The sequence below is a fragment of the Arthrobacter sp. Soil782 genome, from assembly GCF_001428435.1.
Lineage (GTDB): Bacteria > Actinomycetota > Actinomycetes > Actinomycetales > Micrococcaceae > Arthrobacter_D > Arthrobacter_D parietis.
Window position 1 is genome coordinate 111,866 of record NZ_LMSO01000008.1, and the last position, 57,379, is coordinate 169,244.

General features: G+C 63.5%; 55 protein-coding genes (2 of these 55 cut by a window edge). 38 read left to right on the plus strand and 17 right to left on the minus strand.

Annotation, left to right across the window (positions count from 1 at the left end; all coding sequences use genetic code 11):
* The 3 genes in view from atpD to ASH00_RS09865 are tightly spaced (at most 11 nt apart) and all read left to right on the plus strand, a layout consistent with a single transcriptional unit that may run on beyond the window.
* Nucleotides 1–1,436: the 3' portion of a F0F1 ATP synthase subunit beta gene (gene atpD / locus ASH00_RS09855; protein WP_056548102.1), read on the plus strand. The gene continues 28 nt to the left of window position 1, outside the view; only the last 1,436 of its 1,464 coding nucleotides appear in the window; its start codon lies beyond the left edge, outside the window; it ends in the stop codon at nt 1,434–1,436.
* A gap of 5 nt (nt 1,437–1,441) precedes the next feature.
* The gene (locus ASH00_RS09860; protein WP_056548103.1) at nt 1,442–1,726 is read left to right on the plus strand and encodes a F0F1 ATP synthase subunit epsilon; all 285 of its coding nucleotides are present in this window, start codon (nt 1,442–1,444) and stop codon (nt 1,724–1,726) included.
* 11 nt (nt 1,727–1,737) lie between these two features.
* Nucleotides 1,738–2,169: a DUF2550 domain-containing protein gene (locus ASH00_RS09865; RefSeq protein ID WP_056548104.1), complete on the plus strand. Its 432-nt coding sequence runs from the start codon at nt 1,738–1,740 to the stop codon at nt 2,167–2,169.
* Nucleotides 2,170–2,257: 88 nt separating this feature from the next.
* On the opposite strand, the gene ASH00_RS09870 is transcribed toward ASH00_RS09865, so the two are convergent.
* Both ASH00_RS09870 and nucS read right to left on the minus strand, forming a co-directional pair.
* Entirely contained in the window at nt 2,258–2,461 is a 204-nt protein-coding gene (locus ASH00_RS09870) for a cold-shock protein (RefSeq protein ID WP_056548105.1), read from the minus strand.
* A gap of 314 nt (nt 2,462–2,775) precedes the next feature.
* Entirely contained in the window at nt 2,776–3,471 is a 696-nt protein-coding gene (gene nucS, locus ASH00_RS09875) for an endonuclease NucS (protein ID WP_056548106.1), read from the minus strand.
* Nucleotides 3,472–3,536: 65 nt separating this feature from the next.
* Here nucS and ASH00_RS16440 point away from each other — a divergent pair, with 65 nt between their 5' ends.
* Entirely contained in the window at nt 3,537–3,857 is a 321-nt protein-coding gene (locus tag ASH00_RS16440) for a hypothetical protein (protein WP_082566036.1), read from the plus strand.
* A 14-nt stretch (nt 3,858–3,871) separates the two neighbouring features.
* Nucleotides 3,872–4,660 carry an alpha/beta hydrolase gene (locus ASH00_RS09880; protein WP_056548107.1) on the plus strand — a complete coding sequence of 263 codons (789 nt, stop codon included), beginning with the start codon at nt 3,872–3,874 and terminating at the stop codon, nt 4,658–4,660.
* 24 nt (nt 4,661–4,684) lie between these two features.
* Here the strand turns inward: ASH00_RS09880 and ASH00_RS09885 are convergent, their stop codons facing one another.
* Nucleotides 4,685–6,004, minus strand: coding sequence for an AI-2E family transporter (locus ASH00_RS09885; RefSeq protein ID WP_056548110.1), 1,320 nt, complete (start codon nt 6,002–6,004; stop codon nt 4,685–4,687).
* Nucleotides 6,005–6,244: 240 nt separating this feature from the next.
* Between ASH00_RS09885 and ASH00_RS09890 the strand changes: the two genes are divergently transcribed.
* The 7 genes from ASH00_RS09890 to ASH00_RS09920 all read left to right on the plus strand — a co-directional run bounded on the left by ASH00_RS09890 (nt 6,245) and on the right by ASH00_RS09920 (nt 15,101).
* Nucleotides 6,245–7,945 carry a hypothetical protein gene (locus tag ASH00_RS09890; protein ID WP_056548111.1) on the plus strand — a complete coding sequence of 567 codons (1,701 nt, stop codon included), beginning with the start codon at nt 6,245–6,247 and terminating at the stop codon, nt 7,943–7,945.
* 62 nt (nt 7,946–8,007) lie between these two features.
* Entirely contained in the window at nt 8,008–9,006 is a 999-nt protein-coding gene (locus ASH00_RS09895; RefSeq protein ID WP_056548113.1) for a tetratricopeptide repeat protein, read from the plus strand.
* A gap of 85 nt (nt 9,007–9,091) precedes the next feature.
* On the plus strand, nt 9,092–9,925 hold the full coding sequence (locus ASH00_RS09900) for an ABC transporter ATP-binding protein (protein ID WP_082566037.1): 834 nt from the start codon (nt 9,092–9,094) through the stop codon (nt 9,923–9,925).
* A complete protein-coding gene (locus tag ASH00_RS09905; RefSeq protein ID WP_056548114.1) occupies nt 9,907–11,478 on the plus strand; it encodes a hypothetical protein in 1,572 nt (523 codons plus the stop codon). Before ASH00_RS09900 ends, ASH00_RS09905 begins: the two co-directional genes overlap by 19 nt.
* 39 nt (nt 11,479–11,517) lie before the next feature.
* A complete protein-coding gene (locus ASH00_RS09910) occupies nt 11,518–11,814 on the plus strand; it encodes a DUF3039 domain-containing protein (protein WP_056548116.1) in 297 nt (98 codons plus the stop codon).
* A 63-nt stretch (nt 11,815–11,877) separates the two neighbouring features.
* A complete protein-coding gene (locus tag ASH00_RS09915; protein ID WP_056548118.1) occupies nt 11,878–13,326 on the plus strand; it encodes an MFS transporter in 1,449 nt (482 codons plus the stop codon).
* Nucleotides 13,323–15,101: a DEAD/DEAH box helicase gene (locus ASH00_RS09920; RefSeq protein ID WP_082566038.1), complete on the plus strand. Its 1,779-nt coding sequence runs from the start codon at nt 13,323–13,325 to the stop codon at nt 15,099–15,101. The genes ASH00_RS09915 and ASH00_RS09920 overlap by 4 nt, the downstream gene beginning before the upstream one ends.
* Nucleotides 15,102–15,122: 21 nt before the next feature.
* On the opposite strand, the gene ASH00_RS09925 is transcribed toward ASH00_RS09920, so the two are convergent.
* Complete coding sequence (locus ASH00_RS09925) at nt 15,123–15,746, minus strand: nicotinamidase (RefSeq protein ID WP_056548121.1); 624 nt, start codon at nt 15,744–15,746, stop codon at nt 15,123–15,125.
* On the minus strand, nt 15,743–17,074 hold the full coding sequence (locus tag ASH00_RS09930) for a nicotinate phosphoribosyltransferase (protein WP_056548122.1): 1,332 nt from the start codon (nt 17,072–17,074) through the stop codon (nt 15,743–15,745). Before ASH00_RS09930 ends, ASH00_RS09925 begins: the two co-directional genes overlap by 4 nt.
* 85 nt (nt 17,075–17,159) lie before the next feature.
* Between ASH00_RS09930 and clpS the strand changes: the two genes are divergently transcribed.
* The 12 genes from clpS to ASH00_RS09990 all read left to right on the plus strand — a co-directional run bounded on the left by clpS (nt 17,160) and on the right by ASH00_RS09990 (nt 25,979).
* Complete coding sequence (clpS, locus tag ASH00_RS09935) at nt 17,160–17,465, plus strand: ATP-dependent Clp protease adapter ClpS (protein WP_082566039.1); 306 nt, start codon at nt 17,160–17,162, stop codon at nt 17,463–17,465.
* Nucleotides 17,466–17,474: 9 nt separating this feature from the next.
* Complete coding sequence (locus tag ASH00_RS09940) at nt 17,475–18,041, plus strand: DUF2017 domain-containing protein (protein ID WP_056548123.1); 567 nt, start codon at nt 17,475–17,477, stop codon at nt 18,039–18,041.
* A 105-nt stretch (nt 18,042–18,146) separates the two neighbouring features.
* Nucleotides 18,147–19,103 (plus strand): glutamate racemase, encoded by a 957-nt coding sequence (murI, locus tag ASH00_RS09945; protein WP_056548124.1) that lies wholly within the window; start codon nt 18,147–18,149, stop codon nt 19,101–19,103.
* Nucleotides 19,100–19,891: an MBL fold metallo-hydrolase gene (locus ASH00_RS09950; RefSeq protein WP_056548126.1), complete on the plus strand. Its 792-nt coding sequence runs from the start codon at nt 19,100–19,102 to the stop codon at nt 19,889–19,891. Before murI ends, ASH00_RS09950 begins: the two co-directional genes overlap by 4 nt.
* Before the next feature lie 57 nt (nt 19,892–19,948).
* Nucleotides 19,949–20,746 carry a ribonuclease PH gene (gene rph, locus ASH00_RS09955; RefSeq protein ID WP_082566040.1) on the plus strand — a complete coding sequence of 266 codons (798 nt, stop codon included), beginning with the start codon at nt 19,949–19,951 and terminating at the stop codon, nt 20,744–20,746.
* Nucleotides 20,739–21,371: an RdgB/HAM1 family non-canonical purine NTP pyrophosphatase gene (gene rdgB / locus ASH00_RS09960; protein WP_056548128.1), complete on the plus strand. Its 633-nt coding sequence runs from the start codon at nt 20,739–20,741 to the stop codon at nt 21,369–21,371. Before rph ends, rdgB begins: the two co-directional genes overlap by 8 nt.
* A gap of 86 nt (nt 21,372–21,457) precedes the next feature.
* Entirely contained in the window at nt 21,458–22,117 is a 660-nt protein-coding gene (locus ASH00_RS09965) for a DedA family protein (protein ID WP_056548130.1), read from the plus strand.
* Nucleotides 22,114–22,761 carry a GNAT family N-acetyltransferase gene (locus ASH00_RS09970; RefSeq protein ID WP_056548132.1) on the plus strand — a complete coding sequence of 216 codons (648 nt, stop codon included), beginning with the start codon at nt 22,114–22,116 and terminating at the stop codon, nt 22,759–22,761. Before ASH00_RS09965 ends, ASH00_RS09970 begins: the two co-directional genes overlap by 4 nt.
* A gap of 162 nt (nt 22,762–22,923) precedes the next feature.
* A complete protein-coding gene (locus ASH00_RS09975) occupies nt 22,924–23,301 on the plus strand; it encodes a GntR family transcriptional regulator (protein WP_235563268.1) in 378 nt (125 codons plus the stop codon).
* Nucleotides 23,298–24,218, plus strand: coding sequence for an ABC transporter ATP-binding protein (locus ASH00_RS09980; protein ID WP_056548136.1), 921 nt, complete (start codon nt 23,298–23,300; stop codon nt 24,216–24,218). Before ASH00_RS09975 ends, ASH00_RS09980 begins: the two co-directional genes overlap by 4 nt.
* Nucleotides 24,215–24,985, plus strand: coding sequence for a hypothetical protein (locus ASH00_RS09985; protein WP_235563256.1), 771 nt, complete (start codon nt 24,215–24,217; stop codon nt 24,983–24,985). Before ASH00_RS09980 ends, ASH00_RS09985 begins: the two co-directional genes overlap by 4 nt.
* Nucleotides 24,986–24,989: 4 nt before the next feature.
* Nucleotides 24,990–25,979: an exonuclease domain-containing protein gene (locus ASH00_RS09990; protein ID WP_056548137.1), complete on the plus strand. Its 990-nt coding sequence runs from the start codon at nt 24,990–24,992 to the stop codon at nt 25,977–25,979.
* A gap of 8 nt (nt 25,980–25,987) precedes the next feature.
* Here the strand turns inward: ASH00_RS09990 and ASH00_RS09995 are convergent, their stop codons facing one another.
* Nucleotides 25,988–26,941, minus strand: coding sequence for an ADP-ribosylglycohydrolase family protein (locus ASH00_RS09995; protein WP_235563257.1), 954 nt, complete (start codon nt 26,939–26,941; stop codon nt 25,988–25,990).
* A gap of 130 nt (nt 26,942–27,071) precedes the next feature.
* Between ASH00_RS09995 and ASH00_RS10000 the strand changes: the two genes are divergently transcribed.
* From ASH00_RS10000 to ASH00_RS10015, 4 genes are all read left to right on the plus strand, one after another.
* On the plus strand, nt 27,072–27,950 hold the full coding sequence (locus ASH00_RS10000; protein WP_056548141.1) for an aquaporin: 879 nt from the start codon (nt 27,072–27,074) through the stop codon (nt 27,948–27,950).
* 86 nt (nt 27,951–28,036) lie between these two features.
* On the plus strand, nt 28,037–29,197 hold the full coding sequence (locus ASH00_RS10005) for an exonuclease SbcCD subunit D (protein ID WP_056548143.1): 1,161 nt from the start codon (nt 28,037–28,039) through the stop codon (nt 29,195–29,197).
* Nucleotides 29,194–32,289, plus strand: a complete 3,096-nt coding sequence (locus ASH00_RS10010; protein ID WP_056548145.1) for an AAA family ATPase — start codon at nt 29,194–29,196, stop codon at nt 32,287–32,289. The genes ASH00_RS10005 and ASH00_RS10010 overlap by 4 nt, the downstream gene beginning before the upstream one ends.
* Nucleotides 32,290–32,361: 72 nt before the next feature.
* A complete protein-coding gene (locus ASH00_RS10015; protein WP_056548147.1) occupies nt 32,362–33,630 on the plus strand; it encodes an MFS transporter in 1,269 nt (422 codons plus the stop codon).
* Here the strand turns inward: ASH00_RS10015 and ASH00_RS10020 are convergent.
* Entirely contained in the window at nt 33,623–34,336 is a 714-nt protein-coding gene (locus ASH00_RS10020; RefSeq protein WP_056548149.1) for an IclR family transcriptional regulator, read from the minus strand. The two genes, ASH00_RS10015 and ASH00_RS10020, sit on opposite strands and share 8 nt — an antisense overlap.
* A 201-nt stretch (nt 34,337–34,537) precedes the next feature.
* Between ASH00_RS10020 and ASH00_RS10025 the strand changes: the two genes are divergently transcribed.
* On the plus strand, nt 34,538–35,878 hold the full coding sequence (locus ASH00_RS10025) for an MFS transporter (protein ID WP_056548150.1): 1,341 nt from the start codon (nt 34,538–34,540) through the stop codon (nt 35,876–35,878).
* Between the two features lie 253 nt (nt 35,879–36,131).
* On the opposite strand, the gene ASH00_RS10030 is transcribed toward ASH00_RS10025, so the two are convergent.
* Nucleotides 36,132–36,803, minus strand: coding sequence for a TetR/AcrR family transcriptional regulator (locus ASH00_RS10030; RefSeq protein ID WP_056548151.1), 672 nt, complete (start codon nt 36,801–36,803; stop codon nt 36,132–36,134).
* A gap of 166 nt (nt 36,804–36,969) precedes the next feature.
* Between ASH00_RS10030 and ASH00_RS10035 the strand changes: the two genes are divergently transcribed.
* Together ASH00_RS10035 and ASH00_RS16690 are read left to right on the plus strand one after the other, a co-directional pair.
* On the plus strand, nt 36,970–37,845 hold the full coding sequence (locus ASH00_RS10035; RefSeq protein WP_056548360.1) for an Fpg/Nei family DNA glycosylase: 876 nt from the start codon (nt 36,970–36,972) through the stop codon (nt 37,843–37,845).
* Between the two features lie 102 nt (nt 37,846–37,947).
* Nucleotides 37,948–38,121 carry a hypothetical protein gene (locus ASH00_RS16690; protein ID WP_157359081.1) on the plus strand — a complete coding sequence of 58 codons (174 nt, stop codon included), beginning with the start codon at nt 37,948–37,950 and terminating at the stop codon, nt 38,119–38,121.
* Nucleotides 38,122–38,151: 30 nt separating this feature from the next.
* Here ASH00_RS16690 and ASH00_RS10040 read toward each other — a convergent pair whose 3' ends face one another.
* Both ASH00_RS10040 and ASH00_RS10045 read right to left on the minus strand, forming a co-directional pair.
* Nucleotides 38,152–39,114 (minus strand): serine/threonine-protein kinase, encoded by a 963-nt coding sequence (locus ASH00_RS10040; protein ID WP_056548152.1) that lies wholly within the window; start codon nt 39,112–39,114, stop codon nt 38,152–38,154.
* A 139-nt stretch (nt 39,115–39,253) separates the two neighbouring features.
* Nucleotides 39,254–40,054 (minus strand): alpha/beta fold hydrolase, encoded by an 801-nt coding sequence (locus tag ASH00_RS10045; RefSeq protein WP_056548154.1) that lies wholly within the window; start codon nt 40,052–40,054, stop codon nt 39,254–39,256.
* 321 nt (nt 40,055–40,375) lie between these two features.
* Between ASH00_RS10045 and ASH00_RS10050 the strand changes: the two genes are divergently transcribed.
* The 5 genes from ASH00_RS10050 (at nt 40,376) to ASH00_RS10070 (ending at nt 46,072) form a co-directional block, all read left to right on the plus strand.
* Entirely contained in the window at nt 40,376–41,095 is a 720-nt protein-coding gene (locus tag ASH00_RS10050; protein WP_056548155.1) for an NUDIX hydrolase, read from the plus strand.
* A gap of 66 nt (nt 41,096–41,161) precedes the next feature.
* The gene (gene nadA, locus ASH00_RS10055) at nt 41,162–42,463 is read left to right on the plus strand and encodes a quinolinate synthase NadA (RefSeq protein WP_056548157.1); all 1,302 of its coding nucleotides are present in this window, start codon (nt 41,162–41,164) and stop codon (nt 42,461–42,463) included.
* Nucleotides 42,460–44,001: an L-aspartate oxidase gene (gene nadB, locus ASH00_RS10060; RefSeq protein ID WP_056548159.1), complete on the plus strand. Its 1,542-nt coding sequence runs from the start codon at nt 42,460–42,462 to the stop codon at nt 43,999–44,001. Before nadA ends, nadB begins: the two co-directional genes overlap by 4 nt.
* Nucleotides 43,998–44,927, plus strand: a complete 930-nt coding sequence (nadC, locus tag ASH00_RS10065) for a carboxylating nicotinate-nucleotide diphosphorylase (RefSeq protein ID WP_082566042.1) — start codon at nt 43,998–44,000, stop codon at nt 44,925–44,927. Before nadB ends, nadC begins: the two co-directional genes overlap by 4 nt.
* Entirely contained in the window at nt 44,924–46,072 is a 1,149-nt protein-coding gene (locus ASH00_RS10070; RefSeq protein WP_056548161.1) for a cysteine desulfurase family protein, read from the plus strand. Before nadC ends, ASH00_RS10070 begins: the two co-directional genes overlap by 4 nt.
* Here ASH00_RS10070 and ASH00_RS10075 read toward each other — a convergent pair.
* Nucleotides 46,034–46,927, minus strand: a complete 894-nt coding sequence (locus tag ASH00_RS10075; RefSeq protein ID WP_056548163.1) for an alpha/beta fold hydrolase — start codon at nt 46,925–46,927, stop codon at nt 46,034–46,036. The genes ASH00_RS10070 and ASH00_RS10075 overlap by 39 nt on opposite strands.
* A gap of 94 nt (nt 46,928–47,021) precedes the next feature.
* Between ASH00_RS10075 and ASH00_RS10080 the strand changes: the two genes are divergently transcribed.
* A complete protein-coding gene (locus tag ASH00_RS10080) occupies nt 47,022–47,804 on the plus strand; it encodes a hypothetical protein (protein WP_056548165.1) in 783 nt (260 codons plus the stop codon).
* A gap of 187 nt (nt 47,805–47,991) precedes the next feature.
* On the opposite strand, the gene ASH00_RS10085 is transcribed toward ASH00_RS10080, so the two are convergent.
* Entirely contained in the window at nt 47,992–48,927 is a 936-nt protein-coding gene (locus tag ASH00_RS10085; protein ID WP_056548166.1) for an oxidoreductase, read from the minus strand.
* A gap of 91 nt (nt 48,928–49,018) precedes the next feature.
* On the opposite strand from ASH00_RS10085, the gene ASH00_RS10090 reads away from it, so the two are divergent.
* The gene (locus ASH00_RS10090; protein ID WP_056548168.1) at nt 49,019–49,822 is read left to right on the plus strand and encodes a transglutaminase-like domain-containing protein; all 804 of its coding nucleotides are present in this window, start codon (nt 49,019–49,021) and stop codon (nt 49,820–49,822) included.
* Between the two features lie 80 nt (nt 49,823–49,902).
* Here the strand turns inward: ASH00_RS10090 and ASH00_RS10095 are convergent, their stop codons facing one another.
* The 5 genes from ASH00_RS10095 to ASH00_RS10115 all read right to left on the minus strand — a co-directional run.
* The gene (locus ASH00_RS10095; protein WP_056548170.1) at nt 49,903–50,382 is read right to left on the minus strand and encodes a MarR family winged helix-turn-helix transcriptional regulator; all 480 of its coding nucleotides are present in this window, start codon (nt 50,380–50,382) and stop codon (nt 49,903–49,905) included.
* Nucleotides 50,375–51,457, minus strand: a complete 1,083-nt coding sequence (locus tag ASH00_RS10100; RefSeq protein ID WP_056548171.1) for an LLM class flavin-dependent oxidoreductase — start codon at nt 51,455–51,457, stop codon at nt 50,375–50,377. Before ASH00_RS10100 ends, ASH00_RS10095 begins: the two co-directional genes overlap by 8 nt.
* A gap of 35 nt (nt 51,458–51,492) precedes the next feature.
* Nucleotides 51,493–54,663, minus strand: a complete 3,171-nt coding sequence (locus tag ASH00_RS10105) for an efflux RND transporter permease subunit (protein ID WP_082566043.1) — start codon at nt 54,661–54,663, stop codon at nt 51,493–51,495.
* A 44-nt stretch (nt 54,664–54,707) separates the two neighbouring features.
* Nucleotides 54,708–56,204, minus strand: coding sequence for a malate:quinone oxidoreductase (locus tag ASH00_RS10110; RefSeq protein ID WP_082566044.1), 1,497 nt, complete (start codon nt 56,202–56,204; stop codon nt 54,708–54,710).
* A 150-nt stretch (nt 56,205–56,354) separates the two neighbouring features.
* Nucleotides 56,355–57,379 carry the 3' portion of an ABC transporter substrate-binding protein gene (locus ASH00_RS10115; RefSeq protein WP_200954789.1) on the minus strand. It continues 700 nt past the right edge of the window, so 1,025 of the gene's 1,725 nt are visible here — the last part of the coding sequence; its start codon lies off the right edge, out of view; it ends in the stop codon at nt 56,355–56,357.

Consider the following 57,379-nt stretch of genomic DNA (forward strand, 5'->3'; position numbering starts at 1 on the left):
CGGACTCAGTTGCCCCCGGCGCGACCGGCCGCATAGCCCGTGTCATCGGCCCGGTTGTCGACGTTGAGTTTCCGGCTGACGCCATTCCCGCCATCTACAATGCGCTGACCACCGAGGTGACCCTCAACGGTGAGACGCGCATGATCACCTTCGAGACCTCGCAGCACCTGGGCGACAATCTCGTGCGTGCGATCTCCCTGCAGGCGACCGACGGCCTGGTGCGCGGTACCACCGTTCAGGACACCGGCTCTGCCATTTCGGTTCCCGTCGGAGACGTCGTGAAGGGCCACATCTTCAACGTTCTGGGCAAGCCGCTCGACGTGGAGGAATCGCAGCTGGAGATCACCGAGCGCTGGCCAATCCACCGCAAGGCTCCCTCCTTCGCCTCGCTTGAGGGCTCCACCGAGATGCTGGAAACCGGCATCAAGAGCATTGACCTTCTTACCCCCTACATCAAGGGTGGAAAGATCGGTCTCTTCGGCGGCGCCGGAGTGGGCAAGACGGTGCTGATCCAGGAAATGATCACCCGCGTGGCACGCAACTTCGGTGGTACCTCGGTCTTCGCCGGCGTCGGTGAGCGTACCCGTGAAGGAAACGACCTCTGGGTCGAAATGGAAGAGGCCGGCGTCTTGAAGGACACCGCCCTTGTCTTCGGTCAGATGGATGAGCCGCCAGGCACGCGCCTGCGGGTCGCGCTGTCGGCATTGACCATGGCGGAATACTTCCGCGATATTCAGAAGCAGGACGTGCTGCTCTTCATCGACAACATCTTCCGTTTCACCCAGGCAGGTTCCGAGGTGTCGACCCTGCTGGGCCGCATGCCGTCGGCCGTAGGCTACCAGCCCAACCTGGCTGACGAGATGGGCCTCCTCCAGGAGCGCATCACGTCCACCAAGGGCCACTCCATCACTTCGATGCAGGCCATTTACGTGCCGGCGGATGACTACACGGACCCGGCCCCGGCCACCACGTTCGCGCACCTCGATGCAACCACGGAACTGTCGCGTGAGATCGCTTCACGCGGTCTGTACCCGGCCATCGATCCGCTGACCTCCACGTCGCGGATCCTCGATCCGCAGTACATCGGTCACGATCACTACAACACCGCTGTGCGCGTCAAGCAGATCCTGCAGAAGAACAAGGAACTCCAGGACATCATCGCCATCCTCGGTGTCGATGAGCTGTCCGAAGAAGACAAGATTGTTGTTTCGCGCGCACGCCGCATCCAGCAGTTCCTGTCGCAGAACACCTACACGGCAAAGCAGTTCACCGGTGTCGAGGGCTCGACCGTGAGCATCAAGGACACGATCGAGGGCTTCAACGCCATCGCCAACGGCGATCTCGACCACATTGCCGAGCAGGCGTTCTTCAACATCGGCGGTCTTGACGACGTCGAGCGTCAGTGGGCACGGATTCAAGAGCAGAGCGGAAAGTAAGCTCCATGGCTGAACTCGAAGTCGAAATCGTCGCGGCGGACCACTTCGTGTGGTCCGGCGCGGCGACCATGGTCAAGGGCCGCACTGCTGACGGCGAGATCGGGATCCTTCCCGGACACTCTCCGGTGCTCGCGATCCTCGCAGAAGGAGAGCTCGCGATCCAGCCGGTCTCCGGCGAACGTCTCATCGTCGGCGTTGATGGCGGCTTCTTCTCAGTGGACAGCAACCGTGTGGTTATTGTTGCCGACAATGCCAGGATCGGCGGTTCAGTGACCGCAGACGCTAAGTAGCGTAAAGCCTGATGGACGGCATCGGTATCACGTTCATCTCGCTTGCTGCGCTCTTTGCCCTGCTGGTTTTCATGGTCGGTGCTTTTTGTCTGCGCCGCTTTCAGTTGCGCACCGCGCTGGGAACCTTCGACGCCTCCATTCGCCTCCCGAGCAAGGGCTGGCGGATGGGGGTTTGTCGTTATACAGATAAGCACCTTGAGTGGTTACGGCTGGTCTCGCTCAGCCCACGACCCCGTCAGCGGTACCTACGCAGCTCGCTCGAGTTGAAAGGCTGGCGTCAGCCGACTGAGGTGGAAATGGCCCGTATCCAGCCGGGAGCAATAGTGGTGACGCTGAGTTACGAGGGGACCGAGGTGCTTCTCGCGATGAAGTTCGACGTCTATGCAGGGTTGTCCTCCTGGTTGGAAGCAGGTCCGGTGATAGGCATCGGTACGTGGCGCTGATGTTCGTGCACGGCAGGGCAGCAGGAACCAGTTAAATAGTTTGGGCCCCCGCACAAGTGGGGGCCCAAACTATTTAACTCAACTCGAGTTACAGCGCGGTGACCCCTGTAGCCTGGGGGCCCTTGGCGCCCTGGCCGATCTCGAACTGTACTCGCTGATTTTCATCGAGGCTCCGGAATCCGCCGGTCTGGATTTCGGAGTAGTGAACAAAGACATCGCCCTCGGAGTCGTCCGGCGTGATGAAGCCGAAGCCCTTTTCAGCGTTGAACCACTTGACGGTTCCCTGTGCCATTTATATTTCTCCTCATAATGGAACATATTTCTGAATCGACACACTGTATGCCGACCGCGAGTTACTTCGCGTGAATTCCATCGAGGACAAGAACGACCCTGCACCTACGACAAGCTTCACGCTCGCAACTTGTCTTGCGAGCATGAAAACCACGTACACAAAGACTGAAATAAGCATCACATAGCCGTATGGGCTGGTCAACGGACATTCCGACGATTCAACCGATTGTTAAGCGGGGATTCGAATATCCGGATGTTCAGGATTGCGGTAAGCGCTTCGAACCGTCACTGCAGGTCAACAGACCCGGGTAGCGTTCAGAACAGGCGCGAATCCGCATCGTCGACGCCGCGCATTGCATCATAGTCAAGTGTCAGGCAATCAATTCCCCGGTCTTGAGCCAGCACCCGCGCCTGGGGCTTGATCTGCTGTGCCGCGAAAATGCCTTTAACCGGAGCCATCAGCGGATTGCGGTTCAGTAGTTCGAGGTACCGGGTGAGTTGTTCAACACCGTCAATATCGCCGCGGCGCTTCAGTTCGATGGCGACCGTGCGGCCCTCGCCGTCCCGGGCAAGAATATCCACCGGACCAATTGCGGTCATGTATTCGCGGCGGATGAGCGAGTAGCCGTCGCCGAGAAGGCTGATCTGCTCCGCGAGCAGCCGCTGCAGGTCTGCTTCGACGCCGTCCTTGATCAGGCCGGGGTCCACGCCGAGATCATGCGAACTTTCATGCAGTAGCTCATGGATGCTGATGACCAGGCGGTCATCGCTCTTGGCATGCTGGACGTTCCAGGTTTCGGTGACCCCCAGCTCGGCATCCTCAGCTGCCGGCTCGAGGATCCTCAGGGTGGCAGGCGGGCTCATCCAGTTCAGCGGCTTATAGGAGCCGCCGTCGGAATGGACCAGAACCGAGCCGTCCGCCTTGACCATGAGCAGTCTGGTCGCGAGCGGAAGATGGGCGCGGAGGCGTCCGATGTAATCGACGGAGCAGCGGGCAATGACTAAACGCACCCTGTGCACACTACCCGCCCCCGGGCAGTTTCCCGTTCACCGGGCGCCCGGTGCAGACTTGATCCATGCCCCGTTCCAACCAGCCGAGGAAGTCGCGCCCCCAGCCGCGCCGCAAGTGGTCTGAGGCGCCGGAGCTCGATCTGGAGCGGGCTCGGGCGGGCATTCCCACGAGGGAATCGGGTCGTGACGGCGTCTGGTCGGTGCGACGAATTACCGAACAGAACGCTTCCAAGCACTATCTGTGCCCCGGCTGCCACCGGGACATTCCACCCGGCGTCGCACATCTAGTTGCCTGGCAGGAAGATTCGCTGTTCGGAGCCGAAACTGCGCTGGCCGACCGGCGGCACTGGCATCTGGCGTGCTGGCGTACCCGCCGGTCGGGGTAAGTAGACTGGATCAGGTGACCAGCTCAGAGCCCGCGTATCAGTTTTCCGAAAGTTCCGAACCGGCCGAAATCAGGGCGAGTACAGTCTTGCCTGCTGACCGCCGAGATATCGAATTGACGACGGCGGATGGCAAGACGCTGGTGGGCGAGTTTGCCGCACCTGAGGGCAAGGTCCCGGCTGCAACACTCGTGACTTTGCATCCCTTGCCGACAGCAGGCGGTTTCATGGACTCGCACGTCTACCGGAAGGCATCGTTTAGGTTGCCGGCGCTGGCGGACATCGCGGTGCTCAGATTCAACACCCGGGGCACCTGCTCACCTCGGGGGTGCAGTGACGGGGAGTTCGACGGCGGCGGCCTGGAGCAGCATGACCTGCAGGCTGCGGTGCAGTGGGTCGTCAACGAGGGCCTGACCAACGTCTGGCTGGTCGGCTGGAGCTTCGGCACAGAGCTGTGCCTGAAATACGGGGCGAGGGAGCCGGTCGCCGAGTACATCGAGGGTGCCGTCCTGCTGTCTCCGCCGCTGCACAGGGCCACGGACGCAGATCTCGACTCGTGGGCGGAAGCGGAGCTGCCGCTGCATGTCCTCGTCCCTGAGCACGACGACTACCTTCAGCCGCCGGAGGCGATTAGCCGCTTCGCCAGGGTGCCGCAGGCCAGGGTAACCGGAGTGGACGGCGCCAAGCACCTGTGGGTGGGGGAGAAGTACGTGAGCCGCGTACTGGAAGAGGTCGCCGCCGTCGTACTCGGTAAGCCTGTTGCCCTGGCAACAGAATGGAACGGACCCACGGCACGGGCTGACTAGCGCCTTCGGCAGCCGGTTCTGCCGCTACTGATTGTCCTGGCGGGCGATGAAAACTTCCTTCAGAAGCAGCATCGCGCCTGCTGCCAGCGGAATGGCGATGAGGGCGCCGAGCACTCCGAGCAGGCTCCCGCCCGCAATCACCGCGATGACGGCGATCGCGCCGGGTACCGCCACAGCCTTCTGCATGATCCGCGGAGAGATGAAGTACGCCTCTACCTGGAGATAGGCCACGTAGAGCACTGCGAACAGCGCTGCGGTCTGCCACCCCACGGTGAGCGCCACGAGACTGACGACGACGGCGGCAATCACCGCGCCGACCAACGGTATGAATGCGAGCATTGCCACGACGAAAGCGAGCAGTACCGAGAACGGCACATCCGCGATGGTCATGAAGATGAAGGCGAAGGTTGCGTTCAGCAGGGCCACGCAGGCCTGGCCGATGACGTAGTTGCCCACACTGCGAGTGATCTCCTCGGCGAGCCGCTCGACCCGGGGCCGGCGCGAGCGGGGAGCAAGACGGTACGCCCATTTCTTCATCGCGGGCAGCGAGGCGAGGAAGTACAGCGTGAGCACCAGAATCACGAGAACGCCGAACAGGCTGTTGAGGATTACGGTGCCCACACCCAGAACCCCGCCGAAGATGCCGCCGACCGCTTCCGAGTTGGCGAAGAACCTGTTGACTTCCTCCGTCGCGCGTTCCCGTACCTCGAACTGCTGGTCAACCGTCTGGAAGAAGTCGGACGCCAGGAACTCCCGCGCGTAACCGGGCGCGCGTTCGACCAGTTGGGCGGTCTGCGAGACAATCGTCGGGATCAGGACCGCGAAGAAACCCACGATGATGCCAACAAGCATCACCAAGGCCAAAGTGATGCCGGCGGGGCGGGGCACGTTTCGGTTTTCAAGCCAGCGAACGATGGGGTCGAGCCCGAGTGCTATGAAAAGCGCTGCGCCGATCCAGACAAGAAGCTGGCCGACATTGGTGATCATGAAGTATGCCAGTAGCGCAAGCCCTGCACCCACGCTCGCCATGAATCCGAAGTGAATTGGATGCTGGCGCATCGATCGCGGCTGCGGGCCACCGAACTTGAGGCGATCGTCGCTGATGCTGACTGACTCGTCGACGGGCACCTCCTCGCCGCGTTCGGGCGGGAATTCGAACCGCGGCCGGGGCTGCGCCACGGGCACCAGGTGCCGCAGGCGTGCCAAGGCGAAACCCAGCCCCCGCCGGCGCACCTCGACGCGCGGTGCAGGTTCTTCTACGCGGGGAGCCTCCGGCGCGGAGTTCACTGACGATACCGGGCGAGGCAGCGGCTCGCTGATCGGCACGTCTTCGGGTTCACTCACGTATGTCCGCTTTCATTTGCCTTGTGGCGCTGCAGCGCCGGATGCATGACTAGCGAAACAGTAACAGGAGCGGCGGGCCCTCCGCCGGAAACTCCTGGGCGGCGCCGCGCGTTGTCAATGGGGCCCTCGCAAGCGCCGGCGGCCGACGGGTCCACCGGGTGCATTTTCGTTACGATGGGATCTGGTCCGATTCTCGGGGTAATGCTCCGGCTTGACTCAATCCAACGTTAGGTTTCTCGCGTGCGCTTTCCTCTTGCTGCTCCGATCATGGTGATCGGTGCGTTGCTCGTCGTACTGGGTATCGGCCAGCTCACGTGGTGGGCGCCGTCAGAGACGGTAACGGTCGGGGTCCCCGCAGACGTTCGCAGCGGTCCGGTCACAGTGATCGATGCCGGTGCCAAGGACGCAGACGGCAGTGAGATGGACATCACGGTCCAGTCGAAGGGCACGTTCACTCTTGCCGTGGGCAGGGCGTCCGACGTCGATGCCTGGGTTGCGGACGCAGCACACCTGACGGTCACGGGCGTAGGAGAGGACCAACTGCTCACCGAGTTCACGGAGGGCGAAGAGTCAGTTCCGAACCCTTCCGGCGCTGATCTGTGGACAAGCGAGGAGACCGCTGACGGTACTTTGACCCATCGTTGGCTGGATCCGGGGGAGGGCGAGTGGTCCATCCTGATCGCTGCTGACGGCGAAAATCCTGCGCCCACTGCTATCTCAATCACCAGCCCCAACGACACGGCGACTCCCTGGGCGGTTCCGTTACTCATCCTCGGCGCTCTGCTGTTGGTTCTCGGGATCGCACTTGCCTTCATCAAGCCGCGCAAGACCCGGCGGGAACCGGCCACCGTCGGCTCCCGCGCCTACGCACGCCAGCAGGCGCACCGCCAAGGCGGTGGAACCGCCTTTTCTGCTCACCCGGTTCGTCCGTTGGCAGCACTGGGCCTGGCCGCCGCGCTCGGCTTGACCGGTACGGCCGTGGGTACTGCGTCGGAATCCGAATCTGCAACGCCGGGCGAGGAAGCAACGCCGGCCGAGGAAGCAGAGGGTACGCAATACCCGGTTCTCCTCGAGAGCCAGCTGGACCGAATCCTCGCAAAAGTAGCCACCTCCGTGACAGAGGCTGACGCTGCCGCTGACGCTACGCTGCTTGAGCAGCGTGTCGCAGGTGCCGCCGCAACCCTGCGAACCGCAAACTACTCCGTCCGATCGCAAGCGGACGATGTGCCGGCACCCACGCCGGTAGCTGCGGATCCGGTACTCGCGAGCATGATCCCCACAGCAAATGACTGGCCGCGCACCGTCGTCGCGCTGACGCAGGGGGAATCAAACCCGGTGCCGCAGGCCCTCGTCCTTGTCCAGGAGGATCCCCGATCCAATTACAGGCTCACCTCCTCTATCCAGATGCTGCCGGGCACGACCTTCCCTACTGCGGGATCACCGCAGGGGCTCCAGGAGATACCGGTCGACGGCGGAGAGGACCTCGTTGCCTCTCCTCAGGACGCGGTTGCTGCAATCGCCGATTATCTGACCAGTCCGGACGGCGGCAACGCGGGGACCTTCGAACCCAACTCCTTCGCGGACGCGATCACCTCTTTCCAATCCGATGTTGTTGCCGACGCCGGGAATGATTCGGCCGAGATCACTTTCACCCACGAGCCGGTTGCCGAGTACACCAGGGCTATCTCCGCCGGTGACGGCGGAGCGATGGTGTTCGGATACCTTGAGCACACTTACAGCAGTGTTCCGGAAGGCCCCGGCGACTCGATCGCACTGGAGGGAACGGTCTATGAGACGCTCACCGGCGAGGAGTCCACCGAGGAAGGCATCGACGTCCGGTATGGCGAAGCGGTGATGATGTATGTCCCGGCTGCAGGCAGCGAGAAGAAGATTACTGTGATCGGTGCTGCCCAGCAGCTCCTTTCCGCTGAACTGCGTTGACGACCGCCACTGCCACGGGCGTGAGTTGCCCATGGGTCCAGCCCCAGTAATAAGGTGAAAGCATGAGCATTCCGAATATCCCGGGCGGCCCCGCGCCATCGTCCATGAATTTGCGCGGCGCCGTCGATCTTTCCGCACTGAAGGCCCGAGCGCAGTCGGCGGGCGGAGCGGCCGGAAGCCAGGGCGGTCCCGCCGCTGAAGGCCCGGGTTCCGCAGGTCCAGCGGCAGGCGGTAGCCCGTACATCGTCGACGTCACGGAGCAGGTTTTCCCGCAGCTGGTGCAGTTGTCTGCACAGGTGCCTGTGATCGTTGCGATCAGCGCGTCCTGGAGCGAACATTCGGCGCAGGTCCTCGACGCCCTTGAAGCTATTGCAGTGGAACAAGCAGGCAGGATCCTGCTCGCGCGCGCGGACTTCGATTCGCAGCCGGGGATCGCGCAGGCCTTTCAGGTGCAGGGCGTCCCCACGGTCGTTGGCGTCCTCAAGGGGCAGCCCGTACCCCTGTTCGAAGGCCCGCTCGCGGAACCGCAGATCAGAACCTACGTGGACGAGCTGCTCAAGGTCGCACAGGCCAATGGCGTGAGTGGTTCGCTCAATGACTCTCCGGGCGAGGATCCGACGTCCAGCGGGGAGCCGGCCGAGGAACCGTTGCCGCCGCTGCATCAGGAAGCGTTCGACGCCATCGAAGCAGGCGACTACGCAACAGCTGCCGCGGCCTATCGCAAGGCGCTTGCCGAGCAGCCGGCCGACACCGATGCAAAATCAGGGCTCGCCCAGGTGCAGCTCATGCAGCGGCTTCAGGACGCTGACGCCACCGCTGTTCGCGCGTCAGCGGCGGAGGCTCCCGATTCCCTCGAAGCGCAGCTCGCTGTTGCGGACCTGGACCTCTCGGGCGGACATGTCGAAGATGCGTTTGCTCGACTGACCACTTTCATCGCACGCAGTGCCGGTGAGGACCGGGAGTCCGCGCGGGTTCGCCTCCTTGAGTTGTTCGACATCGTCGGTCCTACTGACCCTAGGGTGAACAAGGCGCGGAGCGCACTGGCGAGGGCGCTGTTCTAATCGCCTCCTCCATCCCCGCCGTGCGTTCTGTTTTTAGTCCTTTCGGATGACGAACAAGCGCCGACGCCGTTGTTAGCGTTGAGGTATGACTTCCCATTCTCCTTCTGAGCCACCGCCTGCCCAGGAACCGTTCGAGCCGCCCGCCGGTGGCTCGACGTCAGCGGGCAGGCCCGCCCTGGTGCTGCGCGGACTTGCGAAGCGCTTCGGCGAGAAGGTCGCAGTCAACGGCATTGACCTTGATGTTCCGGCAGGCTCCTTCTACGGGCTCGTCGGACCGAACGGCGCCGGTAAGACCACAACGTTGTCGATGGCTACGGGACTGCTGCGCCCTGACTACGGGCAGGCATGGGTGCATGGCGTCGATGTGTGGGAAAGCCCGTTGGACGCCAAACGGCTGATGGGCATCCTGCCGGACGGCGTCCGGCTCTTCGACCGCCTGACCGGTGAACAGCTGGTCACCTACGCGGGCCTGCTTCGAGGGATGGACCGGGACGAGGTCGCTGGAAGAGTGGCAGACCTCCTGCGGGCGCTCGACCTCGCACAGGACGCGGGAACGCTTGTCGTGGACTATTCGGCAGGCATGACGAAGAAGATTGCGCTCGCGTCGGCACTTGTCCACGCACCAAGACTCCTCGTGCTCGATGAGCCGTTCGAGTCCGTCGATCCGGTCTCAGCGGCCAATATCCGGGACATCCTTGCTACTTACGTGGCTTCCGGCGGCACCGTCATCGTGTCGAGTCATGTCATGGACCTGGTTCAGCGGATGTGTGACCATGTGGCGGTTATCGCCTCCGGTACCGTGTTGGCGGCGGGGACGGTCGATGCTGTGCGCGGCGGCGCGAGCCTGGAGGACCGGTTCGTGGAGCTCGTCGGAGGCAGGAACACCGCGGAGGGGTTGTCGTGGTTGCGCACCTCCTGAAACTCAAGCTTCTGCTCCTGCGCAATTCCCTTCGTCGCAGCACCTGGCAGTTGGTCGGCGTCGTTCTCGGTGGTCTCTACGGTCTTGGTCTGCTCGGACTGATCGTGGCCGGGCTGATCGTCCTCGGTACGCTCGACCTCGACCTGATGCGGACCGTCGTTGTGCTGGGCGGATCCGCCGCCGTTCTCGGCTGGCTGGTGATCCCTCTCGTTGCCTCCGGGGTGGACATGACGCTTGACCCGGCCCGGTTTGTCACGTTTGCAGTACCCATGCGCCAGCTCATGGCCGGCCTCGCCCTGGGCGGGGTAATCGGGATTCCCGGGATTGTGACCCTCATTGCGTTCCTCACCCTGACGCTGACCTGGATACGGTACCCGGCGGCTGCCGTTGCAGCGATAGTCTGCGCGCTTTGCGCTGTCCTGCTGTGTATCGTGGGTTCCCGCCTGATCACGACGGCGGGCACGACGCTTTCCTCCTCGCGGCGCTTCAAGGACCTCAGTTCGACGGTTGCGATCATTCCGTTGATCCTTCTCGGTCCGATCTTCGCCGGGATCACTGCCGGCTTCCAGAACTCGCCGGAGTTCGCGGGGGAGCTTGCGGACATTCTCTCGTGGACGCCGCTCGGTGTGTTCGTTGCCGTTCCAGCCGACCTCGCTGCCGGGGATGCGCTGACTGCGGTGGCGCGTTTCTGCATCGGTATCGGAACCATCGCCGGGTTGGCCTACCTCTGGCACAAGAGCCTCAGCCATGCACTGGTTACGCCGCCCTATAACGCGGTCACCCGTAAAGGGGCGGGTGACCTCGGCCTGTTCGCACGCTTTCCCGGAACGCCGACCGGCGCGGTGGCAGCGCGGGCCTTCACCTACTGGATTCGCGACCCACGGTATGCGGCATCCGTCATCGTTGTGCCGCTGCTGCCGATCCTGCTCTGGTTCATCAGCCGAGATTCCGGTGACCTGTCCCTGCTCAACTATCTGGGCCCCATCACAGCGTTCCTGCTCGCCTGGTCCATTTCGGCTGACATTTCATATGACAACACGGCGTTCTGGCTACACCTTTCAGCGGGAATCAGCGGCACGGCCGACCGCGCGGGCCGGGTGCTCGCCCTGATGGTTTTCGCACTGCCCGCGGTGCTGGTTTTCACCATCGTTCCGCTCTGGTTGAGCGAATCGCTCGCGGATCTTCCCATGATGCTCGGGTTGAGCCTGGGAGCGCTGCTGACGGGAGCCGGCTTCTCCAGCGTTCTCTCGGCACGTTATACCTACAATGTTCCGCTTCCGGGAGAAAGCCCGTTCAAGACACCGCCCGGCACGGGATTCTCGATGCTGGCCATCCAGGCGATCGGCTGGGTGGTCCTGATGGTGCTTTTGCTGCCGGAAATCGCACTCGCAATCGCCTATCTTGTCACCGGGGACGCAGTGCTCGGATGGTTGACACTACTCGCCGGAGTGGTACTCGGGACGGCAGTGCTGATCGGAGGTGTCCGCCTTGGGGGAGCCTGGTATGACAAACGCGGACCGGAATTGTTACAGGCTGTCAGCGTCAACAAGTAGGCCGGGCGGGTGCCGGGTGCCGCGCAGTAGAATGGGAGAATGAGTATGCCTGCAGACCCGTTTGACGACAGCCCGCACGGATCGCCGGGGGACTCCGGCACGTCCACAGCCACAATCGAACGCGAAGAACTGCGTGAAGAAGTTGAGCCCGGCGATCGTGAACGGTTCGCCCACTACGTACGCAAAGAGAAAATCATGGAATCCGCTCTCTCCGGCGAACCCGTGATTGCACTGTGCGGCAAGGTCTGGACCCCGGGCAGGGATCCTGAGAAGTTCCCGGTGTGCCCCGAATGCAAGGAAATTTATAACTCGATGCGGCCAGGGGACAAGTCCTAGCCATCTTTCTCATCCGTCCGCCGGGCATATCCCGGCGGACGTTCGCATGCTCGTGAGGAATCCATGTCACACCCTGAGGCTCTGCGCGGCGGGGCGATGTCGGCATCACTGCGGCCCCTGACAATCGGGGTCATCGCCATCATCACTTGCGCCGCTTTCGAGGCCATGGCGGTGGTGACGGCGATGCCCTCCGTCGCAGCGGAACTGAACGGCGTATCCAGTTACGGACTCGCGTTCTCCATGTATCTGACCGCCTCGCTGCTCGGTAGCGTCCTGGGCGGGATCTGGTGCGACCGGCGTGGACCCCGCCCTGCACTTGCGGTCGGCATGGGCCTCATGATCGCCGGTCTCGCGGTGTCCGGGAGCGCGCCGGCTTTCTGGATCATGACTGCCGGACGCGCAGTATCGGGCCTTGGCGGCGGCTTCATGATCGTTGCCGTCTACGTGATCATTGCCAAGGCTTATCCGCAGCGGATGCAGCCGGTGGTCTTCGGCTGGCTTGCGGCAGCGTGGGTTGTCCCTTCGCTGATCGGACCGTACGTTGCCGGTGTCCTCGCAGAGCAGGCGAGCTGGCGTTGGGTCTTCCTTGGTGTGGCGCCTGTCATCGTTGCAGCATTCCTCCTGGTCTGGCCGCGGACGGAACGGCTCAAAGCGGCAGGTTCGCCGGAGCCGCTGGACAGGGCTGCACGCAGGAATGCGGGAACTGGAGTACTGCTGGCGGGCGGCGTTTTTGCGGCGCAGTTCGCACTGACGAAAATCGCCTCTGACGGATTCGCCGATCCTGTTGCTGCCTGGCTCCTGGTGATGCTGGGGTTCGCGGGGCTGGCGGCCGCGGCCGTTTCCTTCCCCCGCTTGCTGCCGGCCGGCACGGTCCGGCTGGCACCGGGTCTTCCGAGCGTCATCGCAACCCGCGGGCTGATGACCGTCGCCTTCTTCGGCGCGGAGGCGTTTGTTCCACTGATGTTGGTGTCCGCTCGAGGCCTCAGCGCCTCCACCGCGGGTCTGGCGTTGAGCGCTGCGGCGATCGGCTGGAGCGCCGGCTCCTTTGTGCAGGCCAAGGTGAGTTTCCGCCGTCAATGGCTGCTCGTGATCGGTGCCTCGCTGCTGTCCGTGTGTATCGGCGGCCTTGCGCTGGCCGTAGCTGCCGAGGTGCCCTTCTGGGTGCTCGTTTTCGTGTGGAGCGCTGCCGGTTTTGCCATGGGACTTACGTTGTCCAGCACATCGGTGCTTGTCCTGAAGCTCTCTGCACCGCACGAGCAGGGCCGCAACTCGGCGGCTCTGCAGCTCTCCGACCAGCTTGGCGGAGTCGTCGGAACAGCCGGCGCAGGCGGCCTTTTCGCGCTTCTGAGGGACCCGGAAGCGCCGGGCCAGATACCGGTGTTTGTTGCAATCTGGCTGGCTCTGTGCGTGTTCGCCGTAGTCGGTATAGTGGCCGGGTTGAGGGCTGCGCGAGGTGAATCGGAGCACCTCCCAGCAACAACCCACACAGGAAAGGTGCCGTCCCAAGAGTGAGCAATAACGCACTGTTCGGCGCCGGTCCGGCACTTCCGCCCGCGTACCCGGAACGCGCTGCCTGGGGCACTGCACCCAAGTTGCGGCAGTGGCAGGAAGAGGCGCTCGCAAAGTACTTCGCCAACTCACCACAGGATTTCCTTGCTGTGGCTACTCCCGGCGCCGGTAAAACCACGTTCGCGCTCCGGGTGGCTACCGAGTTGGTGGAACGGCGAATCGTAAACCGAATCGTCGTTGTTGCTCCCACCGACCACCTCAAGCGCCAATGGTCTGACGCCGCCGCCAAGGTTGGCCTGTCGATCGACCCGAACTTCCGCAACGCTGACGGCCGGCACGGTGAGGGCTTCATCGGTGTCGCCGTGACCTACGCCCAGGTCGCAAGCAAGCCCATGTTGCACCGGGCCAAGACCGAAGCGGCGAAGACGCTGGTCATCCTCGATGAGATTCATCACGGCGGCGATGCACTGTCATGGGGTGACGGTATCCGCGAGGCATTTGAGCCCGCAACGCGTCGGCTTGCCCTCACGGGAACCCCGTTCCGTTCAGACACAGCGGCCATCCCGTTTGTTGAGTACGCCGAAGATGCCGACGGCATCCGCCGTTCACGGTCGGACTACACGTATGGGTACGGTGACGCGCTGCGGGACCACGTAGTCCGTCCGGTCATCTTTATGGCCTACTCCGGACAGATGCGCTGGCGGACCAGCGCGGGAGAAGAAATGGCCGCTTCCCTGGGTGAGGCGGCCGTCACCAAGGACATCACGGCCCAGGCCTGGCGGACGGCCCTGAATCCCAATGGCGAGTGGATCCCTGCAGTGCTGGCGGCGGCCGACCGGCGCCTCACAGAGGTCCGCCGCGCTGTTCCTGACGCAGGCGGCCTGGTGATCGCCACCGATCACGATGATGCACGCGCCTACGCCGGGCAGTTGAAGAAGATCACGGGCGAATCCCCGACGGTTATTCTGTCCGATGATGCCAAGGCGTCCGGAAAGATCGAAGACTTCTCTGCCGGTGAGACGCGCTGGATGGTCGCTGTCCGCATGGTGTCCGAAGGCGTGGACGTTCCGCGCTTGGCCGTCGGTGTGTATGCCACCTCCACGGCGACGCCCCTGTTTTTCGCCCAGGCAGTCGGCCGGTATGTCCGTGCCCGACGGCGCGGGGAGACCGCGTCGGTTTTCCTGCCGTCAGTGCCCAACCTCATGGCGCTGGCAAATCAGCTCGAAGTAGAGCGGGATCACGCGCTGGACCGTCCGGACAACAACGAGGACGGCTTCGCGCCGGAGGAAGCGCTGATGGAGGCTGCCAACCGTGAGGAGAAAGCCTCCGGTGAGCTTACCAAGCAGAAGTTTGAAGCCCTCGAATCCCAGGCTTCGTTTGACCGGGTGTTGTTCGACGGCGGTGAGTTCGGCACCGGCGGCGAGATGGGCAGCGAGGAGGAATTGGACTTCCTCGGCATCCCGGGCCTGCTCGATGCGGACCAGGTGGGCGTCCTGCTGCGGCAGCGCCAACAGGAGCAGCAATCACGACGACGGCGCCCCGTTGCCGCGCACGAGCCCGCGGTTCCCGAGGTGATGGACCACCGCCACCTCACAGAGCTGCGCGGTCAGCTCGCCAAGAATGTCTCGGCGTGGTCCGCACGTTCCGGGATGCCCCACGGGGTGGTGCACTCGGAACTCCGCAAGGCGTGCGGAGGCCCGGCTGTGGCGCAAGCAAACGAGGAGCAGCTTCAGCGGCGGCTCAAGAAGCTGCAGGACTGGTTCATCGGCCGCACGTGAGACGCGCACTGACCGGTTGTATCAGTCGAGAAGCTCGACCCCGGCGTCCTCAAGCTCCGCAAGAACCTCACTGAGGCGCTCGGCGTGGACCGGCCGTGTGTAATCCACGAGGAGGCGCGTGGTGTACCCCGCCACGACAGCATCGAGCGCTGTGGCCCGTACACAGTAGTCCGCGGCCAGACCGGCGACCGCCACTTCGTCGACCTCGTTCTCGCGCAGCCAGTCGTCCAGTGAGACGGCTTCATCCGCCGCGGCCGGGACGGCTGCATCCATCTTCCGCTCGCCGGTAGGTACCTGGTCTTCCGGTGCCAGGACGCCTTCGAACCCCGAGTACGCCGCCTCGTACTGACCCTTGCGGAAGACGGCGTCAAGGCTCTCGGTGTCCAGATCGGGATGGAACTGTGCGCCGGGCTGGTCTGCAACGCAGTGCACAGGCCATGAGTCCACGAAGTCAGGCTGGTCGGAGAAGTGCGAACCAGGATCGATATGCCAGTCCTGGGTGGCAACGATGTAGTCGTAGTGGAAACTTTGCGCGTCGATGTAGTCACTGAGTGCCTGGGCCACGCCCGCACCGCCCTCTACGGCAAGCGAGCCGCCCTCACAGAAATCGTTCTGTACGTCGACGATGATCAGTGCGCGTGTCATGTGGACTCCTCGTATTCGGTCGGAATGGCAGGCTCACCGCGCTGCAGTCGCATCACGGAGCCGGGCAGCTCCGTCATGGACTGGCGGTGGCGTTCGACGGCGCGCTGCACGCCCTCCGGTCCTGTCCATCCGGGGAGCACCTCGCCGTCTGCCACGAACTGGTGCAGCAGCGTGCGGTCATTGCCGTCGTCGTAAGGGTGGCTGCCGATGCCAAGGACTTCTGCGACCGCCCTGCCGGACTCGTTGAGGCGTCGCAGCGCATACTTGCGGCCGCCTACTGACGTTTTGTTCTTGGCCGCCTTCGCTACGGAGACGAAGGCGCCGTCGTCGTCGGTCCGGCTGACCAGCTTGTACACCATGCCGGCGGTCGGTGCGCCTGAACCGGTGACGAGGGACGTGCCCACACCGTAGCTGTCTACGGGAGCGGAGGCGAGCAGCCCGATCGCGTACTCATCAAGGTCCGATGTCACCACAATGCGCGTCTGGTGGTTCCCCAGGTCATCGAGCAGCTGCCGCACCCAGCGGGCCTGCTCCACGAGATCACCGGAATCCAGGCGCACTGCGCCCAGGTCCGGCCCACCGGCGGCGACGGCGTTGCGGACGCCCTGTTCGACGTCGTACGTGTCGACGAGGAGTGACGTGCCCTTTCCGAGGGCAGCCACCTGTGCCGCGAAGGCCTCGGGCTCGGAGTCATGCAGCAGGGTGAAGGAGTGCGCTGCGGTACCGACGGTACGCAGGCCGTAACGGCGTCCCGCCTCGAGATTGGAGGTGGTGGCGAAACCACCGATGATGGCTGCGCGGGCGGCTGCCACCGCGGACTCCTCCTGCGTGCGCCGCGAACCCATCTCAATGCACGGGCGGGACCCGGCTGCTCCGGTCATACGGGATGCGGCGGAGGCGATGGCGCTGTCATGGTTGAGTACCGAGAGCAGGTAGGTCTCGAGGATGCAGGCCTCAGCGAAAGTACCCTCCACAATGAGGATGGGGGAGGAGGGGAAGTATGCCTCGCCCTCGGCGTACCCCCAAATGTTCCCAGTGAAGCGGAAATCGGCCAGCCAGGCCAATGTGGTGTCATCGACGACTCCGGCAGCGCGGAGAGCGTCCAGTTGCTCCTGCCCGAAGCGAAAGTGCGCCAGGCCCTCCAACAGGCGCCCGGTTCCTGCCACGACGCCGTAGCGGCGGCCCTCGGGCAGCCTCCGGGTGAAGACTTCGAAGACCGATCTGCGATGCGCGGCCCCCGAGTGGAGGGAGGCCTGCAGCATGGTCAGCTCGTAGTGGTCCGTGTAGAGCGCGGAATTGGGGTGCTGCCAGGTTCGATGTGGGCTCACAGGAAAACTCTAGCCCCGTTTGCGCTCCGGGTGCCTCGAAGAGCGCAGCGCAGGCAGAACCATGCGCCAACCTACAATGGAGACCATGAGTGTTGGCGTAATTCCCGAAACCCACCAGCTTGAGGAGACGGAAGAAGACCTGACAGCCGGCACCGCCGTTCCGTGGGTGGTCATCGTGTGGAATGACCCGGTGAACCTGATGAGCTACGTGACGTACGTCTTCCAGACCTACTTTGGTTACAGCGAGGCGAAAGCGCGCACGCTCATGCTGGAAGTCCACGAACAGGGCAGATCGGTTGTCTCCACCGGTTCGCGCGAACAGGCGGAGCGTGACACGGTGGCAATGCATTCGTACGGCCTGTGGGCTACTTTCCAGACAGCGGACGCGTAGGGAGCAGCAGTGGCCAGGGCATTTCGCAAAACGCGGCGCGGTATCGCCGGTGAGTTCGAACCGGGGGAGCTGCGGCTGCTCCGGCGACTGTTCGCGGACGTCGTGCAGCTGCTCGAGACTGAGAAGCGGGAGGACGAGGATCCGCTGGCGGCGCTGATCGGCCTCGACCTCGAGGCGGTGAAGCCCGAGGACAGCGCGGTGATCCGTCTGCTGCCGGACGCAGTAAGGAACGACGACGACGGCGCGCTGGAATTCCGTCGCCTCACCGAACGCTCGCTACGGGAGGAGAAGGTCAGTGCGCTGCGCGGGGCGGCGCTGCTGCTCGAGAACCCGCAGATGGTCCTGAATCCCGACCAGTCGCAGGTGCTGGCCCGTGCCCTCAATGATGTCCGGCTGGTGCTGGCGGACCGCCTGGAGATCAAGACCGACGAGGATGCAGCCCGGCTGCACGGGATCGCCGACCTTGAGGATGCCGAGGATCTTGAGTCCTACCTTGCCCTGGTCTACAACTTCGTCACGTGGGTGCAGGAGGGGCTGATGCAGGCTCTTCTGTCATCGGCAGGGCCCTCCGATTGACCGTCCTGGTGAAGGCTCCCGCCTGGAAGCCGAAGCTGCGCTGTGATTAAGGACACGCCTTCCTGCTTAGCCAACTCCGGCGGTGCATCCTATCCTCAAAGGATCATGAGTTCTGACCCCGCCGACTCCGAGGCTGCCGAACCGGCCGCTCTGAGGTCCACCGAAGCCCCCATCGGCATCTTCGACTCAGGCGTCGGAGGCCTTACAGTGGCCCGGGCCGTCATCGATCAGCTGCCCCACGAATCGGTGCTTTATGTCGGAGACACCGCGCACGCACCGTACGGTCCGCTTCCCATTGCGCAGGTAAGGGCCTACGCACTCGGCGTCATGGACGAACTGGTGGATTCGGGCGTCAAACTGCTCGTCATCGCGTGCAACTCCGCGTCCGCTGCCGTTTTGCGTGATGCGCGTGAGCGTTACACGGCCCGGTACGGAATTCCCGTCATCGAGGTGATCCAGCCGGCAGTCCGCCGCGCAGTCGCCTCGACGAGGACCGGACGGATCGGCGTCATCGGAACCAGCGCAACCGTTGGATCCCGCGCCTATGAGGACACCTTCGCCGCGGCTCCCCACCTCGATATCTTTTCCGCGGCGTGCCCGGCGTTCGTCGACTATGTGGAGGCGGGCGTCACGGCCGGCTCGGACGTCCTGGAGACGGCCGCCCGTTACCTTCGACCGCTGCAGGAGGCGGACGTCGACACCCTGGTACTTGGCTGCACCCACTATCCGCTTCTAACAGGCGTGATTTCCTACGTCATGGGTGACTCGGTGACCCTCGTCTCCAGCGCGGAGGAAACCGCCAAGGACGTCTACCGCGCGCTTGTGTCCCACAATCTCCTGCGCACCGGATCCGGGCAGCCGCGGCACCACTTCGTGGCTACGGGCAACGCAGCCCGCTTCGAGGAACTGGCGCGGCGCTTCCTTGGACCGGAAGTCTTGAGCGTGGAACATGTCGACCATGTGTCCGCGCAGTATCCGACAGGAAGCATGGCTCGGATCACGCCGGAAATGATTTCCACGGCCCGGGCGGACGCCGGCGCTGCCGGGAACCGCCGTCCATGAAGCTCACCATCGTCGGGTGCAGCGGATCGTTCCCCGGACCTCACTCGCCTGCCTCCTGTTACCTCGTGACGGTGCAGGAGGAGGGCAAGACCTGGCGGATCCTGCTCGACCTCGGCAACGGATCCATCGGCGCACTCCAGCGCTATATGGATCTGCGGGATATTGACGCTGTCCTGCTGACCCATCTCCATCCGGACCATTGCATGGACCTGTGCGGTCTGCATGTGGCAGTGCACTGGGACCCGGCAGGCTGGAACCAGCCGCGTATCCCCGTGTGGGGTCCCGCCGGGACCGCGGACCGGATGGCCACCGCCTACGGGCTGGACCTCGATCCGGGCATGCATGATGACTTCGACTTCCACTCCTGGTCGCCGCGCACTCCCGTGCAGGTTGGTCCCTTCACCATTACTCCCTACCCCGTTCTGCACCCGGTGGATGAGGCGTACGCCCTTCGCATCGAGGTTACGGATCCGGATGCTCAAGGCGGCAAGCGGGTCCTTACCTACTCGGGGGATACAGACGCGTGTGACGGTCTGGTCGAGGCCGCCGCCGACTCAGGAATTTTCCTGTGCGAAGCAGCCTTCCACGAGGGCAGAGACGATGCCATCCGTGGCGTCCATCTCACTGGGAAACGCGCCGGGGAGGTCGCATCCGCTGCCTCATCGCGGCGGCTGCTGCTGACCCACCTACCGGTGTGGAACGATGCCGTACTCACCATGGAAGAGGCACGCAGCAGTTATCCGGGGGATGTCGCCGTTGCGGTTGCCGGGGTCTCGTACCTGGTCTGACCGTTTGCGTGCCGGCGCGAATAGTCCGCACCGAACCGGCTCTGGCAGACTGGAGCCATGACTTCCCCCTCTTCTTCCGAGCCTGACTCTGCGCCTGTATCGACTTCCGAAAGCAACGGTGTCCGTGCGGATGGACGGACACCTGACCAGCTGAGGCCCATCAGCATCACGCGGGGCTGGTCCAACCAGGCCGAAGGGTCCGCGCTGATTGAATTCGGGAACACACGGGTGCTGTGTACTGCGTCGTTGACCACCGGAGTTCCGCGGTGGCTCAAGGGGGAGGGCAAGGGCTGGGTTACGGCCGAATATGCAATGCTTCCCCGGGCGACCAACACCCGCTCCGACCGCGAGTCCGTCAAGGGCCGCATCGGCGGCCGGACCCACGAGATCTCCCGCCTGATCGGACGCTCCCTCCGCTCGATCATTGATACGCGGGCCCTTGGGGAGAACACCATAGTTCTTGACTGCGACGTACTGCAGGCCGACGGCGGCACCCGCACGGCCGCTATCACCGGCGCCTACGTGGCGCTCGCGGAGGCAATCCGCTACGCCAAGGAACACAAGATGATCCCGCAGTCCTCCCGCCCGCTGACGGACACCGTGGCGGCCGTAAGCGTCGGCATCATCGACGGTGTGCCGATGCTTGACCTGCCCTACGTCGAAGATGTGCGCGCAGAGACGGACATGAACGTCGTGGTCACCGGAAGCGGAAGCTTTGTCGAGGTTCAAGGCACAGCCGAGGGTGCACCCTTTGACCGGGCGGAACTGGATGCGCTGCTTGATCTCGCACTGCTGGGCACGTCCCAGCTTGCCCAGATTCAGCGCGAGACGCTGGGGGAGTCCGCCGGTGTCTGAACATCCTGTCGCTGCGCCGCGACTGGTCCTCGCAACGCGAAACGCGGGCAAGCTGCGTGAACTGCGCTCGCTGCTGCGCGGAAAGGTACCGGGGCTCGACGTCGATACCCAGGTGATTGACGCCGTCACCGCCGGCGCACCCGATGTGGTGGAAAGCGGCACAACCTTCGAGGAGAACGCTCTGCTCAAAGCACGTGCGGTTGCGGAGGCAACGGGCATCCTGGCGATCGCTGACGACTCCGGTCTGGCAGTCGACGTACTCGGCGGTGCTCCCGGCATCTTTTCGGCACGGTGGGCCGGCCGCCACGGCGATGACTCCGCAAACCTGAACCTCCTGCTCAGCCAGCTAGCCGACATTCCAGAGGGCCGGCGGCAGGCGCGGTTCGTCTGCGCGGCGGCTCTTGCACTACCCGGCGGCACTGACGTCGTGAGGCGTGGTGAACTGGAAGGAACGCTTCTGAGTGAGCCGCGGGGCGATGGCGGCTTCGGATACGACCCCGCGCTTCAGCCCCTGGGAATGGACCGCAGTTGCGCCGAGCTGGCACCGGAGGAAAAGAATGCCATCAGCCATCGGGGGCAGGCGTTCGAGGCGCTGTTGCCGTCGATCGTCGAACTCCTGGGGTGACTGGCCGTTCAAAGGCAGCAGCCCGGTTGCCGCTTTCAGTGTGGGCGGCCTGATAGGGCAGACTTAACCGGGTTATGAGAACAATCATGAGTTACCTGCCCCTGCAGACCGGGAATGAATCCACACTCGGAGGTGTCGCTGACTGGGCGGTAACCATGATGGAGACGATCGGTGCACCCGGTGCGGGCCTGGCGATCGCCCTCGAGAATCTTTTCCCCCCGCTTCCCAGCGAGGTCATCCTCCCGCTTGCAGGTTTCACGGCCAGCAGGGGAGATTTCACCCTGTTCGAAGCACTCTTCTGGACCACCGCCGGCTCGGTGGTGGGTGCCTACCTGCTCTACCTGCTGGGAGTACTCCTCGGCCGGGACCGGATGAGGACTCTGGTGTCCAAGGTCCCCCTGGTCGATCTTGAGGATGTTGACAGCGTTGAGGCGTGGTTCGACCGCCACGGCTACAAGGCCGTTTTTTTCGGTCGGATGGTGCCGATTTTCCGCAGCCTGGTCTCCATTCCTGCCGGTATCGAACGCATGCCGGTGTGGAAGTTCCTTGGCCTGACTCTCGCGGGAAGCCTGATCTGGAACACCATCTTCGTGTTATCCGGCTACTACCTGGGTGAAAACTGGCATTTGGTGGAGCAGTATGCGGGCATCTTTCAGAAACTGGTGATTGCCGCCGTCGTGCTGGTGGTTGCCTTCTTCATTATCAGCAAGGTACGGAAGGTGCGTCGCAAGCGCGAAGCCTCATGACCCGGCTGAGCGACGTGTGGCCGCTCTTCGGTCTGGAACTCCGGACGCCGCGGCTGTCGCTCACGCCGGTTCGGGACGAGCAGTTGCCGGAGCTGATCAATGCCGTGCTGGATGGAATCCATGACCCGGCGAAGATGCCGTTCGGTGTTCCGTGGACGGACGCACCGCGGGACGTGCTGATCCGCGAGACGGTCAAGCACCAGTGGCGCCAGCGCTGCTCGGTTGAGCCTGGGTCCTGGACGATCAATTTCGCCGTGAGCTTCGAGGGCAGGGTGGTGGGGATGCAGGACGTCTCCGCCCGCGATTTCCAGCTCTTGCGCACGATTCATAGCGGTTCCTGGCTGACACAGTCGGTCCAGAGCCGAGGGTTGGGCAAGGAGATGCGGGCCGCAATCCTCCTCTTCGCATTCGATCATCTCGGTGCCGCCGCAGCGCTGTCAGAGGCCGCCGATTGGAATGCTGCCTCGCGCGGGGTTTCGCACAGCCTCGGATACGGCCCGAACGGTGTATCAGAGTTGGTTGCCCGACCCGGTGAAGTGACCAGGCAAGTGCACCTCCGGCTGCAGGCGGACGGGTTCAACCGACCTGAGTGGACGCTCCGTGTCGAGGGGTTGGAGCCGGTTCTGCCGCTTCTAACCGGCTGAGACTCCGGGTTCCCAACCGCTTGGCCGGTTTAACGCCACCAGAAGTTCCAGCAGACTCCATTCTTTCCTTGACATTGGCCTCGTTGGTTATATGGTTAGTTACATGAGTAATGAACCAGCTAAGCGCATCGATCGCGCAGCCCCTGGTCCTGGAGCGTCATGTTGATCGACAACGGGCGGCCGATCTTTCTCCAGATCGCTGAACGTATCGAGAGCGACATCATCGACGGCACCCTGGCGGAGGAATCCCAGGTGCCGTCCACCAACGAGTTTGCGGCTTTCTACCGCATCAACCCGGCAACGGCGGCCAAGGGTGTCAACCGGTTGGTCGACGACAGAATCCTGTACAAGCAGCGAGGAATCGGCATGTTCGTTTCTACCGGAGCGCGGGCGGTGCTCATGCAGCGCCGGCGCGAGGAGTTCTTTGACCAGTACGTCCAGCCGCTTGCCCGCGAGGCACGGAAGCTCGGCATCGAGCCGGACGAACTTGCAGACATGATCAGGCAGGGCGAGCACGCCATTCAAGGGGGAACACAGTGAGCACGGTCATTGAAGTCACCGACGTCACCAAGACGTACCGGAAATCCGAAGCGCTGCGAGGTGTGACTCTTGCGCTGCAGCCGGACCGCATTTATGGCCTCCTTGGCCGTAACGGTGCAGGAAAGACAACGTTGATGTCCATCCTTACCGCCCAGGGTTTCGCATCATCCGGGGAAGTACGGGTTTTCGGTGAGCACCCTTACGAGAACGAACGCGTCCTCAACCGCATCTGCTTCATCCGCGAATCCCAGAAGTACCCGGACTCCTTCACCGCGGAGCACGCCTTCAAATCCGCCGCGCTCTTCTTCGCAAACTGGAGCCAGGAACTTGCGGATCGCTTGGTTACGGATTTCCAGCTTCCGCTGCGCCGCAACATCAAGAAGCTGTCCCGAGGCCAGCTTTCAGCAGTAGGAGTAATCATCGGGCTGGCCTCCCGCGCGGAGCTCACGTTCTTTGATGAGCCCTACCTGGGACTCGACGCCGTTGCACGCCAGCTCTTCTACGACCGCCTGGTCGAGGACTACTCGCGGCACCCGCGCACAGTGGTCCTGTCGTCTCACCTGATCGACGAAGTAGCGAACCTGCTGGAGCACGTGATCGTGATCGATCAGGGGAGGATCATCATGGATGATGACGCCGAAACCATCCGCGGATCAGCATTTACGGTAGTGGGCTCGGCCGAGAAGGTTCGCACCTTCCTCGGCGGCCGCGAGGTGGTCCACTCAGACAATTTCGCTTCGCTGGCGTCGGTAACGGCACTCGGCACGCTGAACGAGTCCGAAACCCGGGAAGCTGCTGAACTCGGCCTTGAGCTCGCGCCCGTTTCCCTGCAGCAACTCATTGTCCGCAAAACCATGTCCGCATCACCGGCAAGTTCCGGGGCCGCGGACCGGCCCCTCTCGGAGGTAGCACGATGAACCGCGTCGTCAAAGTCATGCGGATGCAACTGGCCAACCGCTGGATTTTCATCGGGATACCCCTGATCATCCTCGCCGCATCCTTTCTGCTGACCCTGATCATCTGGTCGTTCATTCCGAACGACGGCGGGGTGCGCATCTCAGGCGGATCGCAGGCCGTCATGTGGTACTTCTTCGCCCTGGGCATCCAGTCCCTGACACTCACGTTCCCGTTCTCCCAGGGACTGAGCATTACCAGGCGCACCTTCTTTCTTGGCACACTGTCCCTCTTCTCGCTCATAGCGCTTATCACCGCCGTAACCTACTGGTTGCTGGGACTGGTGGAGCAGGGTACCGGTGGCTGGGGAGTGGGCGGCAGCTTCTTCGCCCTCGATTGGATTGCGGACGGTCCCTGGTATCAACCGATAGCCTTCTACTTCGCCGTGATGATGGCGCTCTTTCTGATCGGGTTTTGGTCAGCCACGATCTACAAGCGCTGGCAGGCAACGGGATTGCTGATCGTCGGAATCAGTGTCGCTCTCGCGCTGGTTGGAACCCTGTACGTGATCGGCTCACGCAACGCCTGGCCCGAGGTCGGAGCCTTCCTGGGCTCGCAGACGCAGCTAGCAGTTGCCGGCTGGTTCGCCGTTCTGGCCCTTGCCCCTTGCCGGCGGTTCGTTCCTCACCCTGCGTCGGGCAGAGCCTTAGTCGGTTCCGCCGTGAAGTGGAACCGACCCCGCCACGCGGAGTCGGTTCCACTGCCTACGCTTCTCCACCGGATACCGTGAACGGGTGGGAATTGAGTTCACGGCCATCGACTTCGAGACTGCCAACGGGTTTCGCGGATCGCCCTGCGCCGTAGGGCTCACGAAGGTCCGCAATGGCCGAATCGTCGAGGAAGCGCAGTGGCTGATGCGCCCGCCGGCAGGCCACGACCACTTCGACTCCCGCAACGTCGCAATCCACGGGATCACCGCCGACATGGTGGCGCACCAGCCAACTTTCGGTGAGCTCTTCCCGGAGATCGGTGCCTTCATCGGAAACGATGTCGTAGTGGCCCACAACGCTGCCTTCGACATGGGCGTTATCCGTTCGGCGCTTGAAGTGTCCAACCTGGCCGGTCCTGCGTACGACTACACCTGCACCGTTCTGCTCTCGCGCCGCAGCTACTTCCTTGTCTCCTACTCGCTGCCTTACGTGGCGGAAGCTGCCGGAGTTCCGTTGGTGAACCACCACGACGCTGTTGAGGATGCCCGAGCCTGCGCAGGAATTCTGGTGGACATCGCGCATCGTGCCGAAGCGGCGACGCTCGAGGAACTCGTGTCCGGGCACCGTCTGAAGTTGTCCCGGCTTGAAGCCTACGAGCCAGGAATTTCTGAGCTTTCGAAGGCGACCCGCACGGCCCTGGAACGGGGGCCCGCCACCGGCTGGGCAGGTTGGCCGAACGAGGGACTGAACCCGGATCCGAACCCGGCTGCGGATCCCACACACCCGTTGTACGGGCAGACTGTTGTTTTCACCGGCGACCTCGGGATTCCCCGGCCGCAGGCAAAGCAGCGGGCCGCTGTGCTCGGAGCGCAACCGGCAAGCGCCGTGACCCGCAAGACCACAGTGCTGGTGGTGGGCAACGGCTTCGTTGCCGCCGATCTGCGGAGCGGTCGCGTAACGGGCAAGGCACGGCGCGTGATGGAGCTTCATGGCCGGGGCCAGAATATTGAAGTGCTCTCGGAAGCAGAGTTCCTGCAGATGACCGAGGGACGCTGGCCCGTCACGAGCCAGTAGAGCCTTTCCTAGGCGCCCATTTCGGAGGCGAAGCGGCCGGCTAATTCCTCAACCGCACGTGCCCCCGTGAGCTGATCAATTGCGGCGGCAGGGAGTGCATCGCGTCCATGCAGTGCGCCGATGATTGCACCGGCAACAGCTCCGGTAACCCGCGCTGCAGGCGCATCCTGCTCCGCAGCAGCGGCGAGGAAAGCGCTCACATGGGCAGCGTCGTCGTCGGTTGCGGTGGCAAGCACCAGCCTGAGTGCCTCGCACAGGATGTTTCCGGCAGTCGGTGAAGCAGTCGGGAGCGCGCCGGCATCCGGACTCGTGAGCTGGACCGAGAGGTCGGTTGACCCCAATGCCGCCGCGTGCGCTGCAGCGTCGGCTACAGCGTCCGACAGCGAGAGTTCCCGGTGGGCGATCGCATGAATCAGGCCGGCGAAGAGTGCTGCGGGAATTCGGGCAGCGGGATTGCCGTGTGTGATCGCTGCGGCATCGAGTGTGAGCTTCTCGACCATCGCGGGCGGAACATTGGCGATGAGGCCGAAGGGTGCAGACCGCTGGAGCGCACCGGGGCCGTCGTCGTCCGTTTCAAGCGGCCGCTGACGGCTGCCCATCTCGCCGCTTCTGAGCGCACGGATGCTGGCAGCGTCCGAGTGCCGTCGGGTATGCAGGACGTCCTGCCTGTCGATCCAGCGGGCAGGAGGAGCGGGAGCGGACGACGGCGGTGCCTCTCCCTGAGTCCCGAGCCACCGGAGGTATGCAAGCCAGAGACAGGCGGTTTCATCGGCTGCGACGCCGTCGTTGGCCCACTCGAGCGCTTCAGTCATGCCGTCGACCGTGTAGAGCGTCAGTGCGGTGGCATCGCCGAAGACAGACGCATCGGGTGATCCTGCGGCAGCCTCACCGAGTGCGCAGGCCAGGATCGAGCCGGTGATTCTGCTGCGCAATGGAGGGGGGAAGCATTCAGAAGATGTCACCCCGCTAGTCTAGGCAGTCCACCCGTCAGATCCTGCCGCGGTGCCTTCAGGAAACGCCCAGATACGAGTGGAACGCTTGACGGGTTTGCCTCGTGCCCAGCACGCACCACCATCGAAGGAATCAACCACCATGCACGCGATCAGCCAGGAAAAGCCCGCCACGGGCACTCGGTACGACGACAACGGCCCGGGCCTCATCACGGCTTCCCTGCTGGAGGCGCTTGGATCGTTTCTGGTGATCCTGGGCGGCTTGGGCGTGACCATGCTCAATCCGCAGGGCGGCATTGCGCCCGGTGTGGCATTCGGGCTGGGCCTGGCCGCGGCCATCGCGGCATTCGGCCGGCTATCGGGCGGTTACTTCAACCCCGCCGTCACCCTCGGACTGGCGATGGCCGGGCGCCTGGCGTGGAGGTCGGTGCTGCCCTTCATCATGGCGCAGGTTCTTGGCGGGCTTGCGGCGTCCGGCCTGTTCTGGGTGATTTTCAGCGCGCACCCGCAGGACATCCAGACTGCCGGGCTGTTCTCGGCAGCGGCGAACGGATATGCGGAGCACTCCTCCACCCAGTTCCCGATCGCGAGTGTGCTGTTGATCGAGGTCACTGCGGCTGCTCTGCTGACCGCAGTAGTGCTTGGATCGACCGGCCGGTCACTTTCACGTCCAGCGGCTCCCTTCGCCATCGGCCTGGGATACGCCGTCTTGCTCACCGCGCTCGCTCCCATGGACAACGGCGCGATCAACCCTGCCCGGTCCACGGCAACGGCACTGTTCGCCGAGCCGTGGGCAGTACAGCAGCTGTGGCTCTTTTGGCTTGCCCCCCTGCTCGGTGCCCTGATCGCGGGCCTGCTCTACCGGAGCTTCGACCTCGCGGTCCGCAGCCGGCAGAGCGTGTCCGCCCCGGCGGGGGACAACCGCGCTCCGGAAACCAGCGACATTGCAGCCGGGTCCGCGGCAGCCGCCGCGACGCTGGCAGCCCGCCGTGACACCCATGACGACGACGGCACCCCGTAGCGCGTACCGACCGTCGAGGCGGCGTTCCAACCGGTGCTTCGGCGTTGCCGTCCGAAACTGTCGGAGGCGGCCGGTAGCTTGGAATCATGAGGTTATTGCACACGTCAGACTGGCACTTGGGCCGCTCCTTCCACGGTGTTGGGATGCTCGAGGCTCAGCGGCTTTTCGTCGATCAGTTGGAGAAGACGGTCCGCGAGGAGAACGTGGACGTGGTGCTTATTGCCGGTGATGTCTATGATCGCGCTTTGCCTGGCGTGGACGTCGTCGAGCTGTTCGACGAGGCATTGGAACGGATTACGGTGGCGGGTGCGCAGGTGGTGGTCAGCAGCGGCAACCATGACTCGGCAGTTCGGTTGGGATTCGGCGGGAAGCTCATTGAGCGCGGAGGGGTCCACCTCCGTACCCGGTTGGAAGACATCGGGCGCCCTGCCGTTCTCAGAATTGACGAGGGGATTGAGGTTGCCGTCTACGGTGTGCCATATCTTGAACCCCGGATGGTTGCGGATCCGCTTAGTTGTGAGAGTTCCACGCATACGGCAGTGACTGCTGCTGCGCTGGATCAGATCAGGTCGGACCTGCGGCGGCGCCGCACGCAATCAATCGTGCACTCGGTCGTCATGGCGCATACCTTCGCCAGTGGCGGCGTCGGCTCGGACAGCGAGCGGGAGCTCAGCATGGGCGGCCTCGGCGTTGTGCCCCTGAACCTCTTCGAAGGATTTGACTACGTTGCGCTGGGCCACCTCCATGGGCAGCAGCAGTTGCAGGAGCGGGTACGTTATTCCGGATCTCCGCTGGCATATTCGTTCTCCGAGGCGCGGCAGTCGAAGGGAGCCTGGCTGGTAGACATTGATGAAGGTGGGGTAGGTGAAATCCAGCCGGTGAAGTGGGCTCCGCAACGCGAGCTTGCAATCCTGCGCGGTCCTATCGCTGAGCTCATCACTGCGCCGGAGCACGCAGCGGCAGAAAACGCGTGGTGCCAGGTGACGCTCACCGATGCCGAGCGGCCGCACCAGGCCATGGAACGGTTGCGGGCACGGTTTCCCGGAACCCTGGTGCTCACGTTCGAACCGTCCCGAAGCGCGGGGGAAGAGCGTACCTACAGTGAACGGATCGCCCAGGCCACTGATGATGCTGCCATCTGCTGCGGGTTCCTTGAGCACGTACGTCGACGCAGTGCCAGCACCGAAGAGGCAGCCCTGTTCGCTGAGACGATCGACGCCCTGCGGGCAGCTGAAAGCGGCGTATGAGAATCCACAGACTCGAGATACAGGCCTTCGGGCCCTTTGCCGTGCGCCAGCACATCGATTTTGACGCCCTTACCGAACAGGGCCTGTTCCTGCTGAACGGGCCCACCGGGGCGGGTAAGTCCAGCGTGCTCGATGCCATCTGTTTCGCGCTGTATGGTTCCGTTCCGGGAGCACGTCAGAACGCGAAGCGGCTGCGCAGCGACCACGCCCCCGATGCGCTTGCGCCGGAAGTGGTGTGCGAGTTCTCGGCGGGATCCCGGCGTCTGGAAGTGACCCGAAACCCTTCCTGGAACCGGCCGTCCAAACGCGGAAGCGGAACAACCACAGAGCAGGCCAAGACCCTGCTGCGCGAAAGGGTTGCCGGCGAGTGGGTAACCCGGTCCACTCGCAATGATGAAGCGGGAGCGGAGCTCCAGAATCTTCTGGGAATGAACCGTGAACAGTTTACGCGCGTCGTCATGTTGCCGCAGGGAGAGTTTGCGGCTTTCCTCCGGTCGGACGCAGCCGCTCGCGGCGAGCTCCTGCAGCGGCTGTTCGCAACCGACCGGTTCTCGACTATGGAACACATGCTGGCAGAGCACTCCGCACGGACATCCGCGCGGCTCCAGGAGGCCGAGACCGAGCTGGAGGCCCTCCTCAGTCGGGCTGCAGAGGAAGTTGAGCGTCACGGCTTGACGCCCCGGCAGTCAAGCACCCCGGCGTCATTCCCGGAAGAAGAACCGGATGGTTCCGGCCACGAGGGCAGTGCCTCCGTTGACTGGACGCCTGATCCCGTGCTTCTTCAAGACCTGCTGACGGCGGCCGTGGCTGAGGGTCGGAAAAGGACCCGCGAGCTCAGGATCCTGCGCGATGCCGCCGCAGAGAGGCGCTCCCAATTTGAGGCAGAGCGCAGGGATCGCCTGACGTTCCGCGAGCTGGTTTCAGAAGCGCAGGCTAACCAGGGTGCGTTGGTCGGGGCTGAAACTCTGAGGGCAAAGCTGGCAGATCACCAACGCGCTCAAATCCTCCAGGGAGCACTGCAATCGAGGGACGAGGCGGCTGCAGAGGTGCATAATCTGCGGGAGGGCCTGCAATCAGCAGCACGTCCGTTGCAAGCCGATCCTGCAGTCCGGCACGAAGCCCCCGAGGTTCTCCATCCCGACTCCCTGCGGTCGCTGGCCACGTTCGAACGTGCTCACGAGGTGGTTCGTGAATCTTTGGCCGCGACGCGTGCAGCCCTGCCGCTGGAAAAGGACCTCAGCCAGCTGTCAGCAAGGATTCGTCTGACCGAGACTGCTCTGGAGCGTCAGAAGGCCGAGGCAGCGCGCTGCAGCGAAGCAGATGCACAGTTGCGGCGGGAATACGTCGAACTGACATCGCGCCTGGAAGACGCGCAGGTGATGGCAGCCCGTGAAGGACAACTGGCAAAGGAGTGCATCGAAGCGGCCAGCCGGTTGGAGTTGCTGGCGCAGGCGGACCGTGCGGAACGAGCTGTGCGTGAGCTGAACGAGCTGCAGCAGGAGCATCAGGCACTCTTTCTCACAGCGAAAGATGACTGGCTGCGGAAACTCCAGGCGCGTCTGGAACAGGCAGCTGCGGAGCTTGCCGAGCGGCTGGATGCAGGGGAGCCCTGTCCCGTCTGCGGGAGTGAGGATCATCCGGCGCCTGCAGTTGCGGATCCGCAGTCCCTCGTCACCCGCGAACACGAAGCACTTGCCAGGGAAGAGCAGGATGCAGCCGAGAACCGGCTGGGGAAGACCGCGGCGGCCCGCGACGAGGCCGCGTTGAAGGCCGCCGGGCTACGCGCCAGAAGCGGCGACGCCGAGGCCGGGCAGCTTCGCGCTACGCTTGTGTCCCTTGAGCAGGAGCATGCGGAAGCGGAACGGGCGGTCCGTCTGGCCACCGACCTCAGCACACGGAAGACCGAGGCGGATACAACGCTTGCCAGGCTGCAGGAGCAACAGGCGGACCTTGCGCGGACTCAGGCAGAAGAATCATCACGGCTAGCCGCTCTCGCGGAGCAGCAGGCGGCGTTGGCCGCAAAGCTGTCCGACGTGCGTGGTTCTTACGACTCCGTTGAGAAGAAAATCACGGCGCTCGAAGCAACGGAGCGGAGTCTTGGGGCGGTGTGCGCTGCTTTGATTCGCTGTGAGCAGGCAGAGGAGAACCTTGTCAAGGCCGAAGCTGCATTGCGGACACGCCTGTCTATGACGGACTTCGCTTCAGCGGAAGCCGTCCGCGACGCGCTGCTGACCAGCACGGAGGCCGAAACCGCGGAGCGGGCCATCCGCGATGCCGAAAATTCTGCGCATCGGATCGACCGGGACCTGCAGCGGCCGGAGAACCTGGCCGCCGCCATTCTCGAGAAGGACGGCAGCCCCGTGCCGAACGAAGATGACATTGCGTCGGCCGCGACCGAGGAGGCGGACGCATCGAAGCTTCTTGACCAGGCTGTCCTGGAGGTGGGGCTGCTGGAGCAGTCAGTGGTTCAGATGGGCTCCTATGCGGACAGGGTAGCAGCGCTTGAGGAACGGCTCGTGCCGCTGCGGCACGCTCACCAGCTCGTCAGGTCGATTGCTGACACAGCCAGGGGCAACGGCGAGAACCTGTATCGGATGAGCTTGGCGACCTATGTGCTGGCGGCCCGCCTGGAACAGGTTGCAGATGCCGCAACCGAGCGGCTGCAGAAAATGTCAGACGGCCGGTACTCCCTGGTCCACAGTGATTCCAAGTCAGGAAATCGAAAATCGGGCCTTGGTTTGAATGTCATTGACAGCTGGACCGGACTGCACCGGGATACGGCAACGCTGTCGGGCGGCGAGTCATTCATGGCATCATTGGCGCTCGCATTGGGGCTTGCGGACGTCGTGCAGCAGGAGTCAGGTGGCCTGGATATCGAGACGCTTTTTGTTGACGAGGGGTTTGGAAGCCTCGACGAGCATTCCCTCGAGCAGGTGATGGACGCCCTGGAGAGCCTGCGTGATGGCGGACGTGTAGTCGGACTCGTAAGCCATGTTGCCGACCTGATGCAGCGGATCCCCGCCCAGCTGCACGTTTCCAAGAGCCGGACAGGGTCTACCGTGCGCTTCGTCAATCAGCTGCAGCGAGTGTAAAATTGCTGGTGTTACCGGGTTGGGCGCATCGGGAGGAGGGACGATGCGCGTTTCATAGCACCCGGAGTGCACATGGCTACACCAACCTCTGAAGTAGATACCTCGCACCGCGGACGTTTCGGCCGGCTACCTGAGATTGCCGGCGCAGGTTTCCTTCCACTGGGCTTGATTGCCCGCCTGCCTCTGGCGATGCTCACCGTTGGAGCGCTCACTCTGGTGACAGCCGGCACGGATTCCTACGCTTTCGGTGGTTTTGCAGCCGGCGCTGTCGGCGTCGGTTCTGCACTGGGCGCGCCGGTCCTCGGTTTCCTGGCCGACCGCTACGGCCAACGCCCGGTCCTGCTGCTGTCAGCCGCACTCAATACCCTGGCGATCGTCGGTCTGATCATTGTCAGCGGCGTGTCGGGCATCGAAACTGGGCTGCTTCCCACGCTCATTGCTGCCTTCCTCATGGGCGCCACCTGCCCTCAAATCGGTCCATTGGCAAGGGTTCGCTGGATGGCATTGACCCAGGACAAACGACCAACGGATCTCGACACGGCGCTCTCCTACGAGAGCACGGCCGATGAGTTGACCTTCGTGCTGGGTCCTGCGCTGGTGGGACTGCTGGCGAGCCTGATTGCGCCCTGGCTGCCGCTAGCCCTCGCAGCAGCACTGACCCTGGCTTTTGTTTCCGCCTTCGCCGTGCACCCAACGGAACGGGCGGTAATTCCGCTGCGGCGCCGCCCCCGGGCGCGAAGCTCGGAGGTGAAGACCCAGCGAAAAGCGCATACCGGTTTTCTTGTGGCGTTGCCGGTTCTCGGGATGGTGATGATGGGCACCTTCTTCGGTTCGACCCAGACCGCCTTGATCGCCTTCGCCGGCGGTTTCGGAGCGGAGACGGCGGCGGGCCTGCTGTATGCCGTCATGGGCGTCAGCTCCGCCCTCACCGCCTTGTCGGTAGCGTACTGGCCACAGCGATTCCGCCACCCACTGCGGTGGGTGGCTTCAGCGGCGATGATGAGCGCGGCCGCTTTCCTGCCCCTCCTTGCTCTGGACATTCCGTTCATGCTCGCAGCACTACTGATCCTCGGGATCCCGGTCGGTCCGACGATGGTCACAATTTTCAGCGTCGGCTCACTCGTGGCCCCGAAACACCTGGTCGGCACGGTGATGACCCTGTTGGCTAGCGGCATTGTCGCCGGCACGGCGCTTGGAGCGTCCATAGCAGGAGCGCTGGCGGAGGCGAGCGTCCGTGAAGCTTTCGCGGTTCCGGTGGCGGCCGCCGTCGTACTCCTGCTGTTGGGCGTGGTGTTGACCGTGGTGAAGCCCAGCAGGACTGACGCGGCGGAAGTCAGCTGAGCTGTTCCTCGATGGTGCGGGCGCTGCCCGCAATCCGCAGACCGAGTTCAGCTTCCGGGTGGGCTGAGCGAATGTAGACGACGGCCACCGCCGCAGGCAGTCCGCCGGCGAGCCGGATGGGAGCTGCAACGGAGGACAGGCCGGCGATAACCTCATCGTGGCTGGTGGCGAAGCCCTGCAAGCGCGCTGCAGCAGCTTCTTCCCGGTAGAGCTGGCCCGGCGCCAGCCGCTCCCAATCCTCCTCGCTCACCGCCGACTGGATTGCAATGCCCGGCGCGCCCGCGCTGAAGGCGTGCCGTGTTCCCGGCCGCTGGGCGACGGCGGCGCTGGAGTGGCGCGGCTCGACCGTCACCAGCGTGACGCAGTCGTGGCGGTCCCAGACGGCGACAAATGCGGTCATACCGAGTTCGTTCGCCAGAACCGTCAATTCAGGGAGCGCTGCAGTCTGCAGGTCACGGGAAACTCCTCGCGCTAGGGCGGCCAGACCAGGGCCGGACGTGATTTTGCCGGCATCGTCCCTGACGATGAGCGAATGATCTTCCAGCGTGCGAACAATCCGGTATGCGATGGAGCGGTGGACGCCCAACTCCACTGACAACTCGGCAATTGATAGCGCCCGCGGAGCATCGGCGAGAATCTCGAGGGAACGCAGGCCGCGGGACAGGGTCTGCGAATGCTGGGGCGTTGGTGTTGTGTCGGAGCTCACACTCGGATATTATTCTATATCGGAACGATATGTTCAACTATCGAACTCAAACTGCCTGTTTGGTCGGTTAGCGGCAGCGGCGCGCAATAGGAGGTGTCGACTTCCGGTAATGCCGCGATGTAGTGCCCCTGGAGAGTATGATCTGAACCACAGTTACCGAACGTTCTGTCGGTAATTACGTCCGTCCCACTTGGAGTAACAATGACGTCTTCAACGGCTGCCCCACGGCAGCAGCGCATGTCTCGGGAGGACCGCAAGGTCGTCGCGGGGACCATGGTCGGTACCACCATCGAATGGTATGACTTCTTCATATTCGCGCAAGCCGCGGGTCTCGTTTTCGCGCAGCTGTACTTCGCGCCGCTGAACGAGGACAGTCCGGGCCTGGCGCAGCTGGTCTCATGGGCCACTATCGGCATCAGCTTCTTCTTCCGGCCGCTCGGAGCGGTAGTTGCAGGTCACCTGGGGGATCGCATCGGGCGCAAGGCCATGCTCGTCTTCACCCTGGTGATGATGGGTTCGGCCACCGCCTTGATCGGCCTCCTGCCGACCTACGCGCAGATCGGCGTGGCGGCGCCGATTCTGTTGATGCTTCTGCGCATCCTGCAGGGCTTCTCGGCAGGCGGAGAATGGGGCGGTGCGGCCCTGATGGCGGTAGAGCACGCTCCGGTTCACAAGCGCGGCTTTTGGGGTGCATACCCCCAGATCGGTGTTCCCGTTGGCATGATCATCGCAACGTTGGTGCTGTTCCTGCTGCGCTCCTCCATGTCCCAGGAAGATTTCCTTGCCTGGGGCTGGCGGGTTCCGTTCCTGCTCTCCGTGGTCCTCATCGTTGTCGGCTACTTCATCCGCAAGGCAGTTGCGGAAAGCCCCGTCTTCAAGGAGATGACCGAGCGGAAGCAGGAATCATCGGTTCCGCTCAAGGAGCTCTTCCGCCACAACACCAAACAGGTTGTACTGACCGCAGCCATCTTCATTGCTAACAACGCGGCAGGCTATCTCCTCATCGCCTTCTTCTCAGCGTACGCCCAGCGCACGCTGGGGATGCCCGGCGGGCCCGTGCTGTTCGCAACCTTGCTTGCCTCCTTCGGCTGGCTGATCTTCACGATGTACGGAGGCATCCTTTCCGACCGGATTGGCCGGGTGCGTACTTTCCAGATCGGCTATGGGCTCGTGTTCGTCTGGATGATCCCCCTGTTCCTGATGATCGACACGCGCAACATCCTCGCCTATGGAGTCGCTCTGTTCGTCCTTACGATCGGTTTGGGGCTGTCCTACGGACCGATGTCCGCGATGTATGCCGAAATGTTCCCTGCGAACGTGCGGTACTCGGGTATCGGAATCGGTTACGCACTGGGCGCCATTCTCGGTGGTGCCTTCGCTCCGCTGATTGCGGAAGCATTGCTGAGGGGCACCGGCTCGTCCATTTCGATCGGCGTCTACATCATGGTGCTCTGCGCCATCTCGTTCGCGGCTGTGACCATGGTGAAGGAGACACGCGGGGTACCGCTGCACGTCGGTTCCGGTCACACTCAGGCGAAGTAGCCGGAACGTCGCCGCCCGGCAGTGGACGCCATGGGTAGTTCTCCCCATGGCGTCCGCTGCCGGCCCTTCATACACTGAGGATCAAGACGGGCCTTGTACGAGGGGCCCGCCGCCGGACTGACGGGTCCGGTACACGAAAGGCCGGCTCGCCACGGGTTCCCCCAGCCCACCGAGCCGGCCTTTTGCATGTCCGCCTCTGATCCAACAAGCCGCACACGCTCAGTTGCGCGAACTTGTGCCGGTGTATTTGGCGTCACTGCTGATGCACTGCCGCCGCTGACCTGAGCCCGGTGATGAGCGAGTCAAGTCCGAGACCGAACGCAGCGTCCGCCTGCCGTTGGTTCGCCTGGTCCTTGCGCGCGGACACGGCAGCAGTGAATCGGGGATAAGACCCTGCCAGAGGTCCCGATTCGAAGATCGTTTCCGGGGCCGTCGCGTCGAACGCGGACCCGAAGATAAAAGACTCAAGAGCAATGATTGCCGGCACGATCAACGGTTCCGGCCAGCCGACCTTCTCAAATCCACGGGTCACTGCCTCATAGACGGCAAGGGTCTGCGGGGCGCCGCTCACGGGCAGTACGGCGATCACCGGGATGAGCGGAGTATGCCGGGTGAAGACATCGCGATAGGACCAGGCGAACCGGCGGACAGCCTGCTCCCACGGTTCGGACTCGAAACCTGACACGTCCACCTGAGTCATGACGTGGTCCTGTAGAAGGACGAGTACGTCGCCTTTGGATTCCACGTGGTTATATAACGACGACGGCGCCACTTTGAGAGCGCGCGCAAGGGAAGACATGGTCAAACCCTCATAACCGCGGGTTTCGATGAGCGTGAGTGCGGCCCGGGTGATTGCTTCCTGGGAGAGAACTCTGTTCAGCGGCCTGCCCGCTGAGCGGGGGGATGTACCGGTTGCGCCGACCATCGTTTGTGTTCCTGATTCCTTCCGACCCAGAGCCGGCACCGTTCACCTGCTCCCTTCTACACGGTAGTGGAAGACCTGCTGCTCTGTTGCCTTGGAGGTGTCGTGTGCCTTGGAGGTGTCGTGGCGCAGCACTCGCAGCGAAGGCCTCCCGCGGTACCGTAGTGCCATGCCTGAGATGCCTGAGGTGCAGGGACTGGCCCACTTCCTGGCCGGCAAATTACTGCCGGAGGGCGGTGCGCCAGCCCGGGTAGGGAACGTTGAGCTTGGCTCTTTCGCCGTGCTGAAGACTGCCGAGATTCCCCTTGACGCCGTGTCTTCGATGACCTTCACCGGGGTGGACAGGAGGGGAAAGTTCCTCATCCTGAGCCTCGACGGCGTGTATCTCGTGATGCATCTCGCGCGAGCCGGCTGGCTGCGTTGGTCTGACGCGCTTCCGGATACCGCCCTACGGCCGGGTAAGGGGCCGATTGCGTTGAGATTGAGATGTTCGGAACCAGCAGGCTACGGATTCGATCTCACCGAGGCGGGCACGAAGAAATCAGCAGCGGTCTACCTCGTCCGGAAGGTGGCGGAGGTTCCCGGGGTAAGCCGGTTGGGGCCCGAAGCGCTGGACATCGGCCGGGAGCAGTTCATGGCAATGCTGCATGGGCACCGCAGCCAGGTCAAGAGTGCGTTGCGGGACCAGTCTTTCATTGCGGGAATCGGCAACGCCTACAGCGACGAGATCCTGCATGCCGCCCGCCTATCTCCGTTTGCACTCGCATCCAAGCTGACTGATGAACAAGTAGGGGTGCTTCACGGCGCGATGCATTCGGTCCTGCAATCGGCTATTGCCGCGGCCGACGGCAAGCCGGCGAAAGAGTTGAAGGATTCCAAGCGGCGGGAGATGAAGGTTCATGGCCGGACCGGTCAGCCCTGCCCGGTATGCGGGGACTCTGTTCGTGAGATTTCATTCGCCGATTCCGCGCTCCAGTACTGCCCTACCTGCCAGACAGGAGGGAAGCAACTGGCAGATCGGCGGACCTCCAGGTTTCTCAAGTGAGTGGGCATCGCTGACTCTGGTGGTAGCTGCACCTTTCGCCGGCAACATCAATGACCCTAGGATCGAAGATGTAACAATCCGGTTCCAACTACGGAGGTCACCATGACGCATGATTCACACGACCGGGAACACGACCTCCAGAGCGGGGATTCCACCAGCACGGAGCCGGAAGGAACCATACCCGACACCGACGACGGCGTGGGCGCGACTACCACTGAGGAGCCGAGCAGCTTCGAACCGGAGGAAGACCCGGATGAGGACGGGGACTCCAAGTGAGGCACTGAGCGGTTCTGACGCTGGAAGCTGCTAACCCAGTGACGGGGCGCGTGACGGCGGTTCGGGAATGTGAACGTTTCCGGTCGTCACTCCGCCTGTGATCACGTCGGGTGTATCTGCCTGAATCTCACTGGATGGTGGCAGATTGAGGATCATGCCGCCGTCCTTATCGGAGTCGCTTCCCACGCGCAGGGCAAGCGCGACCTCATGCGCGTCGGGGCGCGACTGCGGATTTCTGGCGGTCATGCGCGTGAGGAGATTGACCCAATCGGTGCCGAGGGACTCAGGAACGTCAGGGTCCCGCAGGAGGCGGGCAACGGCGGCCTCGACGACGGGGCCGGGAAATGCCTTTTCCCCGGTAAGGCATTCCAGAAGCACCAGGCCGAGCGAGTAGATGTCGCTGCTCGTTTCCACGTGCGCACCCTCTGCCTGCTCCGGACTGAGGTAGTTGGCCGTACCGATGGTGGCGCCATGTGCGGTGGAGTGCGTTGCTTCCACCATTCGGGCGATGCCGAAGTCGGTCAGTTTGGGGTAGAGGCGGGTGTCCTGCTCTCCGGAGTGGTACATCAGGATATTTGCAGGTTTCACGTCGCGGTGGATGACTCCCTGCGAGTGGATGTAGGCCAGCGCATCCGCGAGATCCGCACCCAGCTGAGCCACGTGCTCAGAAGGAAGCGGACCGGATTTCAACAGCTTGCGCAGATCCAGTCCGTCCACCAGTTCCATGACAAGGAAACTGGTGGTCTTGCCGCTGCCGTCATCCTGCAATCCGGCATCATGAAGCGTCACCAGTCCGGGGTGGTTCAGCGTCGAGAGCAACAAAGTCTCTGTATGCTGACGCCGGTAATCGTCATCATCGGAGGTGGTGGGGTTGAATACCTTGATTGCCACGTCCCGGCCGAGGTTTCGGTCCAGTGCCCGAAACACCGATGCTGCGCCGCCGGTACCAATCAACTCAATGGGTTGGTACCGCTCGGCCAGGAGTTCATCCACGTGAGACCTCCGGGGAAGAAAGAAAAGTTATGAGGGTGAAGAGCAGGTGATAAGCATGCTGATCACCTCTCACATTCTACCCTGCCCGACGAGGTGCGGAAGACCGCCCCGCGCCGCAGCCTCAAACGTTCGATAATCGTTACGCAGCGAGGAAATTGATGGCCGCGCTCTTGAAGGTCCGGGACGTTACTGCGTTGGTATGGGTTCTTCCTGGGAGCCAGAGTATTTCCGCATGGCCGCTCAGCTCCGCCAGTTCCGGAAGGGTCTGCGCTCGTTCGTCCTTGTCTCCGGCCACCAGGAGTAGCGGCATGTGAGGTACGGCATCGCCTGGTACGAAAGGCTCTCGCTTGATTGCCTCCACCATGGTGAGCAGCGCAAAGACGTCGTTTGTCGGAATAAGCCGTGCCATCCGAAGCAGATTGCTGGTCGACTCGTCGGCGATGGGTGACCCGTCGGTCAGGAATCGTTGCGCGGCCGCCAGGTCGAACGCCGCCAGCGGATCGCCGCTTCCAGGTCCGCCAAGCACCATGCGGTGCACCAGTTCCGGCTGCGTGGCGCCGAATTCCCACGCCAGACGTGAACCGAGCGAGTATCCGATGATGTCGACGCCGCTGCCCGGCTGACCGTCGGCAAGGGGGTGGACGTGTGCATCGAGCAGAATCTGGAGCAGGTCCGCCCGGATGCGGCTGGGGGAGTAGGAGTCCATTTCTTCGGGGGCCGTACTTGCTCCATGACCGGGGAGGTCGAGGGTGACGACTTTGCGGCCGGCGTCAGTAAGGGCGCGAATCCAGCCGGAATCTTCCCAATTGAGCCGGGCCGAGGAAGCAAACCCGTGCAGGAGCAGGATGGGGCGCAGTGCTGACGGGCTCGCGGGCTCGTGGACGGTGACGTTCAGTCCCGGGTTTGTTCCCTCAACCAGATGATCGCTGTGACGTCCCATGAGTTCCTCCCCGGTGCTCTTTCGGCAGTCTTTCCTGAACTCTAGCGTCCCTTGCCGGGACTCGTCCGAAAAGAAAAGCGGCAGAGAACTGTGCTTCATTGAACAGATCTCCGCCGCCCGGCCAGCAGTGGCCAACCCGTGCGACTTTAGTCACCGCTTCTGCCCGGATGCAAATTGGCTGATAGCGCTTCGCCGTCATTCCCGGAATCTTCCGGCATGTCCGTCATGGAGCGCGTCAATTCGGCGCCGATCGACGTGCCGCGCTAGAATTACTTATAGTCATAATGACTATAAGTCCGGAAGGGTGAAGGTAGAGCCAGCATGAGCGCAACTTCAGCGAACGTCTCCGAACGACGCGTGCAGCCGCCGTCGTTGGCTATCTCCACAGTGATCTTCGCCCTGCGCCCGAGTGAGTCCTCGGGCAGGCCAACGCTGTGGTTGCCATTGGTCAGGCGAATTCGCCAGCCGTACCTTGGCCAGTGGGCGCTGCCGGGGGGGCCATTGGCGCACTCAGAGTCGCTCCAGGATGCGGCATCGCGCAACCTCCTCGAGACCACCGGGCTTGCACCTCGTTACCTGGAGCAGCTGTACGCCTTCGGAGGCCTGGACCGGTCTGCGGGGCAGCGTCTGGTGTCGATCGTGTACTGGGCGCTGGTTCAACCGGACGAGGCAGCGTTGACGCGCGAATCCGAGAACGTTCGGTGGTTCCGCGCGGACCGGTTGGAGTCGCTCGCCTTCGATCACAACGAAATCGTGGAGTACGCGCTCTGGCGGCTGCGCAACAAGATGGAGTACGGCTCGATTGCCTACCACCTTCTGGGCGAACGGTTCACGCTTGCGCAGGTCCGGGAGGTATACGAGGCGGTGCTCGACAAGGAACTGGACCCCGCCAACTTCCGTCGGCAGCTCCGTTCAACTCCGTACATCGAACCTACTGATGAGCACCTCACGGGCACGCGGCACCGGCCACCGCGGCTCTACCGCTATGCCGGGCCCGTCCCGGACGGCAGTGTCAGGCAACCCCTGCCGGCCTCGCCTTGAAGGCACGCACAGACCACCAAACACCCACCGGCTCACCGGAGCCCGTTTCCATCAGGGAGAACCACCATGACGAGCATTAATACCGCCATCCAACTCATGTCCCGCCAGGACGCCGAGCGGTCAAGCGCACGCGGTGGTACCTGCAGCCCGGACCTCGCGAGGGGACCATGGGAGTTCGACATCCCTGGCGTCTCCAATCAGGGTCCGGACTACGGGCCCGGCGCTTCGATGACTGACACGGCGCCGGTTTCAACGCCGCGGCAGGAGGTGCTTCCAGAGGAATACCAGCGGGCTGGTGAGGTGGAGCTCGAAGCGCGGATCCTCGCAGCAAAGGAAGCGATGGGCGAGCGCCTTGTCATCCTCGGCCACTTCTATCAGCGGGACGAGGTCGTCAAGCACGCTGACTTCGTGGGAGATTCCTTTCAGCTCGCCAACGCGGCGCTAACCCGGCCCGACGCCGAAGCCATCGTGTTTTGCGGAGTGCATTTCATGGCGGAGACCGCTGACATTCTGTCCAGTCCTGACCAGACTGTCATTCTGCCGAACCTTGCCGCGGGATGCTCGATGGCGGACATGGCGGACGCCGATTCGGTGGCGGACTGCTGGGAACAGCTCGAGGAGCTTTTCGGAACAGAGCCCGACGACGCCGGCCGCCAACCGGTCATCCCGGTCACCTACATGAATTCCTCAGCTGCGTTGAAGGCCTTCTGTGGCCGCCACGGCGGCATCGTTTGTACGTCGTCGAACGCTGCCACAGTGCTCGACTGGGCGTTCGAGCGGGGCCAGCGCGTTCTCTTCTTCCCGGATCAGCACCTGGGCCGGAATACAGCCAAAGCCATGGGGGTGCCGCTCGAGCGGATGCCCATGTGGAACCCCCGCAAGGTGCTGGGCGGCAACACCGAGCAGGAGCTCCTGGATTCGCAGGTCATCCTCTGGCACGGCTTCTGCTCCGTGCATAAGCGTTTCACCGTGAACCAGATCGAGAAGGCACGGGCTGACTACCCCGGGGTGAGGGTCATCGTGCACCCGGAGTGCCCCATGCCCGTTGTGGACGCCGCTGACGAAGCCGGGTCAACGGACTACATCCGGAAGGCAATCGCTGCGGCAGAGCCTGGCTCCGTGTTCGCGGTGGGTACGGAGATCAACATGGTGAACAGACTCGCCGCGGAGCATCCCGAGCACACCATCTTCTGCCTGGATCCCGTCATCTGCCCGTGCTCGACCATGTACCGGATCCATCCGGGCTATCTGGCATGGGTGCTCGAGGGACTGGTCGCAGGAGTGGTCCGCAATCAAATTGGAGTCGACTCCGACGTGGCGTCGGATGCACGGGTAGCGCTTGAGCGAATGCTGGCGGCCAAACCGTGACCGCCGTCCTCGTCATCGGCAGCGGAATCGCGGGGCTGTACACGGCGCTGGAGGTGCGCCGGCGAACTGATGCGCAGGTCACCGTTCTGGCCAAGGGCGCACTTGTCGAGAGTAACACCTGGTATGCGCAGGGCGGCATTGCTGCCGTGATTCCGGAGCTAGGCCAGGTCGGCGAGCGCCGCTTAAGCCTGCAGAACGACAGCATTGAGTCGCATGTGGCCGACACCCTTGCGGCCGGAGCGGGGCACTGCGACCGACGGGCCGCGCGCATTCTTTGTTCGGAGGCGTCCGCCCAGATTCAGAGGCTGGTGGATCTTGGAACAATCTTCGATCGCTCCGCGGATGGTGATTTCGCCGTCGGTCGGGAAGCCGCGCATGCAGCCTCAAGGATTCTACATATTGGCGGTGATGCCACCGGGGCGGGAATCGCGGCTCCGCTCGTCCGTGCCGCTCAGGCGGATCCTGGCATCGGCGTGTGGGAGCACGCTTTTGCCGCGGACCTCGTCAGGGACAACGGGAGGGTAACCGGCGCCGTCGTCGTGCAGAACGGTGTCCAACGTGTAGTTTCCGCTGACGCGGTTGTGCTTGCGACAGGCGGTGCGGGAGAGCTCTTCCAACACAGCACCAATCCGTCCGTGGCCACAGGCGACGGCGTCGCGGCGGCCTGGCGCGCCGGCGCGGCGGTGGCTGACCTCGAGTTTTTCCAGTTCCACCCTACATCCTTGAACGTCGCCGGGCATCCGCTCATTTCCGAGGCGGTGCGTGGGGAGGGCGCAGTGCTGAGGGACGCCTCAGGGCGTCGGTTCATGGCTGATTATCATCCTGCCGGTGAGCTTGCTCCGCGTGATGTTGTCTCCCGCAGCATCGCACTGCATCTTGCGCGGACCGCAGGTGAGGAAGTTTTTCTTGACGCGACGAACCTCGGTGCGAACTTCCTCGCTCAGCGGTTTCCGACGTTGAGCGCAGTGACTGCGCGCGCAGGCTTCGACTGGACACGCGACTTGCTCCCGGTTGTCCCTGCTGCGCACTACTGGATGGGCGGAGTGGTGACGGACACTGCAGGACGGACGTCCGTACCCGGGCTGTACGCCGTGGGGGAGGTTGCCCGAACCGGAGTGCACGGGGCCAACCGGCTCGCGTCCAACTCGCTGCTGGAGGGACTGGTGTTCGGCGCGCGGGCTGCGGAAGCGATCGCCGCAGAACGCATGCAGTGGCCGGCGGTCGAGGCGGAGGCGCTGAGCCTGGCGCCCGGTTCGGTACGCGCGGCCCGCGCTGACGTGCAGCGGGTGATGTCCGACCACGTCTCCATCCTGCGCGAGGATGCGGGGCTCCGTATTGCCTCGAAGCAACTCGCTGATTGGCATTCGAACGGCTCTTCAGTTGCGGAGCGGGAGACCGCGAATCTGCTCCTCTGTTCCCGGCTCGTCGCAGCGTCTGCGCTGGCACGCACAGAATCGCGTGGAGCGCATTACCGAGCAGATTTTCCCGACACCTCCTCCCCCGAGGGCAGCCCCATCATCCTGAGGAGAGCTCCGTGAATTTCACACCGGCCAGACCATCCCCGGCCGACGTCGACCGCATTGTCGCAGCCGCGCTCGCCGAGGACGCGCCGTGGGGAGACATAACCTCGCAGGTACTCATTCCGGAGGAGGCACACGCTGAGGCAGTCGTTGTAGCGCGCGAACCCGGCATCTTCTGCGGAGAGCTGGTCATCGAGGCTTCCATGCGACTCACCGACCCGCGGATCCGCGTCACGTTCAGTGTGCGGGACGGCGACGAGTTCGACGCCGGCGCTGCGCTTGCTGCGGTGTCCGGTCCCGCCCGGTCGATCCTCACCGCTGAACGGGTCGCCCTGAACCTGGCGCAGCGACTGAGCGGTATCGCTACGCTCACCGGCCGATTTGTTGCGGAAGTAGCCGGGACCGGTGCGCGCGTGGTCGATACCCGCAAGACAACTCCCGGACTGCGCGTCCTGGAACGCCATGCGGTGCGCTGCGGCGGAGGGGTCAATCATCGCTTCAGCCTGTCCGATGCAGTGATGGCCAAGGACAACCATCTTGCGGTACTGACCCAGGGCGGTGTGATCGGCCTTACGGAGGCACTCCGGGCAGTGCGGGCCAGGTTGCCGCATACCGTCCATTTCGAGGTCGAGGTTGACCGGCTCGATCAGATCGAGCCGGTGCTGGCAGCAGGCGTCGACACGATCATGCTCGACAACTTCAGCCTCGAGGATCTGGCCAGCGGAGTGAAGCAGGTCGCGGGGCGCGCGCTGGTGGAAGCAAGCGGCAACGTCCGGCTCGAGTCGATCGGCGCTATTGCGCGCACCGGCGTCGATATTATCTCGTCCGGTGCGCTCACCCACAGCGTTCAGGCACTGGACCTCGGGTTGGACATCCATATCGATGCGCTTGCGCGGGAGGACGGTTCCGGCTCCACCCGCGAAATTACCGGGAGCGTGCGGTGATCTATCTCGATGCTGCGGCCACCACTCCGGTTCGCCGGGAGGCACTCGAAGCGATGTGGCCGCTGCTCACCACCGACTATGGCAATCCGTCGAGTTCCCATACGGTCGGTGAATCGGCCGCGCGCGCTCTCGACTACGCACGCCGTCTGGTGGCCAGGGAGCTCAACTGCAAACCGAACGACGTCGTCTTCACCTCGGGCGGCACAGAGGCTGACAACCTGGCAATCAAGGGCATATCCCTGGCCCGTCCTAAGGGGAAGCATATTGTTGCATCCGCAATCGAACATCCGGCCGTCCTGGAAACGCTGGACTATCTGCAGCGGTTTCACGGCTTCCGGATATCCCTTCTTCCTGTCACCGCGGAGGGACTGGTGGAGGAAGCGACTCTCCGCGCTGTCCTCACGGAAGAGACCACGTTGTGCACCATCATGTACGCGAATAACGAGGTGGGGACGGTGCAGTCAATTCCAGCGTTGGCCTCGATCTGCCGGGAACAGGGCGTTCCCTTCCACACCGATGCAGTGCAGGCGGCGGGATGGCTGCCGCTGGATAGTGCAGAGCTCGGCGTGGACGCACTGAGCATCTCGGGTCACAAGCTCGGCGCGCCGAAGGGCTGCGGCGTTCTGTTCATCCGCTCGCGCCTTCCATTGGAACCGCTCGTTCATGGAGGCGGGCAGGAGCGGGGGAAGCGGTCAGGTACTGAGAATGTAGCGGGTGCGGTGGCCATGGCGACTGCCTTGAAGCTTGCCCAGCAGGAGCGTACCGCAAATTCAGCGGCCTCAATCGCGCGCCGTGACCATCTGATCAGCGCCGTACTTAACGGGGTCGAGGGCGCACTCCTGACGGGTCACCGGGAGCAGCGGTTGCCGAATATTGCCTCGTTCTGCTTTCCGGGCGCCAGCGGCGAGGCGATCCTGCTGGAACTGGAGCGCGCCGGGGTCGTGACCTCAAGCGGTTCGGCATGCGCGGCGGGCGCCAGCGAGCCCTCGGCGGTTCTGCTGGCGCTGGGCCTGGAACCGGACATCGCCCAGACAGCACTGCGGTTGTCGTGGACGGCCGCAACGAGTGATGCAGAGATTGCGCTCGCCGGGCGGGCGGTTGTCGCTTCAGCCAGAAGCATCCTGGGCCTTGGAAGCCGCACGTAAGGCCGCCATCAACCCTGCCGTTTCGACTGGATCTTCTATCTGCGCGAAGTGTCCGGTGCGGTTCAGCACCACGCTTTGTGAATGCGGCATGAGGGCAGCCAGGGAACGCAGCTCGCCGGGCGGGGTGAAGATGTCCTTGCTGCCGCGAGCGAGAACTACGGGGGCGCTGATCGAATGCCACGTGCCGGCGTCGTACTTTCTCAGAGCGTGTGCTGCAGCAATAAAGGACGCCGGCCGCGCATCGAGCGCAAGGTCAGCGAACACATGGCGCTGCAGGACAGAAGGGGCAGCGAAGAACGGGCCGAGGACGAGCCTCAGCAATCCCGCGCGCTCTGCCCTATGCAGTAGCCAGGGGGCTGCTCTCCCGAGCATCCGCAAAATGAACATGAGTCCGAACATGCCAAGAAGCGGTGCCATGGCGGGATGGCGGAGCGGGTGGTTCAGGGCGGCGCCGGCTGTCAGTGCGGTTGGTGAAAGAGCGACGACGGCGTGCGTTTCTTCCGGATGCGACGCCGCAATGTCCAGCGCCAATACTGCGCCCATCGAATGCCCGAAGAGGTACCAGGACTGGTAGTTAAGGTCCCTCAGTACCTCGACGACGGCCCTGCTCTGCTGCTCAACCGTGAAGGGCAGGCTGCCGGGGGATTCTCCCCAGCCCGGCAGGTCAATCATGACGTGGTCGCAGGTGTCCGGCAGCACTGGACTGCGAACGAGCTCACGGAACGTACGCCATGAGCCCGATGCGCCATGCAGCAGAACCCATGGCGGGGTGCCCGGTGTGATCCGGGTACTCGAATGGGCCGGGCGTATGCGCACTGCGACTGATCCCAGGGATGTATGGATGAACCGCTTCATGTAGGTGATTCTGCGCCGCTCCCGCCCCGGATGTCTCCGAAGTGGTGTGCTTCACTGCATAGAGTGGACATCAGGTCATTCGAAAGGATCTGTTATGAAACGCACCGTCGGGTCCCGTGCGCTGGGGGCTGTGCTGATTCTCGCCATCGCAGCCACCATCACCGGCTGTGACGACTTCGTTGTCGGCGACCGGCCGCCTGCCAGTCCCGCTGCAAGTGCAACGACTGATGCTCCGGCTTCGGCAAGCGCCAGCCCTACTCCCGTTGCGCTTCCCATGCTCCCTGAACGGGCGGCGCCGGGGGATGGATGGACCGCATTCACCGACGAACAGAGACTTGTCAGTTTCGAGGTGCCCGAGGACTGGACGGTGGAGCCGATCGAAGATCCGGGTGAGGGGTATGACGAGGGAGGTCTGCACTTCGACGTGTCCAACGCGGAGGGCGCCAGCATGGCAGAGCTGCACACCCGAATCATCCCGCCCTCCGAGGAATGCGGCGAGGAGGCAGCGAACCCGTACATCGTTCTGACCAGCGAGCCGGTTGATGTTCCGTCGACAGCAGAGGCAGAGGGCTCGATCGAGCCGCGCTTTGTTGTGCGGCTCATCCAGGGCTACCGGTTCTTCAGCTCGTATGGGATTACGGACATGGTGGGCGGAGCGGATGGAGCGGCGTGTGTCCTGAACAACACAGTGCAGGGACCGGAGCACATCGGCCTGTACGCCTTCGGCGACGCTGTCCAGCTCCAGGCACTGGATCCGACGCAGGTCGGCTCGCGGACGGAATCCTTTGCGACCATCGCTGACGCCCAGAAGCGATTCGATCAGGAGGACTTCGACCGGATCCGGCGGATGATCATGTCCCTCCAGGTTGCGAGCTGACCTGGCGCCGCTTCCTCACCTGGAAGCTCCGTTAACGTGAAGCTCTGCGAGCGCGACCTACTCCGAGACGGCCTTGCTCACGTCAGCGGGGGATTCATACTCTTCGTCGGGGATGCCCCGGAGGTCCCTTTCGTTCGAAGTGGACGGTAGAATCAGAATCAACAGTATGCTTACTATCGCGTTCGATTCAAGGGCAGGGATCAGGCGGCAGGAAGCCCGCATACGTCACACCGGTCAGCTCTTCACTCGCCGCCCAGAGCTTCGCAGCAACACCCTCGTCGAGGACTGACGGAGCCGGAGCTACCAGCACGGCGTTCCCGCGGGTTTCGCCCGGTCCATCCGGGCCGTAGTAGTCACCACCATGAACGTGCGGGCCGGTTGCTGCAAGAAGGATAGGCTGTGCGCCGTCCACATCCGACTGGCCCATGATCCGGAAGAATCCGCCCATGAGATCGAGCACGGCTGCTCCGCGCATCCCGGCCGTCAGGTTGGTCGTTGACAGACCCGGGTGGGCGGCAACGGCGATCAGCGGCCAACCGGCCGCCCTTACCCGCCGGTCGAGTTCCATGGTGAACATGAGGTTCGCGAGCTTGCTCTGGTTATAGGCCTTCCAGGCACGGTACCGGGCATCGGAATTCAGATCGGAAAAATTGATGCGCCCGCGCTTGTGGGCCAGGGAAGAGACCGTCACAACCCTCGCGGACGGAGACTGCCGCAGGAAGTCCAACAGCAGGCCGGTCAGTGCGAAGTGCCCCAGATGATTGATGCCGAACTGCTGCTCAAAACCATCAACCGTGCGCTTCAATGGTGTGGCCATGACTCCGGCATTGTTGACCAGGAGGTCCAGCGGGCCGGTCCAGTCTCGAGCGAACGAACGTACCGACTCCAGGTTTCCGAGATCGAGCTGCCGCAGCGTCAGTGACCCGCTGCCTGAGGCAATGCGCGCCCGCTCCAGCGCGGCCGCTCCGCGTTCCTCGCTGCGGCACGCCAGAACCACTGACGCCCCGCGCTGGGCCAAATCGATGACTGTCTGTAGCCCCAACCCGCTGTTGGCGCCGGTCACAACGGCGGTCAGGCCGTCCAGTCGGTGGTTTGCGGAGCTGTCAGTGGTAGAGCGATTCACCAGGGGCGCCTTTCTCGTCGTACCGTGTTACAGCCAGTGTTTCAGACCGGCACCGTTCACCGCTCATCGACATCCGCCAGGAGCTACCGGAATGAATCGATCAGTCACGGCTCGCCTCACCGCCACTACCCGGGCCAACACCTCAATGGCCTTTTCCGTCGCGGTGGCGCGAAACTCCGGGTATTCAGCGGTGAACGAAGTCCTAGAGGTCACGGCCAACGGTGAGCCGGTAGCGCCCACGTCCGTCCAGGACAGCCATGGCGGTATCCTCCACACGCTCACCCTCGAGCAGCCGTCGGCGCTCGAACTGACCTACCGGGCGGAGGTGAGGGGTTCAGCCGCCGCGCCGGAGAAGGACGACGCCGACCTCATCCGGTACGTCCGCCCAAGCCGATATTGTGAATCCGACCGGTTGCTGCCGACGTCGTACAGTCTGTTCGGAAACCTGCAGGGCAGCGAGCTGCTGGCCGCTGTGCGCGCCTGGGTAAGCGGCAACATCAGTTATGTCTCGGGATCATCCCGGCCAACCGACGGTGCCACGCAGACACTGCTTGACCGCAGAGGAGTTTGCCGCGACTACGCCCATCTGGTGATCGCGCTGCTGCGTGCCAAGGACGTACCCGCGCGCCTGGTGTCTGTTTATGCTCCGGGCCTGAATCCGATGGACTTCCATGCCGTGGTTGAAGCGTGGGTGGACGAAGCGTGGCATGTCGTCGACGCAACAGGGCTCGCTCCTCGGACCAACCTGCTGCGCATTGCAACCGGACGGGACGCCTCGGACACCGCGTTTCTCTCCACGGTCGGCGGGAGCCTCACCCTGGACACGCTGCAGGTCACCGCTGTGGCAGATACCCTGCACGACGACGACGGCACCTCGCCGGTCCAGCTCGGCTAGCGCACGAGTGGCCGGCTATTCAGCCAGCCGAAAGCGGAGCGAAGCGAGCGGAAACCGACGAAGCCGACCACAAGTGGCGCTCAGTCCGGCCGGTGAGCGCCGTCGTCGTGCTCAAGGCCCGCGCGGAGCTTTGTGGTCAGGATCAAGAGCTGTTCCATTTCCTCTTCGTTCAGGAGCGGGCCGAGCAGGGCGTGGATGCCGCGCACGTGCGCCGAACCGATCTCGCGCTGCAGCCGGCGGCCTTCGTCGGTAAGTGACAGCAGCACACCGCGCTGGTCATCCGGCGCCTGTCTGCGCTGGACCAGGCCTTTGTGCTCAAGTCGCTCAGCCATCCGGCTGAGGCTCGGCTGGCTGATCAACAGATGGCTGTTGAGCTCGTTGAGCCGTGTCCAGCCGGTGGGACAGCGGCTGAGGTTGAAAAGGACGTCATACTCGCCGATGGCGAGCGTCTGAAAGGACGGATCGCGCCGAAGCCTGCGCATCACCGCCACCTGCGCCCGGAAGAGGGATTCCCACGCGTCGGCGGTGAGGCGCAGCGGTGTTGCCGGAGACTCAGGCATGGGCAGACACCGCAGCCAGCCGGTTTTCGAATGTCGGGGGAGCGGGTATCGAAGCCGGCGTGCGTTCGGCAAATTCCTTGCGCAGAGTGGGCAGTACGTCGGAGCCGAACAGGTCGAGTTGCTCCAGGACGGTTTTGAGTGGAAGCCCCGCATGGTCAACGAGGAACAGCTGACGCTGGTAATCCCCGAAGAATTCCCGGAAGGAGAGCGTCTTGTCGATCAGCTCCTGCGGGCTACCGACGGTCAGCGGTGTCTGCGAGGTGAAGTCCTCCAGCGACGGCCCGTGCCCGTAGACCGGCGCATTGTCGAAGTAGGGGCGGAAGTCATTGACGGCGTCCTGTGACTTCGGCCGGATGAAGAACTGTCCGCCGAGCCCGACAATTGCCTGCTCAGGTGTGCCATGGCCGTAATGGGCGTACCGCTCGCGGTAGAGCGAGATCAGCTGCTGGTAGTGCTCCTTCGGCCAGAAGATGTTGTTTGCGAAGTAACCGTCGCCGTAGTAGGCGGCGATCTCCGCGACCTGCGGTGTGCGGATGGTGCCGTGCCAGACGAAGGGTGCAACGCCGTCGAGCGGCCGCGGTGTGGAGGTGAAGTTATGCAGAGGGGTTCGGTGCTTGCCCTCCCAGGTGACCACATCTTCGTCCCAGAGCCGGCGCAGCAGATGGTAGTTCTCAACGGTGAGGTCCACGCTGTCCTGCGGATTTTTGCCGAACCAGGGGTAGACGGGCGCCGTGTTGCCGCGTCCCAGGATCAGGTCCACCCGACCATCGGCGAGGTGCTGCAGCATCGCGTAATCTTCGGCGATCTTGACCGGGTCATTGGTGGTGATCAGCGTGGTCGAAGTGGAGAGGATGATCCGCGACGTCTGCGCTGCCACATAGCCAAGCATGGTGGTGGGGGAGCTGGGGACAAAGGGCCGGTTGTGGTGCTCGCCGGTCGCGAAGACATCCATGCCGACGTCTTCGGCGTGCTTGGCGATGGTCACCATGGCCTTGATGCGCTCGTGTTCGCTCGGTGCTTTGCCCGTGGTGGGATCAACCGTTACGTCCCCGACGCTGAAGATACCGATCTGCATGGGATTCCTCCTCCTAGAAGTACATGCATTTGCATCTACTGTACTCCGTAACCAGCAGGCTCGGGGATTTGTTCCCGTTCACGACCCACCTCAGCACTCCGCTCCCGCCGGCCTTCGATGAGGCGGTAGAGCACCGGAACCAGTACCAGGGTCAACAGCGTCGAAGAGACAAGACCACCAACGACGACGACGGCAAGCGGTTGGGAGATGAACCCGCCTTCTCCGGTCAGACCGAGGGCCATCGGGGTTAGGGCGAAGACCGTTGCAAGGGCCGTCATCAGGATGGGACGAAGGCGTTGCCTGGACCCGCGGGTGACTGCATCGGCAACACTGAGCCCTGGCAAACCATTCTGCGGCCGACGGTACTGGTTGATCAGGTCAATGAGCACGATCGCGTTCGTTACAACGATGCCGACCAACATCAGCATACCGATCAGCGAGGGTAGCCCGAGCGGAATTCCGGTGAGAACGAGCAGCGCGATAGCACCGGTAGCCGCGAAGGGAACCGAGACCAGGAGGATGAGCGGTTGGATAAGGCTCTTGAACGTTGCCACCATGATGACGTACACAATCGCCACCGCCGCCCAGAGCGCGAGGAAGAGCTGGCCGAAGGAATCCGCCTGCTGCTCGGAGGCACCGCCCAGCGTGGCAGTGGCCCCGGCTGGCAGCGTGACGGCGTCCAGCCGCTCAGTGACGGACGCCGTCAGTGCGCCCAGATTGTCCTGGGACGGCGTAATGGAAACCTGCGCTGTCCGTTCGCCGTTTGAACTGGTGATCGTCAGCGGAACCTGGACCTCTTCCACCGTGGCGACATCCGTCAGCGGGATTGGCCCGGCCGGCGTCGGCAACGAGAGATCGCGGAGTTGGTCCAGGCTGGTGATTTCCGTTCCCTCACCGATCAGGATGGGGTAATCCGTGGCATCGAGCCGGACGGTGCCTCCCGGAACGGCGCTGATGCTGCCGCCCAACAGCGCGCCGATCTGGCCCTCGGTCAGTCCTGCCTCCACCGCCGCGTTCCGGTCCACGCTCACCTGGATCTGCGGCTGGGCGGCGGCGAGGTTCGACGTCACATCGCGAGCTCCCGGCACCCCCTGCATGGCGGCGACGACGGCCTCGCTTGCCTCAGCGAGGACGTCCGGTTCGGGAGCAGTGATATCGATGTCCACCGTGCTCGACGTCCCCAATCCACCCTGCTGGTTGGACAGCGAGATCTCGCCCGCTCCCTCAAGCTCGTTCAGCGCGGAGCGAACCTCGTTCTGCAGCTGCTGCTGGTCCGCGTCCTCCTCGGTAGTCACGGTGAACTGCGCGGTGGAAGCGCCGGCGGAAAAACGGGCTCCGACTGCCCCCGCTGCGTTCCCGACCGTGACCTGCACGTCACGGATTTCCTCGAAACCGGCCAGCGCTTCCTCCACGCGCCCCGCTTCGGCAACGGTGTTCTCAAGACTTGACCCCGGCTGCTGGCGCTGGATGACGCTGAAACTGTTCTGGCCGGTGTTGCCCAGGAGATTGGTCTGCATGAAGGGAACCAGCGCCACTGTTCCGGCAAGCACTAGCGCTCCGGCCACCACAGTCCACACCGGATGGTGTTGGGTTATCCGGAGGATGGGAAGGTACCCCCGCTGGAGCCAGGACCGCTGCTCCTTTTCCTCAGCGCGGTGCCGCTGCTCCGCCGCAGCAGTCGCAGCCGGGGCCGGGTCTGCCTGATCGGCTGCGATCCGCGTCCGCGGCAGGAACCAGTAGGCCAGCACCGGGACGATTGTCAGCGACACAGCCAGGGACGCCAGGAGCGCAATCGTGACGGTCAACGCAAACGGCCGGAACAGTTCACCCGCCAGATCCCCGACAAAGGCGATCGGGGCAAAAACCGCCACCGTGGTCAGCGTGGAAGCTGTAATGGCGCCGGCAACCTCGCGGATGGCGGTGAGGATGGCCGAGCGTTTGTCCTCGCCGTAACTGAGGTGACGCTTGATGTTCTCAATGACCACGATCGAGTCATCGACGACCCGGCCGATCGCAATAGTTAGCGCACCGAGCGTCAGGATATTGAGCGAGTAGCCGGTAGCCCACAACCCGATGAACGTGATCAGCAGCGACAGCGGAATGGACACTGCGGTCACCAGCGTTGACCGCGCGGAGAGAAGGAAGACCAGAATAACGACGACGGCGAAGCCCAGCCCCAGCAGCCCCTCGGTTGTGAGGTCGGCGATGGAACGCTCGATGAAGGGCGCTTGGTCGAAGATCACCGTGATATTCGCGCCGTCGCCCAGTTCAGCCTCAAGCTCGGGGATCAGGGCAGTCACCGCATTGGAGAGAGTCACGGTATCTGCGGACGGAACCTTCGTTACCGTGAGCGCCAGTGTTTCGGTGCCGTTGGTACGTGTGATGGACGTGGCGTCGTCGTCGGCTATCGAAACCTCCGCAACCTCCCCGATTGTTGCCGGGTCGGTGGCGCCTGTACTGGCTTCCGGCGGCAGGATCGGCAGGGCGCGGATGTCGTCCAGCGACTGCACGGGACTGCCCGCCTGGATCGTAAGGGAACGTTCGCCCTCCTCGAGGGTGCCGATGGGAAACAGCTCGCCGTTGTTTTCGAGCGCGTCGATGATGTCGCCGGTGGATAGTCCCTGTGCAGCGAGATCTTCCTGGCGGGGAAGGATGGAGATGTGCTGTTCGGCACCGCCGGTGATCTCGGCGCTGCGGACACCCTCTACCTTTTGAAGCCGCGGCACCGTGAGCCTCGTCAGTTCCTCGCCCAGTTCGCTCAGGGAGCGGTCTGAGGACACGGCCATGAAGACAACGGGGAGGTCGTTGATGCTTCCGGCCAACGACTGCGGCTCAACGTCGTCCGGCAGGGCAGAACGTACGGTCGAGATGGCGCGGTCCACCTGCCCTCGGGCGCGGTCCAGATCCGTACCGTAGGCGAACATCAAGCTGACGGTGGAAACGCCGTTGCGCGACGTCGTGGAGGACGATTCAAGGCCTTCGACACCGCTGAGGGCACTTTCCAAAGGTTCGCTGACCTGCTTGTCCAGGTACTCCGGCCCGGCACCCGGCAATGAGGAAACCACAGTGATCTGCGGGAACTCCAGCGAGGGGATGAGCTCCTGCTTCAGGGAACCCATGGCGATCACACCAAACACCGCCGCACACACGGTGATGAGGGCAATCAGTGCGCGGTTCGCCAGGGATAGCTGCGCCAAACGGAACATCGGTTCTGCCTTCTGCGGGCATCCAGTCCTGGCGGCACCGCGGTCTAGTTGAGTCCCAGGACCCTGTCAGTCATTGACTGGATGTCATCGGCAAGCGACTCATTCTCATTGAGCTTCGTGCCGTAGCCGGGGATCATTTCCTTCAATTTAGGCTCCCAGTCAGCAAGCTGGCCGGGGAAGCAACGACGCATGAGCTCTAGCATGATCGGCGCCGCAGTCGACGCCCCCGGAGATGCTCCCAGCAGGGCACCGACAGTGCCGTCAGCGGAAGTGATGACTTCCGTGCCGAACTGCAGAACGCCGCCCTTCCCGGGTGCCTTCTTGATGACCTGTACACGTTGCCCGGCGCTGATCAGTTCCCACCGGTTGCCATCAGCTGCGGGCAGGAACTCGTTGAGGTACTCATTTTTCGCCTCACGCTTCTTGAGCACCTCGCTGATCAGGTATTTGGTCAACGGGATATTGTCCTTGCCTACCGCCAGCATGGGCAGGAGGTTGGACGGGCGGATAGACGTTGGCAGGTCCAGCAGTGATCCGCGCTTGAGGAACTTGGTTGAAAAACCGGCGTAGGGGCCAAACAAGAGCGAACGTTCGCCATTGACGTAGCGGGTGTCGAGGTGCGGCACGGACATGGGCGGGGCACCGACCGACGCCTGCCCGTACACCTTGGCGTTGTGCCGTGTCACGGTCTTCGGGTTGGTGCAGCGCAGGAACTGTCCGGAGACCGGGAATCCGGCAAAACCGCGGCCTTCGGGGATGCCGCTCTTCTGCAGCAGATGCAGCGCACCGCCACCGGCTCCGATGAAGACGAACCGCGTGTTGACGGTGTGCGCTTGCCCGGTTGCGCGGTTGCGAACGGTGACATCCCAGCGGTTCTGCGAGGTCTTCGAAAGATTGGTGACGTCATGGCCGTAGCGCAGGTCAACGTCATTTTCGCCGAGGTAGCTTGTGAGACCGCGGGTAAGTGATCCGAAATCGACGTCCGTACCGCCGGTTACCCGTGATGCTGCGACGGGCTGACCAGGACTGCGGCCCTCCATGATGAGCGGAGTCCACTCCGCAATCTCCGAGTGCTCAGTGGCGAACTCAATGGTTTTGAAGAGTGGTTGCGTGCGGAGTGCCTCATAACGCCGACGGAGATACTCCACATTTGGTTCACCCCAGACGAAGCTCATGTGCGGAACGGCGTTGATGAAGCCGCCCGGATCGCCGAGGTGGCCGTTCGAGACCATATGCGCCCAGAACTGCCTGGAGATCTGGAACTGCTCGTTGATGGCGATGGCTTTGGACGGGTCTACGGAGCCGTCCTTGCCTGCCGGCGAGTAGTTAAGCTCGCATAGGGCGGCGTGGCCGGTCCCCGCGTTGTTCCAGGGGTCGGAGCTCTCGAGCCCAGCGCGGTCAAGCCGCTCGAACAGAGTGATGCTCCAGTCCGGCTGCAGTTGCTTGAGGAACGCACCCAGGGTGGCGCTCATGATTCCGCCGCCGATAAGAACGACGTCAGTGTGATTCGCGGGCTTTCCCGCCTGGCTGTCAGCAGTCACGATGGGTCTCCAATAGCAAGGGCGCTAGCCCTAGAAGCGTAGCCTCTGGCAGAGACGTTCCGTAAATCCGAATGCCGCACGGCGCAGTGATCCTCGTCCCAGGGCTCCGCCGAATTCACCTGCTGGCAAGGTGCCGAATCAGTTCTCGGTTCAGGGGACCGGTTGTTCAACATCAGCGAGGTCAATGCTGTTGAAAACCTCGTGCATGACCGGGCTCACGGGGTAACTGAGCACACGCGGAGACACCACTGCGGCCGAGATGGGAAAGGCGAGTGGAACGGCAGGAATGTCAACGGCGATGCTCTCACTTATCTCCTGGTACGCGGCAACACGCTCCTCACCGTTGGGCAGGGTGACTGCCCTGGCAATCTTGCTGAAGAGCTGGTTGTCACGGAAAGCGAATTCTTCGCTGTAGCTGCCGAACAGGGCGCCCACGAAATTGTCGGGATCCTGGTAGCTCCCACTCCACCCGAGCAGGTGGAACGCACGGTTGTCGTCATTCTGGACGGTCTCGATATAGCCGTCGGCCCATTCGGTCGGGACGGGCTGAAGATTGAATCCGGCGGCCGTGAGCTGACGGCTCAGCTCGGCGTACACCTTCTCCGGTGAGGAGAGATAGGGACGGGAGACGTTGCGGGGATAGTGGAAGGGGAGCGGCTCACCGCTGTACCCGGCCTCGTCCAGCAGTTTTTTCGCCAGCTCAGGATCGTACTCGTAATCGGTGATCTCTTCATTGGTCACCCCGAGCTTCGGCGGAATGAACTGGTTGGCCGGGCTGGTGCCGGCCAGGAAGCGGCCCTCGATGAGTGCATCTTTGTCGATCGCGTGGGCTACTGCCTGCCGGAACAGCACATCGTCGACGCCGGGAAAATCCTGGTTCATCCCGAGGTACAGGACCGAATATGGATCGCGTTGCAGGATCTGCTGGCCCTCCCGGGCGAGCTCGGCGGCGTTTTCCACGGTCACGAGGTCGTATCCGTCGATTTCCTCGCTCAGCAGCGCACGCAACCGGGCAGCTGTGTTCGGAATGGTACGGAAAGTGACAGTCTGAATTTCACCCGCCGTGCCCCAGTAACCCTCAAAAGCGCTCAAGGTCACTTCATCCCCGGACCAACGGGTGAACGTGAACGGACCCGTTCCGACCGGACTGAGCGCGAACTCCGATAGTTGCCTGC

Coding starts and splice junctions, on each gene's coding strand:
- ASH00_RS09860 (WP_056548103.1), top strand. CDS start 1,442: ATGGCTGAACTCGAAGTCGAAATCGTCGCGGCGGACCACTTCGTGTGG.
- ASH00_RS09865 (WP_056548104.1), top strand. CDS start 1,738: ATGGACGGCATCGGTATCACGTTCATCTCGCTTGCTGCGCTCTTTGCC.
- ASH00_RS09870 (WP_056548105.1), bottom strand. CDS start 2,461: ATGGCACAGGGAACCGTCAAGTGGTTCAACGCTGAAAAGGGCTTCGGC.
- ASH00_RS16440 (WP_082566036.1), top strand. CDS start 3,537: ATGCCCCGTTCCAACCAGCCGAGGAAGTCGCGCCCCCAGCCGCGCCGC.
- ASH00_RS09895 (WP_056548113.1), top strand. CDS start 8,008: ATGAGCATTCCGAATATCCCGGGCGGCCCCGCGCCATCGTCCATGAAT.
- ASH00_RS09900 (WP_082566037.1), top strand. CDS start 9,092: ATGACTTCCCATTCTCCTTCTGAGCCACCGCCTGCCCAGGAACCGTTC.
- ASH00_RS09910 (WP_056548116.1), top strand. CDS start 11,518: ATGAGTATGCCTGCAGACCCGTTTGACGACAGCCCGCACGGATCGCCG.
- ASH00_RS09915 (WP_056548118.1), top strand. CDS start 11,878: ATGTCACACCCTGAGGCTCTGCGCGGCGGGGCGATGTCGGCATCACTG.
- ASH00_RS09925 (WP_056548121.1), bottom strand. CDS start 15,746: ATGACACGCGCACTGATCATCGTCGACGTACAGAACGATTTCTGTGAG.
- clpS (WP_082566039.1), top strand. CDS start 17,160: ATGAGTGTTGGCGTAATTCCCGAAACCCACCAGCTTGAGGAGACGGAA.
- murI (WP_056548124.1), top strand. CDS start 18,147: ATGAGTTCTGACCCCGCCGACTCCGAGGCTGCCGAACCGGCCGCTCTG.
- ASH00_RS09950 (WP_056548126.1), top strand. CDS start 19,100: ATGAAGCTCACCATCGTCGGGTGCAGCGGATCGTTCCCCGGACCTCAC.
- rph (WP_082566040.1), top strand. CDS start 19,949: ATGACTTCCCCCTCTTCTTCCGAGCCTGACTCTGCGCCTGTATCGACT.
- ASH00_RS09965 (WP_056548130.1), top strand. CDS start 21,458: ATGAGTTACCTGCCCCTGCAGACCGGGAATGAATCCACACTCGGAGGT.
- ASH00_RS09970 (WP_056548132.1), top strand. CDS start 22,114: ATGACCCGGCTGAGCGACGTGTGGCCGCTCTTCGGTCTGGAACTCCGG.
- ASH00_RS09985 (WP_235563256.1), top strand. CDS start 24,215: ATGAACCGCGTCGTCAAAGTCATGCGGATGCAACTGGCCAACCGCTGG.
- ASH00_RS10000 (WP_056548141.1), top strand. CDS start 27,072: ATGCACGCGATCAGCCAGGAAAAGCCCGCCACGGGCACTCGGTACGAC.
- ASH00_RS10005 (WP_056548143.1), top strand. CDS start 28,037: ATGAGGTTATTGCACACGTCAGACTGGCACTTGGGCCGCTCCTTCCAC.
- ASH00_RS10010 (WP_056548145.1), top strand. CDS start 29,194: ATGAGAATCCACAGACTCGAGATACAGGCCTTCGGGCCCTTTGCCGTG.
- ASH00_RS10015 (WP_056548147.1), top strand. CDS start 32,362: ATGGCTACACCAACCTCTGAAGTAGATACCTCGCACCGCGGACGTTTC.
- ASH00_RS10025 (WP_056548150.1), top strand. CDS start 34,538: ATGACGTCTTCAACGGCTGCCCCACGGCAGCAGCGCATGTCTCGGGAG.
- ASH00_RS10030 (WP_056548151.1), bottom strand. CDS start 36,803: ATGGTCGGCGCAACCGGTACATCCCCCCGCTCAGCGGGCAGGCCGCTG.
- ASH00_RS10035 (WP_056548360.1), top strand. CDS start 36,970: ATGCCTGAGATGCCTGAGGTGCAGGGACTGGCCCACTTCCTGGCCGGC.
- ASH00_RS16690 (WP_157359081.1), top strand. CDS start 37,948: ATGACGCATGATTCACACGACCGGGAACACGACCTCCAGAGCGGGGAT.
- ASH00_RS10045 (WP_056548154.1), bottom strand. CDS start 40,054: ATGGGACGTCACAGCGATCATCTGGTTGAGGGAACAAACCCGGGACTG.
- ASH00_RS10050 (WP_056548155.1), top strand. CDS start 40,376: ATGAGCGCAACTTCAGCGAACGTCTCCGAACGACGCGTGCAGCCGCCG.
- nadA (WP_056548157.1), top strand. CDS start 41,162: ATGACGAGCATTAATACCGCCATCCAACTCATGTCCCGCCAGGACGCC.
- ASH00_RS10075 (WP_056548163.1), bottom strand. CDS start 46,927: ATGAAGCGGTTCATCCATACATCCCTGGGATCAGTCGCAGTGCGCATA.
- ASH00_RS10080 (WP_056548165.1), top strand. CDS start 47,022: ATGAAACGCACCGTCGGGTCCCGTGCGCTGGGGGCTGTGCTGATTCTC.
- ASH00_RS10090 (WP_056548168.1), top strand. CDS start 49,019: ATGAATCGATCAGTCACGGCTCGCCTCACCGCCACTACCCGGGCCAAC.
- ASH00_RS10095 (WP_056548170.1), bottom strand. CDS start 50,382: ATGCCTGAGTCTCCGGCAACACCGCTGCGCCTCACCGCCGACGCGTGG.
- ASH00_RS10100 (WP_056548171.1), bottom strand. CDS start 51,457: ATGCAGATCGGTATCTTCAGCGTCGGGGACGTAACGGTTGATCCCACC.
- ASH00_RS10105 (WP_082566043.1), bottom strand. CDS start 54,663: ATGTTCCGTTTGGCGCAGCTATCCCTGGCGAACCGCGCACTGATTGCC.